General features: G+C 42.5%; 41 protein-coding genes, 1 tRNA gene, 2 other RNA genes and 4 pseudogenes (2 of these 48 cut by a window edge). 20 read left to right on the forward strand and 28 right to left on the reverse strand.

Annotated elements, in window-relative coordinates; genetic code table 11:
* The 5 genes from RDV52_RS06965 to RDV52_RS06985 all read right to left on the reverse strand — a co-directional run.
* Positions 1-9, reverse strand: partial view of a M3 family metallopeptidase gene (locus RDV52_RS06965; protein ID WP_004366343.1) — the 5' end (the start) only. 2,082 nt of this gene lie to the left of the window's left edge; the window shows 9 of its 2,091 coding nt (coding positions 1-9); the start codon lies at positions 7-9; its stop codon lies beyond the left edge, outside the window.
* Between the two features lie 70 nt (positions 10-79).
* Positions 80-742 (reverse strand): Crp/Fnr family transcriptional regulator, encoded by a 663-nt coding sequence (locus RDV52_RS06970; protein WP_004366342.1) that lies wholly within the window; start codon positions 740-742, stop codon positions 80-82.
* A gap of 32 nt (positions 743-774) precedes the next feature.
* Positions 775-1,806, reverse strand: a complete 1,032-nt coding sequence (locus RDV52_RS06975; RefSeq protein ID WP_004366341.1) for an FAD:protein FMN transferase — start codon at positions 1,804-1,806, stop codon at positions 775-777.
* Between the two features lie 91 nt (positions 1,807-1,897).
* Positions 1,898-2,854 carry a glycosyltransferase family 2 protein gene (locus RDV52_RS06980; RefSeq protein ID WP_004366340.1) on the reverse strand — a complete coding sequence of 319 codons (957 nt, stop codon included), beginning with the start codon at positions 2,852-2,854 and terminating at the stop codon, positions 1,898-1,900.
* A gap of 28 nt (positions 2,855-2,882) precedes the next feature.
* Positions 2,883-3,410 carry a DUF4199 domain-containing protein gene (locus RDV52_RS06985; protein WP_004362009.1) on the reverse strand — a complete coding sequence of 176 codons (528 nt, stop codon included), beginning with the start codon at positions 3,408-3,410 and terminating at the stop codon, positions 2,883-2,885.
* 156 nt (positions 3,411-3,566) lie between these two features.
* On the opposite strand from RDV52_RS06985, the gene ffs reads away from it, so the two are divergent.
* Together ffs and RDV52_RS06995 are read left to right on the forward strand one after the other, a co-directional pair.
* Positions 3,567-3,659, forward strand: an RNA gene (ffs, locus tag RDV52_RS06990) — signal recognition particle sRNA small type.
* 9 nt (positions 3,660-3,668) lie between these two features.
* Positions 3,669-3,742 (forward strand) — tRNA-Thr (locus RDV52_RS06995).
* Between the two features lie 258 nt (positions 3,743-4,000).
* Here RDV52_RS06995 and RDV52_RS07000 read toward each other — a convergent pair.
* The 5 genes from RDV52_RS07000 to RDV52_RS07020 form a co-directional block, all read right to left on the reverse strand.
* Positions 4,001-4,462: a hypothetical protein gene (locus RDV52_RS07000; RefSeq protein ID WP_004366339.1), complete on the reverse strand. Its 462-nt coding sequence runs from the start codon at positions 4,460-4,462 to the stop codon at positions 4,001-4,003.
* Between the two features lie 136 nt (positions 4,463-4,598).
* Positions 4,599-6,659: a TonB-dependent receptor gene (locus RDV52_RS07005; RefSeq protein WP_004366338.1), complete on the reverse strand. Its 2,061-nt coding sequence runs from the start codon at positions 6,657-6,659 to the stop codon at positions 4,599-4,601.
* 379 nt (positions 6,660-7,038) lie between these two features.
* The gene (locus RDV52_RS07010) at positions 7,039-7,950 is read right to left on the reverse strand and encodes a Cbp1 family collagen-binding glycoprotein adhesin (protein WP_004362006.1); all 912 of its coding nucleotides are present in this window, start codon (positions 7,948-7,950) and stop codon (positions 7,039-7,041) included.
* Between the two features lie 3 nt (positions 7,951-7,953).
* Positions 7,954-8,688: a 16S rRNA (cytidine(1402)-2'-O)-methyltransferase gene (gene rsmI, locus RDV52_RS07015; RefSeq protein ID WP_004366337.1), complete on the reverse strand. Its 735-nt coding sequence runs from the start codon at positions 8,686-8,688 to the stop codon at positions 7,954-7,956.
* 286 nt (positions 8,689-8,974) lie between these two features.
* Complete coding sequence (locus RDV52_RS07020) at positions 8,975-11,032, reverse strand: protein-disulfide reductase DsbD family protein (RefSeq protein ID WP_004366335.1); 2,058 nt, start codon at positions 11,030-11,032, stop codon at positions 8,975-8,977.
* Positions 11,033-11,653: 621 nt separating this feature from the next.
* On the opposite strand from RDV52_RS07020, the gene RDV52_RS07025 reads away from it, so the two are divergent.
* Positions 11,654-12,073 (forward strand): HU family DNA-binding protein, encoded by a 420-nt coding sequence (locus tag RDV52_RS07025; RefSeq protein ID WP_004366334.1) that lies wholly within the window; start codon positions 11,654-11,656, stop codon positions 12,071-12,073.
* A gap of 108 nt (positions 12,074-12,181) precedes the next feature.
* Here RDV52_RS07025 and RDV52_RS07030 read toward each other — a convergent pair whose 3' ends face one another.
* Positions 12,182-15,613 (reverse strand): leucine-rich repeat protein, encoded by a 3,432-nt coding sequence (locus tag RDV52_RS07030; protein WP_004366333.1) that lies wholly within the window; start codon positions 15,611-15,613, stop codon positions 12,182-12,184.
* Between the two features lie 544 nt (positions 15,614-16,157).
* Between RDV52_RS07030 and RDV52_RS07035 the strand changes: the two genes are divergently transcribed.
* The 3 genes and pseudogenes from RDV52_RS07035 to RDV52_RS07040 all read left to right on the forward strand — a co-directional run bounded on the left by RDV52_RS07035 (position 16,158) and on the right by RDV52_RS07040 (position 18,792).
* Positions 16,158-17,483 carry a tetratricopeptide repeat protein gene (locus RDV52_RS07035; protein ID WP_223381155.1) on the forward strand — a complete coding sequence of 442 codons (1,326 nt, stop codon included), beginning with the start codon at positions 16,158-16,160 and terminating at the stop codon, positions 17,481-17,483.
* Between the two features lie 286 nt (positions 17,484-17,769).
* A pseudogene (locus RDV52_RS11260) lies at positions 17,770-17,817 on the forward strand (hypothetical protein); the annotation flags it as partial.
* Positions 17,818-17,823: 6 nt separating this feature from the next.
* Complete coding sequence (locus RDV52_RS07040; protein WP_223381154.1) at positions 17,824-18,792, forward strand: IS256 family transposase, variant Zn-binding type; 969 nt, start codon at positions 17,824-17,826, stop codon at positions 18,790-18,792.
* 82 nt (positions 18,793-18,874) lie between these two features.
* Here the strand turns inward: RDV52_RS07040 and RDV52_RS07045 are convergent.
* A pseudogene (locus RDV52_RS07045) lies at positions 18,875-19,369 on the reverse strand (transposase); the annotation flags it as partial.
* Positions 19,370-19,499: 130 nt separating this feature from the next.
* Between RDV52_RS07045 and RDV52_RS07050 the strand changes: the two are divergent.
* The gene (locus tag RDV52_RS07050; RefSeq protein ID WP_115098567.1) at positions 19,500-20,801 is read left to right on the forward strand and encodes an IS1380 family transposase; all 1,302 of its coding nucleotides are present in this window, start codon (positions 19,500-19,502) and stop codon (positions 20,799-20,801) included.
* A 167-nt stretch (positions 20,802-20,968) separates the two neighbouring features.
* Here RDV52_RS07050 and RDV52_RS07055 read toward each other — a convergent pair.
* From RDV52_RS07055 to RDV52_RS07070, 4 genes and pseudogenes are all read right to left on the reverse strand, one after another.
* Positions 20,969-21,691, reverse strand: a pseudogene (locus RDV52_RS07055) (IS5 family transposase); the annotation flags it as partial.
* A gap of 212 nt (positions 21,692-21,903) precedes the next feature.
* Positions 21,904-22,303: a transfer-messenger RNA gene (gene ssrA, locus RDV52_RS07060) on the reverse strand.
* A 176-nt stretch (positions 22,304-22,479) separates the two neighbouring features.
* Entirely contained in the window at positions 22,480-23,841 is a 1,362-nt protein-coding gene (locus tag RDV52_RS07065) for a dipeptidase (RefSeq protein ID WP_040557028.1), read from the reverse strand.
* A gap of 123 nt (positions 23,842-23,964) precedes the next feature.
* On the reverse strand, positions 23,965-25,047 hold the full coding sequence (locus tag RDV52_RS07070; RefSeq protein WP_004366330.1) for a leucine-rich repeat domain-containing protein: 1,083 nt from the start codon (positions 25,045-25,047) through the stop codon (positions 23,965-23,967).
* Between the two features lie 603 nt (positions 25,048-25,650).
* Here RDV52_RS07070 and RDV52_RS07075 point away from each other — a divergent pair.
* Positions 25,651-26,259: a hypothetical protein gene (locus RDV52_RS07075; RefSeq protein ID WP_004366329.1), complete on the forward strand. Its 609-nt coding sequence runs from the start codon at positions 25,651-25,653 to the stop codon at positions 26,257-26,259.
* A gap of 93 nt (positions 26,260-26,352) precedes the next feature.
* On the opposite strand, the gene mfd is transcribed toward RDV52_RS07075, so the two are convergent.
* The 4 genes and pseudogenes from mfd to rpsO all read right to left on the reverse strand — a co-directional run bounded on the left by mfd (position 26,353) and on the right by rpsO (position 31,772).
* Entirely contained in the window at positions 26,353-29,826 is a 3,474-nt protein-coding gene (gene mfd, locus RDV52_RS07080; protein WP_172606449.1) for a transcription-repair coupling factor, read from the reverse strand.
* 213 nt (positions 29,827-30,039) lie between these two features.
* Positions 30,040-30,562, reverse strand: a pseudogene (locus RDV52_RS11265) (transposase); the annotation flags it as partial.
* Positions 30,563-30,699: 137 nt separating this feature from the next.
* Positions 30,700-31,209 carry a Dps family protein gene (locus RDV52_RS07090; RefSeq protein ID WP_004365223.1) on the reverse strand — a complete coding sequence of 170 codons (510 nt, stop codon included), beginning with the start codon at positions 31,207-31,209 and terminating at the stop codon, positions 30,700-30,702.
* 287 nt (positions 31,210-31,496) lie between these two features.
* Positions 31,497-31,772, reverse strand: a complete 276-nt coding sequence (gene rpsO, locus RDV52_RS07095) for a 30S ribosomal protein S15 (RefSeq protein WP_004365222.1) — start codon at positions 31,770-31,772, stop codon at positions 31,497-31,499.
* A 204-nt stretch (positions 31,773-31,976) separates the two neighbouring features.
* On the opposite strand from rpsO, the gene typA reads away from it, so the two are divergent.
* The gene (typA, locus tag RDV52_RS07100) at positions 31,977-33,779 is read left to right on the forward strand and encodes a translational GTPase TypA (RefSeq protein WP_004366324.1); all 1,803 of its coding nucleotides are present in this window, start codon (positions 31,977-31,979) and stop codon (positions 33,777-33,779) included.
* 108 nt (positions 33,780-33,887) lie between these two features.
* Positions 33,888-34,577 carry a porin family protein gene (locus RDV52_RS07105; RefSeq protein WP_004366323.1) on the forward strand — a complete coding sequence of 230 codons (690 nt, stop codon included), beginning with the start codon at positions 33,888-33,890 and terminating at the stop codon, positions 34,575-34,577.
* Positions 34,578-34,872: 295 nt separating this feature from the next.
* On the opposite strand, the gene RDV52_RS07110 is transcribed toward RDV52_RS07105, so the two are convergent.
* The 3 genes from RDV52_RS07110 to RDV52_RS07120 all read right to left on the reverse strand — a co-directional run bounded on the left by RDV52_RS07110 (position 34,873) and on the right by RDV52_RS07120 (position 37,745).
* Entirely contained in the window at positions 34,873-36,357 is a 1,485-nt protein-coding gene (locus RDV52_RS07110; RefSeq protein WP_004366322.1) for a BspA family leucine-rich repeat surface protein, read from the reverse strand.
* Positions 36,358-36,543: 186 nt separating this feature from the next.
* A complete protein-coding gene (locus tag RDV52_RS07115) occupies positions 36,544-37,032 on the reverse strand; it encodes an S-ribosylhomocysteine lyase (protein WP_004366321.1) in 489 nt (162 codons plus the stop codon).
* Between the two features lie 14 nt (positions 37,033-37,046).
* Positions 37,047-37,745, reverse strand: coding sequence for a 5'-methylthioadenosine/adenosylhomocysteine nucleosidase (locus tag RDV52_RS07120; RefSeq protein WP_004366320.1), 699 nt, complete (start codon positions 37,743-37,745; stop codon positions 37,047-37,049).
* Positions 37,746-37,843: 98 nt separating this feature from the next.
* On the opposite strand from RDV52_RS07120, the gene RDV52_RS07125 reads away from it, so the two are divergent.
* Positions 37,844-40,357, forward strand: a complete 2,514-nt coding sequence (locus tag RDV52_RS07125; protein ID WP_004366319.1) for a YfhO family protein — start codon at positions 37,844-37,846, stop codon at positions 40,355-40,357.
* A 536-nt stretch (positions 40,358-40,893) separates the two neighbouring features.
* Here the strand turns inward: RDV52_RS07125 and RDV52_RS07130 are convergent.
* Entirely contained in the window at positions 40,894-41,784 is an 891-nt protein-coding gene (locus RDV52_RS07130) for a hypothetical protein (protein WP_004366317.1), read from the reverse strand.
* Positions 41,785-42,423: 639 nt separating this feature from the next.
* Positions 42,424-44,496: a TonB-dependent receptor plug domain-containing protein gene (locus RDV52_RS07135; RefSeq protein ID WP_004366315.1), complete on the reverse strand. Its 2,073-nt coding sequence runs from the start codon at positions 44,494-44,496 to the stop codon at positions 42,424-42,426.
* 294 nt (positions 44,497-44,790) lie between these two features.
* On the opposite strand from RDV52_RS07135, the gene xpt reads away from it, so the two are divergent.
* The 4 genes from xpt (at position 44,791) to RDV52_RS07155 (ending at position 47,709) form a co-directional block, all read left to right on the forward strand.
* Positions 44,791-45,363, forward strand: a complete 573-nt coding sequence (gene xpt, locus RDV52_RS07140) for a xanthine phosphoribosyltransferase (protein ID WP_004366312.1) — start codon at positions 44,791-44,793, stop codon at positions 45,361-45,363.
* 5 nt (positions 45,364-45,368) lie between these two features.
* Complete coding sequence (locus RDV52_RS07145; RefSeq protein WP_004366310.1) at positions 45,369-46,712, forward strand: nucleobase:cation symporter-2 family protein; 1,344 nt, start codon at positions 45,369-45,371, stop codon at positions 46,710-46,712.
* Positions 46,713-46,805: 93 nt separating this feature from the next.
* The gene (locus RDV52_RS07150; RefSeq protein ID WP_004366309.1) at positions 46,806-47,282 is read left to right on the forward strand and encodes a hypothetical protein; all 477 of its coding nucleotides are present in this window, start codon (positions 46,806-46,808) and stop codon (positions 47,280-47,282) included.
* A 145-nt stretch (positions 47,283-47,427) separates the two neighbouring features.
* The gene (locus RDV52_RS07155) at positions 47,428-47,709 is read left to right on the forward strand and encodes a hypothetical protein (RefSeq protein WP_147278290.1); all 282 of its coding nucleotides are present in this window, start codon (positions 47,428-47,430) and stop codon (positions 47,707-47,709) included.
* Positions 47,710-48,107: 398 nt separating this feature from the next.
* Here the strand turns inward: RDV52_RS07155 and RDV52_RS07160 are convergent, their stop codons facing one another.
* Entirely contained in the window at positions 48,108-48,848 is a 741-nt protein-coding gene (locus RDV52_RS07160; RefSeq protein WP_004366301.1) for a nitroreductase family protein, read from the reverse strand.
* A gap of 94 nt (positions 48,849-48,942) precedes the next feature.
* On the opposite strand from RDV52_RS07160, the gene RDV52_RS07165 reads away from it, so the two are divergent.
* The 5 genes from RDV52_RS07165 to dnaA all read left to right on the forward strand — a co-directional run bounded on the left by RDV52_RS07165 (position 48,943) and on the right by dnaA (position 56,494).
* A complete protein-coding gene (locus tag RDV52_RS07165; protein WP_004366299.1) occupies positions 48,943-51,546 on the forward strand; it encodes an adenosylcobalamin-dependent ribonucleoside-diphosphate reductase in 2,604 nt (867 codons plus the stop codon).
* Between the two features lie 20 nt (positions 51,547-51,566).
* Positions 51,567-51,950 (forward strand): dihydroneopterin aldolase, encoded by a 384-nt coding sequence (folB, locus tag RDV52_RS07170; RefSeq protein ID WP_004363101.1) that lies wholly within the window; start codon positions 51,567-51,569, stop codon positions 51,948-51,950.
* Between the two features lie 51 nt (positions 51,951-52,001).
* Positions 52,002-53,261, forward strand: a complete 1,260-nt coding sequence (locus RDV52_RS07175) for an N-acetylmuramoyl-L-alanine amidase family protein (RefSeq protein WP_004366296.1) — start codon at positions 52,002-52,004, stop codon at positions 53,259-53,261.
* Positions 53,258-54,244 carry an MlaD family protein gene (locus RDV52_RS07180; protein ID WP_004366294.1) on the forward strand — a complete coding sequence of 329 codons (987 nt, stop codon included), beginning with the start codon at positions 53,258-53,260 and terminating at the stop codon, positions 54,242-54,244. The genes RDV52_RS07175 and RDV52_RS07180 overlap by 4 nt, the downstream gene beginning before the upstream one ends.
* Positions 54,245-55,087: 843 nt before the next feature.
* Complete coding sequence (gene dnaA / locus RDV52_RS07185; RefSeq protein WP_004363107.1) at positions 55,088-56,494, forward strand: chromosomal replication initiator protein DnaA; 1,407 nt, start codon at positions 55,088-55,090, stop codon at positions 56,492-56,494.
* Between the two features lie 22 nt (positions 56,495-56,516).
* Here the strand turns inward: dnaA and RDV52_RS07190 are convergent, their stop codons facing one another.
* Together RDV52_RS07190 and pnuC are read right to left on the reverse strand one after the other, a co-directional pair.
* Positions 56,517-57,167 carry a thiamine diphosphokinase gene (locus RDV52_RS07190; RefSeq protein WP_004366290.1) on the reverse strand — a complete coding sequence of 217 codons (651 nt, stop codon included), beginning with the start codon at positions 57,165-57,167 and terminating at the stop codon, positions 56,517-56,519.
* 5 nt (positions 57,168-57,172) lie between these two features.
* Positions 57,173-57,671, reverse strand: partial view of a nicotinamide riboside transporter PnuC gene (gene pnuC / locus RDV52_RS07195; RefSeq protein ID WP_004363111.1) — the 3' portion only. 125 nt of this gene lie beyond the right edge of the window; only the last 499 of its 624 coding nucleotides appear in the window; the start codon falls outside the window, past its right edge; it ends in the stop codon at positions 57,173-57,175.

Here is a 57,671-nt window from a genome sequence, read left to right on the forward strand (position 1 = left end):
CTTTGTCATGTTTTGCTTTCTCTCTAATATGCTACAAAGATACAGAAAAACTATGTATGGACGAAAGAGTGTATTAGATTTAACGCAATTTTTCTAATAATGCTATGTTTATTTGTCCTCTTGTTAGTGTGATTGCATTATTTCTGTTTAGCATATTGAGCATTTTTGAAATGTTAAGTCTGCTTTCGTGCAACTCGTTTGCCAATGTTTGCATATTTATTTTTATTATTTTTTTACCTGCCGGATGTGCACAGTGCGTTCTTACAAAGTAGATAAACTTTTCTTTTATATCTTTTGGTTGTTGTTGCCAAGGTAGCCTGCTGCCACGTTGTGCTTGCGAAGATAGCATATTCAGAAAGTTTAGGCGGAATATCAGATATTTGTTTACAAGATTTAATACTTCACTTTTATCGATATATAAAATATTGCATTTCGTTTCGGCAATAAAAGTTTTAGAATAAAATTGTACAAGCCCGAATATACGTTCTGGTTGTATGGCAGTTGGGGGGTCAATCTCTTCAATTATACTATAGCTATGATTGTCGGCACAGCTTTCTATGGACAATCTGCCATCCATAAGAAAATAGAGTTTGTCATTTTTCTCATTTTCTTTAGCCAATGTTTCTTTTGGTTTCAATTTGAGAAATCCAAATCTTGTAGTTCTAACAATTTCGGCTAAATCGGTAGATCCGATACCAAGAAACAAAGGAAGTTCAAGAAGTTTATCGTATATTTGAAGCATTTATTTAAACGAAGCTCTTTATTGCTAAACTATTATTGTACAATTTTCTTTTTTAGTTCTGGGCTGTACCAAACTTTGAGTTTCCCTTTCTGGTCGGAATAAACGAAATAAGCCATAAGTTCCTTATGATTTTCCAAAATCTTTTTGGCTTTCTCTACACCCATTACCATAAAAGCTGTAGCGAAAGCATCGGCTGTTGCACAATCGTTAGCTAATACTGTAGCTGAAAGCAGAGAATGTTGTACAGGATAACCTGTTTCAGGATCGATGGTATGCGCAAATTTCTTCCCACCTTTATAGTAGAAGTTGCGATAGTTCCCACTGGTTGCCATTGCTTTGTTGGTAATGCTGAGTATGGTTTGTATTTCGGTATTCATATTAGTACTGTCTTCAACGGGTTTATTAATGCCAATCTTCCAAGGTTGATTATTTTCGCTAATTCCGCTTACAACTATCTCACCGCCAATTTCTATCATAAAGTTTTTAATATCGTACTTTCTGAATAACCGTGCCACAACATCTGAACCGTATCCTTTAGCAATAGCTGAACAATCGAGCATTATGCGTGGATCTGTTTTCTGTATTTTTTTCCCCACGAGCGATATTTTGTCATAGCCAACAAATTGCATTAAACTATCTATTCTTTGTTTTGATGGCTTTTGTCCATGTTTAACCCCGAAGCCAAATCCCCATAAGTTTACAAGTGGTGCAACTGTAATGTCGAAAGCACCAACGGTTTCTTTTGATATTGTTTTTGCTTTATCGAAAACATCTATGAACAGTTCGTCGAGCTGAGTAGGTTCGTTTCTGTTTATTTTTGAAATGATAGACTGTTTATTGAACGTAGACAACGAATTGTCTACGTTCTTCAATTCTGCCTCGATTTCCTTTTGCAAGTCTTCATTGTTTTGATAAGTTATGTGATAAAACGTTCCAAAAATCTGCCCCTCGTTGTATTGATAGGGTGCAGAATGTTGTTGTTTTATAACGAAAACAGCACCTATTATGAGCAACACTAAAAAAGGCAACTGCCAAAGTAGTTTCTTATTTGTTTTTTTATCCATAAATCTATTCGAATTCAGCGGTTGGACTACAAAGTATAGAAACGAAAGAATAGAAATATGGTATGTGCCATATTCCTATCCTGTATTTACTTTATAAGTTTATTTCCTCTTCGATAAGATAGTCGTTTCGTCTATCGCTGTTACGACTTATTAAGTCGCCCAGGAAACCGGCAAGGAAGAGTAGTGTTCCTAAAATCATTGCTGTTAATGCAATGAAGAATGTTGCATGGTGGGTGAGCAAATCGCCATAAATGCCACTAAAAAGATTAATGGTCTTTTCAATAACCAGCCAGAGAAAAGAAATGAACCCAACAAGGAAAACGAAACTGCCCAACAGTCCGAATACATGCATAGGTTTTTTTCCGAAGTTGGTTAGAAACCAAAGTGTTATTAAGTCGAGATAACCATTAAAAAAACGATTAATCCCAAACTTTGTAGTTCCGTATTTACGTGCTTGATGGTGTACTACCTTCTCTCCAATCTTTGTAAACCCGGCTTCTTTTGCCAAGTATGGAATATAACGGTGCATTTCTCCATACACCTCGATATTTTTTACGACATCTTTTTTGTATGCTTTCAGTCCACAATTAAAGTCGTGTAAATTTTTTACGCCACTAATTTTTCGTGCTGTAGCATTAAAAAGTTTTGTAGGAATGGTTTTTGTTAATGGGTCGTAGCGTTTTTGTTTGTAACCACTTACAAGGTCGTAACCTTCTTCGGTAATCATTTGGTAAAGTGCAGGAATCTCGTCGGGCGAATCTTGGAGATCTGCGTCCATAGTTATAACAACATTGCCTTGTGCTGCTTTAAAACCACAGAAAAGCGCAGGACTCTTTCCGTAATTTCTACGAAACTTGATGCCACGCACATTTTTGTTTTCTTTGCTAAGCTGTTGAATGACTTCCCAACTCTTGTCGGTAGAGCCATCATTTACAAAAATTATTTCGTACGAGAAGTGGTTTGCATCCATTACTCTGCAAATCCAAGCATGCAATTCAGGCAAACTTTCTTCTTCGTTATAGAGTGGTATTATAACCGATATATCCATATCTTGATTTTTTCGAGTGTTGTTTCTGTTATTTTTTATTACGTGCCATTATAGCCGATACTATAAGACTAATAATTGCTCCAAAAAGAACTTCGTACATTAAACAATTTATTGCCATTGGTGTTGGCGAAAAAACTTCTGGTAATGTTGCTATAAATTCTTTTCTGCCTATTCCCATTGCTGCAAAGAAACTGTTATATTCGGGAAGAGATGTTACGGAAGTTATTATTCGTACCACTTTCCCATGGTCTAAGTAGGTCATATAAAGCCATTGCAGCAGACTAAAAAGCAAAGCAGCATTTACGAAAACACGCATGCAATAAAAATAAGCTCGCTTAAACGAAATAATTCCGTTTAAACCTACTTCCCTGTATATTTTCAATCGGTAGGCCACAAAGAATGGAGTTGATATTGTGAGCAATGAACTGAAAGTAGAAAAAACAGAAGACAATGGTAATAGCAAGAAGCAGGCGAAACTTGCTGTCCATACTATTGCTAAATATATACCGTCGTATCGTGCATAGACACGAAGTTGTTTTATTTCTTCATAATTCATACTGCAAAAATACGGAAATTATATAATATATAAGGTGTATAGCTGTTGCAAAAATCGATTTTTTTATTAAAAACACAAAAAGAGGACTGAAAACTTGTTTTATTCAGAAAAAACTTCCTATCTTTGCACTCGCTTTTCAGTAATGAAAAGAGAAATGGGCAAGTCTCTTACGGTCAGCTCCCTTTTAATCCCCCAGGACGGGAACGTAGCAAGGGCAGAAGGTTGTAGCGACGCGATAAGAATCGCTTGCCCACCTTCGCCTCTTTAGCTCAGTTGGCCAGAGCACGTGATTTGTAATCTCGGGGTCGTTGGTTCGAATCCGACAAGAGGCTCGAAATAAATAGTAATTTTAAGGGTACTTTTCACTAAGTACTCTTTTTTTTGCCCAATTATTTTCTTGTTTTATGTATAATGCAGGGTGAATTCATTTTTACATTTAAAAAAATATGCATATTTTGCTTTTTTTGATGTTCTTTACAAGGTCTATACGACTGAAAAAGAGAAACGAAATATGCAAAAGGTATATAGGTTTCAAGAAGAAAAATCCTGTAACAATTATCTTTCCCAGTGAGATTTGTAGGACGTTGCCTTTATGCTTCCTCTTTATTCTTTTTATAATATAGGTAAGAAATGGTAGAAAGTATCATAAACAGACCAATGAATATGCAATCTTTTAAAGATGGGGTATCTCTTACGTTAGCTGCCAGATAAAACGGAACAGAAATAAAGAAGAGCGAAGATAGCATCTTGGCAATATTTGCAAAGTACGTTTTTCTGAACATTACATTAAGCCCTTCTATATCAATATCTTGATGCTTCTGTTTGAAAATATTTCTCTTTATGTCATAATCTTTACTGTAGTGTTGTCCGATACCAAACCAAATGAGTGCCCACGACAGAAAAAGAGTTGCTGATAGAAAACCTCCAGTCTCTTCGTCTATGAAATAACTAAATGGTCTTTTAGTTATATACAGATATGCTCCCAAAAGGAGTATGACGAACAAATTCCATATACTCATGGATATTATTCCTCTTTTAAAATGTTTATTCATCACCTTTTCCTTTCTATTTTAAGTTAGCAGAATTGCTATATTCAACACAAAGGTTATTTCTTCATTTTTAATAGATTAAATAAGTTTCGTAATTATGCACAAAGGTATATATATCTTCAAACTATTTTCCCAAATTTTAATACACTTTCAAAAGTGCATTATTAATAGACTTGTCTATGTTTATTTCGCCTCTCTCTGTCTTTTTACCATACCCGAAGTTATATGTCAATTTTAGATTTACACACCTTCCATTGCTTTCGCTATAACTCCAACTATTTTGATTGTAACAGCCATAGTCCATTGAAATATGTGAGACATCGTAACGTCTGAAAGGATTTCGTACCATTCCCTCAACAGAAAGGTTCTTATGTTTCCAGTTTACTGAAAGTTCATATTGTGGCTTTCTGTGTGCCAAATAAGGTTCACTCACAAATAAAGCTGTATATGGGGTTTTATAAGTGGCTTTAATTCGTAGTTCGCCAATGAGACAGGTGGCAGTCAGATGGGCTCTCAATATGTTTTTTGAAATGTTGTAATGCTTACCTTTAAGAGCATTATGTTCTCCAATGCCAGTTAAATTCAAACGCAACTTATTGTTAAAAGCATTGTATGCGTAAGATGCCGTTAGCATATTGCCATAAAGGTTCCCCTCATTAACTTTCGTGTCGTATATAACCTGCCTTTCGGCTGTATACACATGGCAGATATTGTCAAAGTATATGAAATTGTTATAAGATACCGATATTCGCGAATTTCCGAACTGTCCGTTATAAGATAGCGTGTTATTAAGCACACGCAGTGTTTTAAGATTGGGATTTCCTTTTACAACTTCAAAGAAGGACTTCCTCATTACCATATTATTTTTGTTCGATGGATCGAAAAGTGTGTGAGTGTAAAGACCATTCAACGACAGCGAATTATGATTGTTTATTATACAGTTTCCACCATAAAAAGCTATTGGGTGGCAATAATTATAATGATTTGTATTCAGACTTACTGCTGTGTTGGAAATGCCAGTAGATAGGTAATAATAGTATTTCTCTGAATTCTTGCCAACCTGAAGCATTGCTATTGTAGCATTTGTAATAAGCTTTTGTTCGTCACCCCAGTTTCCATTGTAAGTATCCTTATAATAATTATGTTCGTGCGAGGCGACAGCTGTTAAAGTATAGTTGTTCCTTAAAGTTTTGAAATATTGAACCTTGCCTGTCATTGCATGGTTATTTTCATGACTATTTGTAGCAATAGAAGATTGTGTAGTCTCGTCATATAAGCTTGAATATTTATTATGACCATAAGAGAAAGAACCTGTAAAATCGAGCATCTGCTCTTTAGGAAGCCATAGTGTATAGTTTGCAAAAACAGAGGGAGAGATATTTCTATTCTGTGTTGTAACGTTCTTCATGGTTCTTCCAATGAACATTCCATTATATTCAGTATTACTTATTGAAATGGATTTTGGTACAGCTTGACGAACAAAAGATGCATATATATTGAGTCGATGTTTACTTCCGATAGACGTAAGCTTAAGTTTCCCACCTTGATTGTTGGTCTTACATAATGACGACATTGATGTATAATTCCTTTCAAGTGTATTGCCATCAGAGAAAACATACTTATCTGTTCCTTCGTTATAGCTATGTTCATGGTTCCAGTCAATCGAAGTAGTAAACGAAAGTGTAACGCCTTTGCGAGTGTAGTCTAAATAGCCAAGATAGTTGCCTTGTTTATAAGCAAATCCTTCTTCTGCTGAGAAATATACATTCCCACCATATTTATATTGTATTGTTATAAAATTGAGAACACCTGCTTTTCCTGCATATTTTCCTCCAGGTGTACGAACATACTCGATAGATTGCACATTCTTTGCCCGGAGCAAAGCTACTTCCTCGTCTGACACTTCCATTCCGTTAATACATATTACGACACTTCCTCCACTTTTTGTGGTAATGTTATGTAAACGTGTATTAATTTCTAATTCAGAAGTGTTCATTACGTCTATTAGTTCAAATCCATTAGTGGCGTGCTTTCTTTCCATTTCTGTCGGGCGCAAAATGACTTTTCGTGAAGTTTCTATCTGATTACCGCTATTGACAATTACCTCTGGTAAGTTTTTCACCTGCAATGTATCCTGACTCTGGGCAGAAGAAGCAAGACTAAATATAAAGATTATTAGTGCTGAAAATAGGAGTTTCATATATAATGTTGTAATTCAATCTCTAATGGATTTCTGATGATTAATATCTAATTATATGACATCTGAAAGATGTCATATTCATTCATTTTGCAAATATAAACATTCATTCATTATTTTGCAAACGTTTGCTTATGAAAGAAATCGTACGGATAAAATTTTAACATCTTGATGCCAAAAATATTACAGTAATTAATTATGAACACCTACTTATAATGAAAATACAGATGATCTTTAATTAAAGTTCTCCTCATTTCTTATTATGAATTTTTATTTTCTTATTATAAATTCTACTGTCCGATACAGTGTGAAGAGGATTAGCATGAAAAAGGAGGTAAACAGCTGTGAATGTGCTTACCTCCTACTTAATAAGTTTATATTCTTATTTTACTTGTACTACAAGATATTTGCTTGTACTCCAGAAAGTTTGTGGGTCGTTGATGCGAAGAATGTATTGTCCTGCTGCATCTTTCGTAAGTGAATAGCTGCTGCTTGGGTGAGCTGTAAGAATAGTTGCATTCTTACTGTACAATTTAACTTCACGTGTAGAACGAATATCTATCTTTGTGAAATAGTTTTTGTTGAAACTGCCTTGTAGTACTTTTCCACCAGAAAGAATTCTTTGATCTTTAAGCTCTTTCTTTGTGCCGAATACATACCAACCAGTATTTAGTTGCATGTCTTGTGAAGATATAGTTTCACTCTTTTGGTTCGATTCTGTCTGCAAGTTTGCCTTTTCTGTTTCAAGATTCTGTTTTGCAGCTGTCAGATTTTCTTTGTCGGCTTTTAAATTGGAAACGTCGCTGTTCAAACCAGTAATTGTTTGGTCGAGCTCCTTAATGTGAATATTCTTAGAAGCCAATTCTGTCCGGAGTGCTTTCAGCTCATTATCCTTCTGTACTAATTGAGCAGTCATTTGACTAAGGGTCTTTTTCATTTCTTCACCCTTGAATCCTGTTTCTTGAAGCTGTTTTTGGAGTTTCTTTATCAGTTCGCGATTTTCCTGCATACGTTGAGCAATAAATTGTATATTCTCTCTTATCTGTGCAGTCTTATCTCCTTTCTCTCCTTCTTTTGCTAAAGTAACACGGTTTTCTGCTGCATTAATCTCTGCAAATCCTTGTTGAATCTGATTGAGTGTTGCCATCATATCGTTTACTTCGTTATCACGGGCATTAATAATAGCACGCAAAGAATCGTTCTGGATTTCTGCGGGATTAATTGTAGACTTTTCTTGTTTGCAAGAAGCAAGTGCTATAGCACCGCAAGCTGCATAAATTAATAGCTTTTTCATATTCTATCTATTTTCATTATACTTCGAAGAATGTTGCTCTTCGTTAATGTCTTTTCTTTTTCTCTCTTTCTCTTTCCCTGCCAATACTATGACAAATTCGCCTTTGGGTGTAGTTTCTTTGAAATGTGCAAGCACTTGGACTAAAGTTCCGCGCACACTTTCTTCGTACACCTTAGATATTTCGCGACAACAACTAACCATACGACTTTCACCAAAGCCTTCGATGAATTGTTCCAATGTTTTTACGATGCGATAGGGTGATTCGTAAAATATCATTGTCCGGGTTTCGCTGGCAAGGCTTTCTATCTGTGTCTTGCGTCCTTTCTTTTGTGGCAAGAAACCTTCGAAACAAAAGCGGTCGCACGGAAAACCACTCGAAACAATTGCTGGAATTAGGGCAGTGGCACCTGGAAGTGTCTGGACTGTAATGCCTGCTGAAATAGCTTCGCGAGCCAAATAGAAGCCTGGGTCGCTAATTCCGGGTGTACCTGCATCGGAGATGAGCGCAATAGTTTCGCCAGCCTTTAGCCTGTCTACTATTTTTGCTGCTGTTCCGTGTTCATTATATTTGTGGTGGGATACTAAATGGTTTTTTATATCGAAATGTTTCAACAAGTTACTCGACGTGCGAGTATCTTCACAGAGTATCAAGTCTGCTTCCTTAAGAATACGAACGGCACGAAATGTCATGTCTTCCATATTCCCTACTGGTGTTGGTACAAGATATAAAATTCCCATAAGTGATGCAAATGTAAATGAAAAGTATTGAATGTCAAAATTAATTAGGATTTTTTACATGTAGTTTTGTTTCATATTCATATAAAAACAAATACTTCTTGGTTTTTCTGTATAATTGTAGTTGTGGAAGAGAAAGTAGAATGCGCAAAGGTGGGTGTTTAAGATAGAAAAAGACCAACAAGTGTTTGTCTGAGAACTAAAACTTGTTGGTCTTGTTGTTTTTACTGATAAGGCTGTGTTTTCCGCCTTATTGAGTTATGATGATAGGATATGTTTCCTATGTGGTTTACTTCTTGTAGTTTTCAATACCTTTATTCAGGAAGTCAAGATACCCTGGAATATCTTCCTTGTAAACGAAGCTGCCGCTAAGTGGATTTCCATGGTTGTCTACCGTTACATAGAATGGTTGTGCCAAGTATCCGAATTTAGATTCTTCCAGATAGCTCCATTTGTCGCCGACTGTACGTAACGTACGTGTTGTTCCATCGGGACGTTTTACTTTGATAGGTTCTTTCAGCGGAGTCTTGTCGTCTACGTAGAGTGAAATCAATATGTAGTCGTTGTTAAGTTTCTCAGCTACTTCTGCATTTGTCCACACTGCGCCTTCCATCTTACGACAGTTTACACAACCAAATCCTGTAAAGTCGAGCAAGACTGGCTTTCCGGCTTGTGCAGCGGCACGCATTCCTTCTTCGTAATCTTTGTATTTTGGCTCTACTTCTTGATGGTGCAAGTTGAAGTCTTGTGTGTAAATAGGTGGTGCGAATGCACTGACAGCTTTCAAAGGTGCACCCCAAAGACCTGGAATCATATATATGGTGAAGGCTAAAGATATCATGCCAAGCATAATTGCTGGTACCGGCATGGCTGTTTGTGTCTGGTCGTCGTGTGGGAACTTCACTTTGCCAATGAGATAGAGTCCCATTATTCCGAAGATAACAATCCATATTGCGAGGAATGTTTCTCTGTCGAGTATGCGCCAGCCGTATGCAAGGTCGGCAACTGACAGGAACTTGAAGGCGAATGCTAATTCTATGAAGCCTAACACTACCTTGATCATGTTCATCCATGAACCTGATTTAGGTGCTTGCTTCAGCCATGTTGGGAACAATGCAAACAGTGTGAAAGGTAAAGCTAATGCAAATGCAAAACCAAACATGCCGATTGCCGGTGCTACCCAGTCGCCACTTGTGGCTGCTTGTACAAGAAGAAGTCCTACTACCGGTGCCGTGCAAGAGAATGACACCAAAGAAAGTGTGAATGCCATCAGGAAGATGGAAAGCAGACCTGTCGTTGCTGCTGCCTTGTTGTCGATTGCATTTCCCCACGATGCTGGCAAACGGAGTTCGAACCAGCCGAAGAAACTCAATGCGAACACTACCAGCATGAGGAAGAAGAAGATGTTGAACGGTGCGTTTGTTGCCAGTTCGTTCAGCTTCTGCGGACCGAATAGGGCTGTGATGACGGCTGCCAAACCCATGTAGATTACGATGATGGAGATTCCGTAGGTTACGGCATCGCGGATACCTTTCTTCTTGTCGTCTTTGGCACGTTTCAGGAAGAAGCTTACCGTCATTGGAATAATAGGCCATACGCAAGGTGTTAGCAAGGCGATGAAGCCTCCCACGATGCCCATGAGGAAGATGCCCCATAAAGACTTGTCGTTGTTGTCTTTCTCTGCGCCAAACGCTTTCAGCTCTTTAATCACGGGTTGCCAAAGTTCTGAAGCCGTTGCTGCGCCGGTACCTGCAGCTTGCACAGAGTCGCCTGGCATTGTTCCGCCCAATTCGGCTGTCTTTGCCGTATCTGTCGTTGCACCTGGAGCAGCTGCCGCTTCTCCAATTTCGTTTTCTCCTTCTTTGGCTGCTGTAGTTTCTGTTGCTGCCGGTGCGTCGGCTGGCCCGTTGCCAGAATAGCTGAACTCTACAGAAGAAGGTGGCATACACATTTCGTCGTTGCATGCGCCATATTCCATATAGCCTGCAATCTTGTAGGTTTTGCCCGTTATTTTATATTTCTGTACGAAGCTCACACTGTGTTCGAAGTAGCGGAGTTTCATTTCGAACACCTTGTCGAACACGTTTATTTCTTTACCTCGTGGTGTCAGTTTGCCCATTGGCTGCGCACCTTCTGCCTTTTCAGTGGTGAGTGCAGCCGATGTTGGTCCTCCGGCTGGAAGTCCTGTTGAATATACGTGCCAGCCTGCATCGATTTTACCTGTAAAGATAACATCTACCTCTGTTGGCGATACTTTCTTTTGTTGTACACTGAAACGTACAGGGTTTTGCGCCATCGCTGTGAGGCTGAATAACGCAAACAAGGCTAAAAGAATCTTAGATCTCATTGTTGTTAGCTTATTTAAATTGTTGTTTTGTTTTCATGTAATGCAGTCTTTTATATGGAAAGATTACTGCGTGCAAAGGTAATGTTATTTTTTTAAAAACAAAGCCATTATGTTATATTTGTTCTTTTTTATTGTTGTTTTTTCACCTTGCAAATGTTGTAAAGCCATATGACGTGGCTTTAAATGCATATATAATTAAGGTGAAGCCGGACGGACTGAATGGTTCAACGTATAAAACATAACGAACCAAGCAACGCCAATTCAATGTGTCTCCAGGCGTTCACCATTGATAACGCCCTTGTTCTCTATTGACTCATTGCAGATTTCTTATTAGCTTATTACAAGTAATTTATAAGCTTTTATTTAAAAGCTCATAAGTTTTTAATTAATAGCTTATAAGCTTTCTATAAATAGCTTATAAGCTTTCTGCAAATAGCTTATAAGCTTTTCATTTATAGCTTATAAACTCTTTATTGAAAACTTATAAGTTTTTATGGATCTATTCGTTGTAAAAACCGAAAGAATTAATTATCTTTGTGCTGTTAATGTAGTAAGAAGGCTTCTGAAGATTAATTCCTTCGGCTTCGGAAGACAGAATAAGAGAAGGATTATTGCTGACTTATGGCAGGAAAATCATTGAGCTATGTTCTGGTGGAGCGTAAACTAAACGTAGGTCCGAAAGGCAAACAGATAATGCAGATTGCACAGCCGACGAAACGTCGCCGGGTAGATTTTGAAAGCTTTTGTGCGCAAGTGGCTCGTGCAACCACGTTCACCCGGCAAGAAGTTGCGGCTGTTTTGAGCTATTCTGCAGAGGTAGCACGCGATCTTGTGGCAAGTGGCGACATTGTTGAATATGGCGACCTGGGTACGCTTAAACCATCGTTTAAAAGCAAGGCAGTGCCAAAGGGCGAAAAATTCAAGCCCAACGTGCATATAGAAAAGGCTATGGTTAAGCTTTCGCCATCGCCTAAATATTTCACGCTGAACGATGTGTCGTACGAACAAGTGAGCAAGTCGAAGAAGAAAAGTAAGCTGTAGGGAACTGGGTTTGACGGGCTGTCGTACCGACGACGATGCCGACAAATACAAAGCATGCCGCCTCGAAGTGTCGGGGCGGCATGCTTTGTCTTGTTGATGATGTGGCGGTTACTGCCGTATAAGTTTCAGCGAGCAACTTCTCTTGGCACCACGGAGTGTAATCACGTAGACTCCTGAAGGAACGCCAGTTGCATCTATTCGGGCATTGCCTGATTGCACTGCAACTTCTGCGAGCTTGCAGCCAGTAAGGTTGTAGAGTGCAACTGTATTGAACTGGGGCTCTACGCCTGATACGACTATGCTGTTTTCGTGGTTCTGCACCGTTGGTTTTTCGCTGTACACGGATTCTATAGCATCTGGCGTGGCCTCAACAATGTTAAAGTCTTTCCATGTGCGCGATGCACTGTAAGCTTGCTTGCTTCCTGCCGGTACGGTAAGTGTACATGTTTCTCGCTTTACGCCTTCGAACACATCGTCCGTGTAAGGGTTTTCCACGGGGGCACTGGTCTTGACCGTCAGACTGTTCAACCCGCTGCAACCGCAGAATGCTCTGTATCCGAACTCGTTGAAAGCAGGCGAAAACTCTACCTTCTCAAGATTCTTGCAATACCAGAAGGCAAAGTCGGCTACTTTCTTTGTGCTGGCATTCATCGTAAAGTTCTTGTCGTTCTTTCCGTTCGGATAGATGTAGAGCGTCGTGTAATCCTTTGCGTAGAGCGTACCATTCTCTGCAGCATACTTTTCATTGTTGGCATCAACTTCGAACGACTGGAGGGCAGCACAACCCAGGAACGGATTGTCTACAAGTTCGGCAGCCGACATGCCCAGTGCCACTCGCTTCAGTCCGAGGCATTCGGCAAAGGCAGCGTAGTCTATCTTCTCTGTCGTCTTAGGGATTTCGAGCGATTCTATGCCGTGATTGTGGAAGAATGCTTTCTCGCCAATCGTCTTTAATCCGCTTCCCAACTTCAGTCCTGCCATGTCGTTGCAATTCAGGAAAGCTTCGTTTTCTATGGTTTCCAATGAGTTTGGAAGCGTAACGTTGTGTAGCTTCTTGCAGTTCTGGAACGCATACACGGCAATGTGCTTTAGTCCTTCTTTCAGTTCTATCGTCTCCAAGTTGTGGCAATCCTGGAAAGCATTCTTGTCTATCTTTGTGAGCGATGCGGGCAGTTCTGCTTTCTTCAGTGCTTCGCACATACCGAAAGCGCCTTCGGGTAAGGTGGTAATGCCGTCGGGAATTTGAATCTGTTCCAATCCGTTCGCACCGAAGAAAGCTTCAATAGCTAATTCTCGGAGCGATTTTGGCAGCGTCAGCTTCTTGAGCTTGGGCGTCTGGTCGAATGTCCGCTTGTTTATTTTCGTTACGCCATCGGGTATCGTAACCTCTTTCAGCTTCGCACAATAGGTGAATACGTAGTTGCCCATTGTTTTTAGTTTCGATGGCAACTGAATAGTTTCCAATGCGTCGCAAACGCCAAATGCCGTGTTTTGTATCTCGGTAACTTCGTCTGGAATTAAAACTTCTTTCATGCTGACGCATTTAAAGAATGCACCGATGCCTATTTCTCGGATATGTTTCGGAAGCACCACCGACTCTATGCTGCAACATTTAAAGAATAGCTTCTCGGGCAGCAAGGTAGGCTTTGCGCCATCAACAAAGTACTTTCTGTCCTTGCCCATGTCATCGGTAAAGATGTAATAGCTATCCGATGTGTCGCCTGTAGATACAAAGGTAACTTCGGAGAGGTCTATTCTTTTTAGCGTTGTGGGTATCAGCGCACCGTATTCGTCGGAACCGCAGAACTTTCTTACCCAGCGCAGGTCGTAACTGTTCAGCGGACCAACTATCTTCAGCGTGTCCACAACATCGAGCCAAACGTTCTCGGGAATCTTGTCTTCAAGTTCGCCTGCTTTATCCACACTTACCACAACCTTCTTTATTCGGTCGCCTTCTTCTTGGCAACCTGTTCCGTCGCCTACTACCGAAACCATCCAGCCCTTGTCTGTTGCAATCTGAGTGTTGCTCACTTTGGCTGCTCCTGGCACATTATTATATAGCAGAATGCCGTGCAAGTCGCTTTCGTCGTCCTCTGGCCGCTTTTCTCTCAACGAACGATACATGGCATTCAGGGCACACGCATCTAACTTTGTGTTGTTCACCGAAACATAGCGCAGATTGTTGCAGTTGTTGAAACCAATGCCACCGCTGATGGGATTGCCCGCAATGACAACGTCGAGCAGACTTGTACAGTTGCTGAAATCGAGCTGTTCAATTTTGTTGTTACCACAATTGATAGCAGTGAGTTTTGTCTGTGCAGTCAGGTTGAGCGTGCCTATTTGGTTACCGTCGCAAGTAAGATTGGTTAGCAATGGCAGTATTGTTGTTTCTATCTGTGTGAAATTGCAGCTGCTACAATTGAGCGAGGTGAGCGAACGTGGGAAATCTGCCGTGCTTAATTTCGGATTTACCGAGCAGTCTAAGTTTTTCATGCTTGTGCAGCCTGTTAGGTTCAGTGTGGCAAGGTCGTTAGAAAAACAGGTAAGTGTTTCTAATTTATTCAGTCCGCTGACGTCGAGCGTAGTTAGCTGATTGTTGTTGCACACCAGCGACTCAAGGTTTCGGCAGGCTGATAGGTTCAGACTTGTGAGGGCGTTCCCTTCACATGACAGAGCTTTAAGTTGTGTCATTCCCGTCAAGTCGAGCTGGGAAAGCTCGTAGTTGTTGTCTATTCCTAACAGTTTCAGCTGCTTTGTTTGCGATAAATCTATCGTCTTCAGTCCGGCAGCAGGCACCATCAACGTGTCAATCTTGTTGTTTGTTGGTAGTGAGAGTGTGCGCAATGGCCGTCCTAATCCTACGGCTACATACCTCAGTTCGCTGTTCTTGCTCAAGTCGTATTCGTCCACAAGTGTTTGCAAAGCATCAAGATGTTTCAGCTTGGGACAGTCTTTTAGGTTCAAGTGTTTTAGTTGTGCGTTCGATGTGCACATTAATAGTTCCAACGTTGGGTGCGATGCAAGCGTCAGTTCCTTAAGTCGGTTATTGGTTAGAATAAGACTGTCTATCTTGGAATTATGCGTTAGGTCGAGTTGTTCTAACGGCGAGTCTTGCACGTAGAGAAGTTTCAGTTCTGGATTGCCCGATACGTCCAAGTCTCTTACAAAGTTCTTTCGCGAGATAAGATATGTTAGTGCGGACAGTTTCGTAACATCAAGCGTTGTTAGTTGGTTGTTGGAACACTCCAACACTGCAATGTTGCCATAAATAGTCAGGTCTTGTGCTTCGATATTTCCTTGTATTCGTGTGGCTGTTTTGTTGAGTTTGCCTTTGTGGGTCTTACCATCTCCCCAGTCAAGCGTGTACTCTCCTGCTTCTGCACCCATAATCAAGAGCGCATATTTACTACCAGTTTTGCCTGCAAAGTGCATCTTTACACAAGGTGCACCAGGCTGGTTGTGTCCTGCTCGCATGACATTCAGCGAGCCTAAAATGGCACAAGTAGCCATTAATAACACTCGTTTCATATACTTTTTCATACCGTCGTTTGTTATAAGTTGTTCTATTTTAGCATTCTAAGTTTATTATTGTCAGGACAAAAATAAAATAAATTACACAACAAATGAAATGTTTTACAAGTTTATTTAAATGCTGCGTTGCAAATCTGAATATACTGTATGTGGTTGATTTATAGCATGTTATAGTATATATACTAATGTAGTATACTTCTTTTAGGGGCTAAAATGCAACGGAAAATAGGCATATTAAGTATTACTTTTGTTTATCTTTAAGAAAAAAAGATGTACTTTTGTGCAAGAGAAATAAACAGAAATGAAAAGATTCTTCCATATTATATTGTTGTTTACAATTATTCTATTCGGTTGTAGGTGCACCTCGACTGAGACGAACCGATGTTTAACTGAGGTAGATTCGTTGGTTCGACGAAACCAAATAGATTCTGCTTTTCGAATAATAAATAGGGTAGATGTAGCCAATTTAACAAGCAGTACAGATTCTGCTAACTTCTTTCTTCAGAAAACTCGTCTTCTTTATAAACTCTATAAGCCAATAAAGTCTACCGAAATGATAGACTACAGCATACGTTATTATGAAAATCAGAACGACAATATAGAGAAATTAACCGAAGCATATTTCTATAAGGGAGTAGTTCTGTACGAACACAAACAAATAAAAGATGCCATTGTCTATATTAAAAAGGCAGAATATGTAGCACGAAAGCTTTCAACACACCCTATAAAACTACAGATATACGAAAATCTTTTTGTGATAAACGAAGAATCAGGCGAACGACAACTTGCTTTAAAGTATGCGAAGAAAGTGCTCGACATAGCCAATACACTAAAAGATAAGGTGCAATTGGCACGAGCCTACAACAATATAGCGGTGGCGTATAACAAGCTGCACCAAACCGATAGTGCGAATGTTTATATAACAAAAAGCATGAAGATGTTGCACTATATACCTCGTAACGAACAAATATATATACTTAACAATATCGGGGCACAACTTATTGGGACCGACCCACAGAGGGCAAAAGTAGTATTATTGAAAGCAATAAGCATAGCACCAATGGGAGCTGCATTCGATAATCTTGCTACTATTTATATGCGTGAGGGCAATATGCATAGAGCAAACGAGTTGTGGGACAAGGCACTTAAAACGAATAGCATGCAGGTAAGGACCGATGTTATGACTTCAAGGTTCAGACATCAATGTGCTACGGCAGACTATAAAGGAGCTGCAGAAACCGCACAGCAACTTATTAGTGCAAAAGACAGCTTGTATAAGAGTTGGAAAGAGAACGACATACGAAACAATCAGATGGCATTCGACAATATAAAAGCCGAACAAGAATACGAACACAAGACTGAAATGGGAATCTTTACTATTGTGCTATTGTCGCTCTCGCTCGTTGCCATCTTTCTATTCTTGCGCTACAGAACTTATAAAGCAAGGAATGCACTTGCCCTGGACCAACTGCGAATTAAAGATTTTGAATGTCAGATTGCAGATTTTGAAAAACAAGGACAGGCAAAAGAAAAGGAGATAGAAGAATTGTACAGAAAGCGCAAGAATTTTCTCGAGAAGCATAGAGAAAATCTAAGCGAGGGACACAAGCTTTATATTGATGTTATGGAAGGGAAAACCATTGCCCTTTGGAGGAAGAAGGAATTCGAAAACTTTATAGAATACTATCGGCTGATAAATATGAGTTATGTTGATGCATTAGAGGTTGAGTACGATTCGCTATCCCCGAAAAATCAGTTCTTCCTTATAATGGAACACATAGGTAAAAGCGATAAGGAGATAATGCGTATTATGGGACTTGCTGATGGGTCTATTCGATCTATTCGCTCCAGGATTAATAAACGCCGAATTGTTTATTAAGTAAGCAGGTAATCATAATTAATACCCAATATATTTTAAGACGAAACGGTGGAACGCAAATAAGAGAAAAATATTAAAATCGTATTTAGTCGTCCCTTAAAAACTATATTTCAGCATAAAGTTTGTACTGACAAGCTCTATGCTGATTCTTTTTATAAGGTACAAAAGAACTCTCATAGCTCTTTTGAAGTTATAGGCGTAATGGACATTTGGTAGGCTGAAACCTCTCAAATGTCCTTTATTTATTACCTTTGCAGCATTTGAAAGCTTATGAATAAAAAACTGTATATTCTGTAACAGTTCAAATGTTAAAAAGAATGGTCATCGGCGTAATGTCCAAATGTACTTTTGCAGGGATTGTGGCAGGCAATTTCAAAGTGGTCAGCGTATAGACAATGTGTGTTTATGGAGTGACTATCTGACCGAGAAGCGAACTATTTCTGAGCTTTCCACTCTTCACAAATGCTCAGAAAGAACCATACGCCGTAGGCTAAGTTCAGTGGCAGACAGCTTCACTCCCATCTATCCTGAATCTGCAACAATAATACTGGACACGACCTACTTCCCCAAGACCTTTGGTGTGATGCTCTTTCAAGATGCCGCATCAGGCAGGATACTTCATCGTAGGTTTGTCAGGAACGAGACCAACAAGGAATACCTTGAGGGACTCAGATGCATTAAGGAGGGTGGAACTCGGATAAAGGCAGTGGTGTGTGATGGACATGTCGGGCTTTTACAAGCTGTAACATCCTGCCCTGTGCAGATGTGTCAATTCCACCTGTATTTTAAATTTGTCTTTTTAAACTCAGGTGGAACTCGGATAAAGGCAGTGGTGTGTGATGGACATGTCGGGCTTTTACAAGCTGTAACATCCTGCCCTGTGCAGATGTGTCAATTCCACCAGTTGCAGATAGTCAGAAGGCTTCTTACCAACAATCCGCATTTGCCAGCAGGCATCGAGCTGCTGGCATTAATGAGAAGCATGTTCTCTATTGGGAAAGAAGAATTCACATCAGGCTTTGATAAATGGTGTGACGAATGGAAAGAGTTCCTTGATGAACGAACTCTACTAATCTCAGGCAAGACAACCTATACACATAGAAGGCTGAGAAGTGCAAGGCGTTCGGTAAAGACACACCTTAAATGGCTCTATACGTATGAAGAATATCCTGAATTAGAGATACCCAATACAACAAATCTATTGGAAGGATTCAACTCACAACTTAAAAAGGCACTGCGTAATCATAATGGAATGAAGGAGGTTAATAAAAAGAAGTTCATAGATGGGTTCCTGAATATAAAAAAGTAGGCTGGAATTACCAGCCTACCAAATGTCCATTACTAAAATACGAGAGGTTTTCAGCCTACCAAATGTCCATTACGCCAAGTTATGCTGCGGCAGCTAATAATACATTGATAGCATCTCCTTTGACACCTTTATAAAAGTTGCGAGATAATCGGTGGTCTTCTTTAAGATGTCCCATCGTTGGCTCTATACCAGCTCGTTTACAAAATAGTTTGTGTTTCTTTCTCTTTTGGTAGTAGCTGTCTTTAGCTTTAGGAGTGTCTGGGATGAGTATCTTTGTCTGCCCCATCTGCCTTATACCTCTATACCCTCTATCTCCTGCTAACTTATCAACCTGCCTTCCTGTCATCCTTTGGGTTTGTTCTAGCGTCTTTTCGATAGTATGCCCATCATATTCATTCCTAAAAGAACATGCACCAAGAATAAGTCCTGACCATGAGCGAAGAATAGATACTTTATTGCCAAACTCATATTGCTTATGGTCCTTACCCTTGCTGACGCAAACTACATCTGGTTCGTGCAGAGAATATACTTTGTTCTTTGACTTCCTATTCTGAGAAAGAACTCTGTAATATAGCCTCAATTCCGCAGCATAAAATCTTTTAAGAAATCCAAGTGCCTGAGAAACAAAGTCCTCAAAACACTTGGATATGTCAGAATTTTCACCTAATCTTAGTGCAACAAACATAACAAGTAAGCAAAAATCTGACATGACAAAGGTAGCAATTAAAAACGAGAATATCACTTCTTTCGGAGGAATTTATCACATTATGGATGTTTTTTCAAAGTTGGGCTTTGAAAAACTTACCGAATCCGTGTTGGGCAGACGCGGAAGCAGTGGCAAGGCATTCAGCCATGGAAGCATTTTCGGCTCTCTCTTCTTCAGTTACCTTTGTGGTGGAGAATGCCTTGAGGACATCAATGCGCTTATAGGGCAGTTCAAGCAGAGGCCTGACACGCTATTACCCGGTGCCGACACCGTGGGACGTGGACTGAAGGAGCTTGCCGAAGAGAACATTATCTACAAGAGCGAGACATCAGGCAAGTCTTATAGTTTCAATACTGCAGAGAAGCTGAACACCTTACTTTTACGGATGATACGTAGAATGGGGCTTATAAAGGCGGGCAGTCATGTTGACTTGGACTTTGACCACCAGTTTATTCCATCCCGCAAGTTCGATGCAAAGTATTCCTACAAGCAGGATCATGGTTATTTCCCAGGCTGGGCTTCCATCGGGGGCATCATAGTCGGAGGTGAGAACCGTGACGGGAACACCAATGTGAAATTCCATCAGGAGGACACGCTCCGTCGCATTATGGACCGTGTGACCTCCGAACTTGGTGTTGTGATAGAGCATTTCCGTGCCGACTGCGGGTCGTTCTCGAAGGAAATCATCCAGACCGTAGAGCCGCGCTGCAACACGTTCTATATACGTGCTGCCAACTGCGGCAGCCGGTGTGAGGACTTCCGCCAGCTGGAAGAATGGAAGAGCGTTGAGGTTGGTTATGAGAGGTGCGATGTCACCTCCGTCAGCATGGACGACCTCATCGAAGGAAAGTCATACAGGCTTGTCGTACAGCGTACTCCCTTGAAAGACAAGCACGGCAGGGAACAGACGGATATGTTCGGAGTGATATACACATACCGCTGTATCCTTACCAACAACCGGACATCTACCGAGAAGGACATCATTACATTCTACAATGAACGTGGAGCGAGCGAAAAGAACTTCGACATACAGAACAATGACTTCGGCTGGGCACATCTGCCATTTTCCTTTATGGCTGAGAACATGGTTTTCATGATGGTTACCGCCATGCTGAAAAACTTCTATCTCTATCTCGTCCGTCATATCAGCGAGAAGGTCAAGCCATTGAAAAAGACAAGCAGGCTGAAAGCCTTTATCCTGCATTTTGTCAGTGTACCAGCAAAATGGGTACGAACAGGAAGGCGGAACGTTCTGAACCTATATACAAATAAAGCATACTACTCTGAGGTATTCCTTGAATAAACAGCATGTCTTTGTGGTTCTCACATTCCCCATTGGTTTGGGTGGGGGATTTCATGTCTATGCAAGAACCAAAAATCCCAGAAAATCCCCATATCAATGGATAGAGCCCAAAAATGTCACTTCAATATATAAAAGTACCTCACAAGGAATAATGCTGCGGAATTAAGGTATAGCTCAAACATCTTCTCATATCCTTTCCTTCCCACAAGATTACGCTCTAGCTCTCTTACTAATCTACCTGCTATGGTCTTCAGTTGCCTATCTGCCTTAAGAGCTTTCTTACGATTCTTGGGATGATTACGAAAACGTTGGGAACGGTAAATTCCTTTCAAGGTACGCGTATAACTCTGTCGTAGAGGGAGACAATTGTCATGAACTATCTTCAGAACGTTTTTGATTATCTTTTTATGCAACTTCGCATCTGTAGGATAGGTTATATTCTTCTCCTGCACGGTAGAATCAATGAAAGCCGTATCAAAATGGTCTTCGTTATCATGGTCAGTATTAACGCGGATGCTCTCGGCTAATATTAACTCCATACCTTTCTCACCTATACGATTTCTGAAATGAACTAACTCAGAAGCGTCACAGGGTTCTTTTGGCATAAATTCAAGTCCACCACAGAAATATTGGTAGTAAGCATTCTCGCTCCATTGAGAAACCACCATTTCATCTGACACATTACGCAAATGTTTTAAAATTAAAAGACCACACATCAAGCGAATAGCATGGGCAGGGCGACCATTAGTGCTGCAATACAAAGGAGAAAAAGCATTTTCAAAACATTCCCAATTAATCTTATTACTAAGTTGGAAAAGGGGATGTTCATGGCTAAGCATGTCCTCTAAAGAAGAGAACATAGAAAGCTGTTTGGATGTACGTTTAAGCATAAATATCTGCAAGATTTATAATGTAAAGGTACAAAAACTTGCAGATATGAGCAAATAATTTACAGGATAATATACTATGAATCAGGAGAATATTAGGTTTTTAAGGGAGAACTATTTAGTTTCGCTGCTGAAGCAGCATAATATTTAACGGACTATTGTTGAATAGAAAAACGAACAAATGATTAATGAGAAATTAATCATTTGTTCGTTATAAGTGGACCTGCGGAGAGTCGAACTCCGGTCCGCACAAGGAAACCATACGCTTTCTACATGCTTATTTCAGCCTTTTGTTTTCGAGCATTGGCAAGACCTGAACCACCAACCAATGCCTTATCCTCTAAATTTCATTTGGGCAGCGAGGCATACCCAAACTATTTCCGATTTAACCTGCACCGCTTTACCCTCCGATTCGGAACAACATCTTTGGAGCAGTGTCTCGTTCAACTATCTAATAGTCGAATAAAGCCAGTAATCTACTGTACTTCGATTAGGCAGCGAGAGCGTAATTGTTTTCGCCAATTAACTGTTTGATAACCGATATTTAGGAGCCAGCTACCAATGCTCCGCATGCTTACATACCATTTCGTCTTGCCGTCAAATCCATACAAGCCCGAATAAATATTGCGATATGCGAGTGCAAAGGTATTGTAAGTTTCTGATATAACAAAACTTTCGGCTATCTTTTTAAGAAGGTTACAAGGCTATAAAGTGTAATTGTTTTACAGAATATAAAACAAATCCCTGTCTCAAACAGTCAAATGAGACAGGGATTTTATATGTTGGTATGCTTACGCTTCCTTATCGTATTCCAAATGGAAATTGACAACAGCTTCTATGCCTTTCTTCCAAAGGTCTACTGGCATATTTTCGTTTGGAGAGTGGATTGCGTTTGACTCCAAACCGAAGCCCATGAGCACACTCTTTGTGCCGAGCAATTTCTCGAATGTAGAGATGATAGGAATACTACCACCTATGCGAACTGGCAATGGACGCTTGCCAAAGACAGCTTCGAAACCACGTTCAGCAGCTTTATAAGCAGGGAAGTCGATAGGACAAACGTAGCCATAACCACCGTGAAGCATTTCTATCTTCACGCTAACGGTATCGGGAGCTACCTTATTGAAATAGTCTACAACGAGCTGACCAATCTTCTTGTAGTCCTGATGTGGCACAAGACGTGAAGAAATCTTTGCGTACGCCTTTGAAGGAATTACGGTTTTTGCACCCTCGCCCTGATAACCACTCCAAAGTCCGCATACGTCGAACGATGGACGGTAGCCTGTACGCTCGATTGTGCTGTAACCTTCTTCGCCAAATATATTCTTTATGCCGAGCGACTTCTTGTATTCATCTTCATCGAAAGGTATAGAAGCAACAAGTTCGCGTTCTTCTTTTGATGCCTCTTCAACATCGTCGTAGAATCCTGGGAAGCGTATTTTGCCGTCAGGACCCGTTACATCGCCTATCAACTTGCACAGAACGTTCGCAGGGTTAGCCACTGCACCGCCGAATGTACCAGAGTGAAGGTCGCGATTTGGACCGGTAACTTCAATCTGCCAATAAGCCAAACCGCGCAATCCTGTTGTAATAGAAGGCACGTCAGCACCGATAAGCGATGTATCTGATACGAGAATAACGTCGCACTTCAACAGCTCTTTGTGCTCTTCGATGAACGGACCGAGGCTGCTTGAACCGATTTCCTCTTCGCCTTCAAAGATGAACTTCATATTGTGCTTCAACAAGTCGTGCTTGTTGATGTATTCAAATGCCTTAGCCTGAATGAACGACTGCCCTTTATCGTCGTCAGCACCACGCGCCCAGATGTGTCCGTCTTTTACAACTGGCTCGAATGGCTCGGTCTTCCAAAGCTCGAATGGTTCAGCTGGCATCACGTCGTAGTGGCCGTAAACCAAAACCGTCTTGGCATTTGGGTCTACTATTCTTTCTGCATAAACCATAGGATTGCCATTTGAAGGCATCACTTCTGCTTTGTCTACACCAGCTTCTAAAAGCAGTTCCTTCCATCTTTCGGCACAGCGCACCATATCTTCCTTATGGTCTGGTTGTGCACTTACGCTTGGAATGCGTATCAGGCTGAAAAGCTCTTCGAGCATTCTCGCCTCGTTTTCTTCTACATATTTCTTTATCATAGTCATTGATGTTTTGAGATTTCTTTTTCCATAGTTGCAACGCTACGAAAGCGAATGCACCGCAAATATACTACTTTTTTTCCTAATGCAAGTGGAAAAAGAGAATATCTTTAAGACAAGTTCTTATTTCACGCTTACTTTTACTTGTTTATTGCCTGCTTTAACTACATATACGCCACTCTGCACAGGCAGCGAAACATTGGTTGCAGTTGGTACAATGCAACTGTAAACGAGCGTTCCTGCCACATTATATATATGTATGTTGGCAGCATTGCCTTTTGTTGCTATGAGTATTTTACCGCTTTCGCTTCTGACAGAGATGTCCGAATTTGAAACGACACCGATTCCTAACGTTTCGTCTTCCACGATGTTGGGAACGAATTTCTTCCATTGGTCAGCTTCTTCATACGCTTTTTTGCTGCCAACAGGAACATACAACTTGCAAGAACCGCCGATGTCGCCCGTGCTGACTTGCTCGAAAACTTCTGTTCCCATTGCTATCCCTGTTAAAGGTTCCTTCAGTTCGCATTTGATAGTTCTCAACTTCACACAGCCGTAAAAAGCATCGTTTCCAATGTATACAACATTGTGCGGTATTCTCATTGCTGTCAATCCGACGCACCCATAAAAGGCTTGTGCTGATATTTTCGTTACGCTTTCGGGGATATTGCAATCGCCCTTCTTCCCACTGGGACATTGTATCACTATCGACACATCTTTGTTAAACAACACACCGTCCTTGCTACAATACTTCTTATTGCTCTCTTCCACGTCTATTCGTTCCAACTGGGCACAAGACATAAAAGCCCATTTCCCAATTTTCTCAACAAGACTGGGGATTTTAATAGACGTCAAACCATGGCAACCTAAAAAGGATTTGTCGCTAATAGCTTTCAGTGTATTTGGCAAAGTTACGGCTGTCAGCCCCTCGCACATATAAAAAGCCTGTTTCCCAATTCCTGTAACGGCATACGCAGTTCCCTCGTGAGTGGCTGATTCGGGTATCGTAAGTGCGCCTTTTAGTTTTACAGTATAGACTCCTCTCGGCTTTTCCGATGCCACATAAACCTCCTTGCCTTCCTTACTGGTTATTTTGTAGAAAAGCTTTCCATCGGTAAAGTCATACGGTTTAACTTGTGCTTTCACATTCATTTGTACGCTTGCCAATAACAAACAAGCAAGTGCTAATAAGAATTTCTTTTTCATAATTAAATAGTTTATCGTACATCTGTACGTTGGTTAATATTTCAATAGATTTTGATACAAACATTGATAAATACTGCAAACGGCATCGAGAAGTTCAGCAAACTCATTTGCAATAACCGAATACCGCCACATTTTGGAAATCAATTGGTAATTACAGATTTATGCGTCTTTCGCAAATATAGACATTAAAATTCATATTTCCAAATTTATCTGACACTTTTCCAAGTAGCCAGTGCTTTTCTTCAGCCTGCTGTTTTGCCAGCTCTGTCCCATTTCAACGCTTGTCGCAGAAATTATTTACACGTAAATAAATATTTCTTTACGTGTATGGAAATTATTACTTACGTGTAAATAAATATTTTTCTACACGTAAAGAAATCGTCAATGTTCGGTTTGTAAAGAAACATACCAATTTTTCTAATTCACTGAAGCTTCACTTTCATAGTATTAAAGAATACAAAGAAGCCGCTTCCGACCATACTTATATTTGCAATTAAGCTTCTTTTCTGTTTTTCTTCCATTCATTTGGTATTTAAATGGTTTTTGTTTAACTTTGCAAATGAGTATTAATAATATCAAAAAACTAACTAGAAACAATCTCATATGAAAAAAGTAATTGGCTTTATTTTCTGTCTAATGGCATTAGGTGCCTGCAGTAGAACACAAGAAGAGAAGGCTAACCTTCTTATTAAGGAAGATATTCAAAAAGTATTAGTGAAACCTGATACTTATGAACCTATTGAAACGAAGTTAGACAGTGCATTTGCACCGTATGAAACACCAGAGTGTATGGAAAACATATTAAAATGTGTGCAATTATTTATAGAATTTAAAAGATATGAAGAGAACATCAAAGATGCAAAATCTATGATGACTCTATATGAAGATAACTTAGGTTCTCCCTATGTAAAGAACAAGTATAATGAACATAAAGCTGAATATAAGGAAGCAACAAATAAAAAGAACGAAATAGAAAGACGTTTAAAGCGTTCGGGCAAAAAAATAAAAGAACTTGTAAATGCTAAACGTGAGTTTATTGGATACAAAACTATGCATCATTATCGTGCTGATAATAACGAAGGAAATACGTTCTTAAGAACAGGTTTTTATCTTTTTGATAAAGACATAAATACTATACTTGTATCTTTTTCCGAAACAGAATTCGAACTTATTCAAGAAGCTTTTGAAGAGCTGGGAGAAATAGAAGAATAAGTAAAAACGAATAATCTACTGAACAAAAAAGAGCAATTATAATCGCTGATGAAACGATTATAATTGCTCTTTACTATACAGACAAATCGGATTTTATAGTCCTTTGTCTATCTCACGCAGCACGAAAACGGCGTCGCCAACCGACTTTACGCCTGTAACTACCATTGAACGTTTGCCGTTTCTCTCCTTGATGTTGCAACGGCGGGGATTGTTTCCGATGTAGTCGATGCACTTTCCGAACGCCCGACTCTTATAATAGGCACTGTCGGGATTTGATATGAACTGCATCTGGAGGGTGCTTTGCTTCAGTATCAGCTTTTCGCAGCCAAGACGTTTGCCCACTCGGCGGAGTGCAACTACCTGCATCAGCTCGATTCCCTGACGTGGTACAGGACCGAAACGGTCTTCCAATCGCTTGCGGTAAGCATCGAGGTCAGTATCGTTTTCAATGTTGTCGAGTTCGCGATAGAGCAACATTCGCTCCGAACTTCCAGGCACATACGTGTCGGGGAAATACATTTCGAGGTCGCTTTCCACCGCACAATCGTCAATGAAGTCATCGCCCGTAAGTTCTTTTCCCTCTGCCATTTCCTCCGTATAAAGGTCTTGGAACTCGTCGTTCTTGAGTTCGGTAACTGCTTGGTTCAATATCTTCTGATAGGTTTCGTAGCCTAAATCTTCCATAAAGCCACTTTGTTCAGCCCCAAGAAGATTGCCTGCACCACGAATATCGAGGTCTTGCATCGCCAAACTGAAGCCACTGCCAAGGTCGGAGAATGTTTCCAAAGCCTCCAAACGACGGCGTGCATCGGGATTCAGGGCTGCCAATGGCGGTGCAAGCAAGTAGCAGAAAGCTTTCTTGTTGGAACGTCCCACACGCCCACGCATTTGGTGAAGGTCGGAAAGTCCGAACTTATGCGCATCGTTTATTATAATGGTGTTGGCGTTGGAAATGTCGATACCGTTTTCAACGATGGTTGTTGAAAGCAGCACATCGTAGTCGTGGTTCATAAAACCAATGATGGTTTCTTCCAACTCTTCGGGTTTCATTTGTCCGTGCCCAATCGCTACACGGCAATCGGGTACGTATTTCTTGATAAGACTTGCCAATTCGGGTAAGTTTGCTATACGGTCGTTCACGAAAAATACTTGTCCGTTTCGGCTCATCTCAAAGTTTATCGCGTCGGCGATTACTTCTGACGAGAAAGAAGCTATTTCCGTCTGAATTGGATAGCGGTTGGGCGGTGGCGTTCGCATAATGCTCATATCCCTTGCGCCCATCAACGAGAACTGCAAAGTGCGGGGAATGGGCGTTGCCGACATCGTTAGCGTGTCGATATTGTTCTTCAGTTGGCGCAGTTTCTCCTTTGTCGATACGCCGAACTTCTGTTCTTCGTCGATAATCAGCAAGCCAATATCCTTCCATTTTACGCTCTTGCCTATCAGTTTATGCGTTCCCACGAGAATATCAATCTTTCCTTCGGCCAAGTCTGCCAATACTTGCTTGGTTTGTTTGGCTGTTCTTGCTCGCGAAAGATAGTCTACCGTAACGGGCATATCCTTCAGTCGCTTACTGAAAGTTTGGTAATGCTGGAATGCAAGCACCGTAGTTGGCACGAGCACAGCCACCTGTTTTCCGTCGGTAGCTGCCTTGAAAGCTGCCCGCACCGCTACTTCGGTCTTGCCAAAGCCAACGTCGCCGCACACCAATCTGTCCATTGGGCGGCTACTTTCCATATCGTGTTTCAGGTCTTGCGTCGCTTTCAGCTGGTCGGGCGTATCTTCGTAGAGGAACGAAGCCTCCAATTCGTGCTGCATAAACGAGTCAGGCGAGAAGGAAAAGCCCTTTTCGTGGCGTCGTTTGGCATAGAGCTTTATCAAGTCACGAGCAATATCCTTGATGCGTTTCTTCGCCTTTTCCTTGAGTCTGTCCCACGCTCCCGAGCCAAGAACCGAAAGACGTGGGGCAGCATCGCCACTATCGGCACGGCGATACTTGCTTATTTTGTAGAGCGAATGTATAGAAACGTCCACAATATCGTTGTGCTGATACACCAAGCGTATCATTTCCTGATAGGATTCGCCTGCCGGAACACGCACCAAACCTGCAAACTTACCAATGCCAAAGTCTACGTGAACAAGGAAATCGCCTGGTTCCATCTCTTGCAACTCTTTCATTGTAAGTGCCATCTTGCCCTGTCGAGCCTTGTCGGACTTTAGGCTGTACTTGTGGAAGCGGTCGAAAATCTGGTGGTCGGTGAAGAAACAAACTTTCAAATCGTTGTCGATGAAGCCCTCGTGAATGGTTCTGTTCACGGGCATAAAGGGGATATTGTCTGCCACAGAGGTCGTCTCGGCTTTGCTGTCAGCCCCCTTACTGTCGAATATATCGCGCAAACGCATTGTTTGTTTTTCGCTGTCGGCAAGAATATAGAGTTTGTATCCTTGCAGCAGATAGTCTTTCAATGACTGCGTAAGCAACTCAAAGTTCTTGTGAAAGAGCGGTTGCGGCGAGATATTAAAACGTATAATCGCCTTGCTTTCCTCGTTCTTTGCACGGTTCGCACCAAACTCTATGCGCTTGAAGTTCAAGGCATCGTCGGTAAACTGTTGCGCCGTTATGAGTTGAAGATTAGCCTGCAACTGCTTTCTCAACTCGTTTTGCTCTGTTTCCGTTTTACCTTCGAGCTGCTCGGTCAGTGCTTGTGCAGTGAAACCATCGTTATAAATGCGTTCGATAGTATCGTGAATATACAGCAAATCCTTCATTACGAGGACAGAATCTTTCGGCAGAAACTGCAAGAAAGGTATTTTCTCTTCGCTCAATGTAGCCAATTCCGGCACAATCTCCACCTTTTCTTTCTTGTCTTTCGATAACTGCGTTTCCACCTCAAAAGTACGAATCGTGTCTACATCGTTGCCGAAAAAGTCGATACGATAAGGCAGTTCGCTCGAAAAGGAATAGACATCGAGAATGCTGCCACGTACGGCAAACTGCCCTGGCTCGTACACATAGTCTACTTGTTGGAAGCCATACAAGCGCAAAGTCTTCTCTGTTTCAGTTAAATCCATCGTCTGTCCGACACTCACAGACAAGGTATGCTCGTCCAACTTGTGCTTGGCAACCACCAATTCTGCCAACGCCGAAGGCTCGGTAACGATGCAAAGAGGCAACGAAGCGGTAGCTTTTGCCTCGTTGATGACCGACAAATGCGACAGAACCTCCGTACGCAGTATCTCGTTTCCTGCATCGCGCTGACCATATTTCACCGCCCTGCGATACGAAGAGGGGAAAAACAACACCTCAGCAGCCTGCCCCTGCCCATTTTCGGGCATGGCAATTGTTTTCAAATCGTTGTAGAAATAGCCCGCTTCGTCGTTATCGTTCAGTACGAAAAGCATTGTTTTTTGCCATCGTTTCACTATCGAAGCAAAGAACATTGGTGTGGCAGAAGCCAATAATCCTTGAAGAAAAACCGTGCGAACCGACTTTTCTTCCATTGTTTTCATCAAAGCATCGCCCTGTGGCAACACTCCATATAGTTTCTGTATGTCTTGTATATTCATCGCAATCATTGCGTTCCGACAAACCGTCGGATTTCTTTTTTGAAGTACAAAGGTACAACTTTTACCTTATATCCCGATAAGTTCTAAATATTTATGGGGTTTCAGTGGCTTCTATGCTCATATATATTCTTGTTATACCATTCCTATGGCTGAATAGTTTGCCCTCTATATATTGTTGCATTCCAAGTCTTGGTAATTACCATTCGTCGAACTTATGTTATAATAAACCTCTTTAGAGATCTGCTTGCCCCTGAGATTGGCAATGAAAGTGGCATCGATATAAACTGCCAAATAATGGGAGGGGAGAAAGCGATTGAGTCATTACTCAACATCTTCACGGTAGCTATTGCTCAAGTAAGATACCTGCTGTTTACTATAGATGTGTCCATAAATAGCTTCAGAGTTTCCGTCTATCTGCCCTGAGTAAGACCTTTGGTGTAAAATAGGTTGGAAACCTTGCATGTTCTTTGCTTTCACTACGGATCAAGCATGAAAAAACCAGATAGAAATTACCACTGCGACTGCGTGGAATACGAAGAGAAAACTCAAAGGCATGACTATACCAACGACGGGAACGAAGGCCATTACATTGCTTGTGCTCATTCGCTTTGACAAATAAATCACGTTCATGCCCCATCAGAGAATTCATGATTAAAGACTGAAGAGTAATAAAACCCTTGCTACTGCTTGTGTAGTTGGAAATAATTTCTGAAATTTGTGCTTGTGTAAGTTCCATTTTTCTGTTATTTTTTGCTTTATGCAAAGATAAGAAAAATATGGTCTTACACACTTTTTAAGACACTACCACAATGAAGAAGAGAATGTATCCACGATAGGATACATTCTCTTAAAATACCGTATTTATTCTGTTACTTATTTGTTTTCGCAGCAACTACCGTTCTTGCCGTGGTGCTGAACAAAGGCGAGGAGCATCCAAACAGTCTTCTCCTGTCCTTTGATATAGCCCGTCATAAGGTCTGCCGTAACGTCATCGTGAGCATCATTAGCCAAGTCGATGAGTTTACGTTCTTGTGCAATGAGATTCTTGAAGTAGCCTAATACGTCTTTCATACCTTCTTGACCACACTCAACTTCCTTAAGTTCTTTGATTGTTGCAATTTTTAAATACTCGCTGAACTTACTTTCCGGTATGCTACCAAGCTGGAGAAGACGTTCTGCAATCTCATCTACTTTCTCTGCAGCATCGTTGTATAGTTCTTCATACTTAGCGTGCAAAACAAAGAAGCCATGTCCTTTTACGTTCCAGTGGAGGTTGCGAAGATTTGTATAATAAATCTGGAAATCTGCCAATAACTGTGCAAGTCCTTTTCTAACTGCGTTAACCTTATTCTCTTCCAATCCTAAAATTTCTAAGTTATTCATACTTTTTCCTTTCTAATTTAATTATTAGTTATCTGTTTAATTGTATTGCAAAGATAGGTAAGGTTCACCTAACTACCAAATGTTTTTATCTATATGCCTATAGAATTAATCTATATTAACTTGTAAGAATCGGATAATAAGTGTTTTATAACGATATAGAAAAAGATTTAGATAGTGTTTTTAGATGAGAAATACCATTTGAACTACAGATATATCTGATCAGAAATGGTATTAAAAATCCCCACAAACAGCGATTGTTTGTGGGGATTTGTATGCTTTCTGAAACCTTATCTACGAAGGCCGAGCTTCTTGATGATTGCACGGTAACGTTCGATGTCGCGCTTGTACAGATAGTCGAGAAGCGCACGACGCTTACCTACAAGACGTGTAAGTGAACGGGTTGTAACGAAGTCCTTGTGATTCTTCTTTACATGTTCTGTCAAGTGCTTGATGCGATAGGTGAACAATGCGATTTGGCTTTCTGCTGAACCTGTGTCCTCTACCTTCTGTGCTTTGCCGTACTGGCCGAAGATTTCTTCTTTCTTTTCTTTGCTTAAATACATTTTACTTTGTTGATTAATGTTGTTTGCAATTACATCTTTCCATTGTAAAAGCCGCCTTAATCGTAACGGCTCACAATGTCAAATGCATCGGTATTTCCGAAAGTGCGCTGCAAAGTTACAACATTTTATTTATTCCACAATACTTTTACGATTATTATTTGTAATTTTGCACCCACAATTGAGTGTGGATTTAAGACATAATAAATGCAAGATATTAGGAACATCGCAGTAATTGCGCACGTAGACCACGGTAAAACAACGTTGGTAGACAAGATGATGCTCGCTGGTAAACTCTTCCGTGATGGACAAAATAACAGCGACGAAGTGTTAGACTCCAATGACTTGGAGCGCGAACGAGGGATAACAATTCTTAGCAAAAATGTAAGTATCAATTGGAAGGGTACTAAGATTAATATACTTGATACGCCAGGACACTCCGATTTTGGTGGTGAAGTGGAGCGTGTATTGAATATGGCAGACGGCTGTTTGCTATTGGTAGATGCTTTTGAGGGACCAATGCCACAAACACGCTTTGTGCTTCAGAAGGCTTTACAACTTGGTTTGAAGCCTGTAGTGGTTGTAAATAAGGTAGATAAACCTAACTGTCGGCCCGAAGAAGTATACGAAATGGTGTTCGACCTTATGTGCGATTTGAATGCAACAGAAGACCAATTAGATTTTCCTGTTGTGTATGGCTCGGCTAAGAATGGTTGGATGGGAGCTGATTGGAAGACTCCAACCGATAATATTGATTATCTTTTAGACCTTATTATTAAGGCTATTCCTGCACCTGAGCAGTTAGAAGGTACACCGCAGATGCTTATTACATCGTTAGATTTCTCTAGTTACACAGGTAGAATTGCTGTCGGTCGTGTGCATAGAGGCACGTTGAAAGATGGTCAGAATATTACTGTATGCCATAGAGACGGCAGCAAGGAACGCACAAAGATTAAGGAACTGCACACCTTCGAGGGTATGACGCACCGCAAGACCGATGCTGTTGGCTCGGGCGATATATGTGCAATTATTGGGTTAGAGCATTTCGAGATAGGCGATACTATTGCCGATTACGATAATCCTGAAGCATTGCCACCAATTGCTGTGGACGAACCAACTATGAGTATGCTCTTCACTATCAATGATTCGCCATTTTTCGGAAAGGAAGGCAAGTTCTGTACGTCGCGCCATATTAACGAGCGTCTTGAGAAAGAGCTTGAAAAGAACCTCGCTTTGCGTGTTGCACCTGTAGAGGGATATACAGATAGATGGCTTGTAAGTGGTCGTGGTGTGTTGCATCTTTCGGTTCTAATAGAGACAATGCGCCGTGAGGGCTACGAATTGCAGGTGGGACAGCCACAAGTAATATATAAGGAGATAGACGGACAGCGTTGCGAGCCTATTGAGGAGCTTACAATAAACGTTCCCGATGAATTTTCGAGCAAGATGATTGATATGGTAACGCGTCGCAAGGGCGAACTCTTGAGTATGGATACGGAGGGCGACCGTGTGAACATAATGTTTGAAATACCTTCTCGTGGTATAATGGGACTCCGCACAAACGTGCTTACTGCGAGTCAGGGCGAGGCGATTATGGCGCATCGTTTCAAGGAATATCAGCCTTTCAAGGGCGAAATCACACGCCGTACCAACGGTTCTATGATTGCTATGGAAAATGGAACGGCATACGCTTACTCTATCGACAAGTTGCAAGACCGTGGCAAATTCTTCATCGACCCGGGCGAAGAGGTTTATGGCGGGCAGGTTGTCGGCGAGCATGTGCACGAGAAAGACTTGGTTATCAACGTAACGAAGGCGAAGCAACTTACCAATGTGCGTGCGTCGGGCTCTGACGATAAGGCGCGCGTGATACCGAAAGTGGAGATGAGCCTTGAAGAATGTATAGAATATATAAAGGTAGATGAGTATATCGAAGTAACGCCGAAGAGCATTCGTATGCGCAAGATACTGCTCGACCACCTTGAGCGTAAGCGCGAAAGCAAGGAGTAAACACTTTCTTTATTATCCCTGCCTATTCGGTTGTAGAGCTGAAAAAGCCAGCCTATAATATAATAATAAGGTGAAAAGGTCGTTTTATAAGTAAAACAAAACATACTTATGAGACGACTTTTTTTATTATGTTTATTTGTGCTCACCCTTTTTGGTGCACAGGCACAACCTAAGTGGGGAACGTGGTCGGTGGTACCACACGTTGGCGTTAGCTTTGCTAATTTAACTAAAGATGCTATCTATGTTCCATATAATGGAACTTCGCATTCGCAGACAAGAATAGGTTTCTCGGGCGGTGCAGACGTGTATTACCAGCTGACAGACAAGTTGGCGCTGTCTGGTGGTGTTGCTTACACACAGGCTGGTTGCAACTTTAAAGATATTCCTGCCGACCTGTCAGCAAGGAGTGGCACCGTTCTCCACGATTCATATTACAATTTGGGATATGTTGATGTTCCACTGCTTGCTCACATTTATATATCAAAAGACTTGGCACTCTCTATAGGGTGTCAGCCATCTTTCCTTACAAAGGCTACATCGCACACTGAAATGCAAGAGTATGAAACGGACGGGAAAGGTGGAATAAAGTACGATAAGAATCTAGTCAGTGAAGGCAATGCAAAGTCTTTGTTCAAGAAAACTGCCTTTGCGATACCTGTTGGCATAAGCTACGAATATGAGAACGTGATGCTGATGGCTCGCTACAACTTCGGGCTTTCAAATGTTTACGGTCACGACTTAGGCGATAGCAAAAACAGAATCATCACAGTGTCGGTAGGATATAAGTTTAATCTGTAAAAGTAAACAACACAACAAACCGCCTTGGCAGCTCTGCCAAGGCGGTTTGTTGTATGCTTTTATTGCTTTTTATAACCCTCGTGGGGTATAATTGCACTTTATTCGTAGAGTATGGTAAGCTTTGTTGCTTTGTGTTTGGAGGCTGTCGAAATACTTGCCAAATAGGGACTCTTGCCGCAACGGGGTTACGACGATCGTCGTAACCCCGTTGCGGCATTGGTCGTAACTCCGTTGCGATGAATGCCGTAACTCCGTTACGACAAACGGCGTTGTTCCGTTACGTGTTTATTGCTTCTTATTTTACAACTTTACGCGTCGTTCCGTCTCTCATACGAACGATATTTACTCCACGCTGCAATTCCTTCTGTTTCTTGCCATTGACAGAGTAAATAGTTCTTACGGTAGCGTTGTTCGATGACATGCCTGCCGAAATTCCCGATGGTGTTTTTCTTGTGAAATATCCCGTATCGGGGTTTGCCATCGACCCATCGGTTTTGTTCTTGTCGTATGCGACTGCACCTTTGAGTTTCTCGCAGAAGCTGAACATATCCTTTGCAGTGCTGCAATTCCATGCATCATTGCAGTAAATGGTGGTCAGAGACTCGCAATGACTGAACATTTCGCTGAACGACACTGTACCTTTCGTGTTGAAATTTGTCAGGTCGAGCGAAGTCAGTTTCTTGCAGTTCCGAAACATACTCCTCATATGGATTACTTCCTTTGTATTGAAACTCGAAATGTTGAGGGTGGTCAGACTGATGCATCCGTCGAACATATTATCCATAAAACCAACTTTAGCCGTGTTGAAGTTTGATAAGTCAAGCGATTTCAGACTGCTGCAACCACGAAACATATTTGCCATACTGGTTACGTTAGTTGTGTTAAAGCTTGATAGGTTGAGCGAAGTCAGGTTTTGACATTCAGTGAACATCTCTCCCATGTTTATTGTATTTGCCGTATTGAAGCTCGAAAGGTCAAGTGCGGTTAGGTTTGAGCAAGCCCGGAACATATAGCCCATACGGGTAACTTTTGCTGTATTGAAGTTTGAAAGATTGAGCGATGTCAGTTTGGTGCAACTCATGAACATCTCTTCCATATCGGTTACGTTCTCGGTGTTGAAGTTCGAGACATTAATCGAGGTCATATTGGCGCAGACAGAGAACATACTGCTCATATTTCTTACGTTCTTCGTGTTAAAACTTGAAAGATTGAGCGAAGACAGTGCTTTGCAGTTGAAGAACATGTGCCTCATGTTGGTTACGTTCTTTGTGTTGAAACTCGATAGGTCGAGCGCGGTCAGAGCAATGCAGTGCATGAACATCATGCTCATGTTGGTAACGTTTGCCGTGTTGAAGTTCGATAGGTCGAGCGAGGTTAAGGAAGTGCAAGCAAAGAACATTTCCGTCATATCGGTTACTTCAGACGTGTTGAGATTTTCCCAACCCGTGATATTCTTCAAGGCTCTGCAATCGCCAAACCAACAACGGGTGGTTGTCGGGCGGTAGTTCTTGAACGATGTATCGAACACGACCGTAGTAGTCCATGTATTATTAGCTTCGGGAACTCCTGCCCAAGCTGGACATCTGCCTTGGTATCGGGTTTCCTTGATACCATACACCGTACCCGTTCGGCTCGATTTCTGTGCGTCGTAATAGAACGTGAGCGTTGCGCCGTCGTCGCTTACTACGACATATGCTTCGTTCTTTTGTGCCTGCGTCGGTAGTGCTGCCATTAGCATTATTGCTATGGCAAACAATGAGAAAAGTAGTTTTGGTTTCATAGTCGTATTTTTTTATAATTAGTTAGACAAATTACCCCCGTTTGCCTCATACAATGGGACGGAACGGGGGCAATGTTTATGAACGCTTTTGTCAGTGGTAAACGATATCTTTCCGTTCAGTTGCAAATATAATTCTTTTTTTTAAGAACCACAACAATTTGGAATGTAAAAGTGTTTTTTTTCTTATTATTCTTCGCGGAACGGATAGATTAGGTTGTCTTCGGTAATCTTATTCAATACCTCGTCTACGAATTTGCGACTTTCCCAGCGCGCCATCGGCAGGTCGTGAAGCAGGTGGTTGCCGCAATCCTTGGGTGTTGCGCCCGGTATTTCGCCCTCGAACGAAGCTACAAACTCGAAGGTGCGGCGCATAAGGTCTACTATCTCTGCCGACTTCAGGTCGCCTTTCAGTATCAAGTAGTTGCCCGTCAGGCAGCCCATAGGTCCCCAATAAACCACACGTTCTTTCCATTCGGCATCGTTTCGCAGGTAGGTTGCCGCCAAATGCTCTATGGTATGGAGCGCACCGATGTGCAATGCAGGCTCTCGGTTAGGCTCTTTCATACGAATGTCGAAGGTTGTTACTACTTCGTTGCCTACACAATCCTGTCGGCTGACGTAGATACCACGCAGCAAACGGTCGTGGTCGATGGTGAAAGAAGGTATCTTGTCCATATTGTTCTTTGCGTTTAAAGTGTGTTGATAAAATGCTTTGTAACTTCGAAACTGCCTTCGGCAACCTTGTTCCAGAAGTCATAATACATACTCGCGTCGGTGTCTTTGAGCGGAATGTCGCTGATGACGCGGAACGAAACGAAAGGCACGCCATATACATAGCATACCTGCGCAATGGAGCAACTCTCCATATCGACTGCCGTTGCTTCGGGAAAATCGTTCATGATAGACTGCATTTTCTCTTTCGTCGTAACGAAATAGTCGCCGCTCACGGTAAGTCCAGCCTTGATGGTGAAGTCGTTTCCGTCCTTCGTATCGTTCAGCGAAAGTGCTTTCTCTACCAGTTCCGCAGGCGTTGCATAGCGTGCAGGCATACCCATAACTTGTCCTTTGGCGGCTTCGGTACCACACGAAACATCGTGATAGACACATTCCGTAGCCACCACCACGTCCATAACGTTCAGCGTAGTGTCTGCTCCGCCCGCACAACCGCTCGAAACAACAAGGTCGGGCTTATAATTGTTTATCATTTCCACTGCACCAATGGCAGAGTTTACCTTACCGATGCCGCACTTCTGCAACACTATTTCCTTGTCGCCAACCTTTCCAAGCACAAACTCCTTATGGTTGCGACACACCGTTTCCGTATGTTCGAGAATGGACTTGAGCTGCGTAAACTCCTTGTCCATTGCCACAATAATGCCTATTTTCATATTGCAAAGGTACGAAAAAGTTAGTAGGAGGCAGTTGTAAGTAACGAGTTTTTTGTATCTTTGCACGCATATCACGAAGATTTAAACAGAAATAGAACATGAATACTTTGAAGAAATGTCTGCCCGATGCGATTGTTGTCGCACTCTTTGCAGTAATCTCTTTTGCTTACTTTTTAGTGCCCGTATCGCAAGGCAAGATACTTTTCCGTCACGATTCGCAGGCAAGTGTAGGTTTAGGACAGGAACTTACCGAGTACGAACAGCGTACAGGCGAGGTAACACGATGGACAAACTCGCTTTTCAGCGGTATGCCGACCTATCAAATCTCGCCTGCGTACAGTTCCACCGATGGACTTTCGGCAGCCATGTCGGCATATCACCTTTGGTTGCCCGACTATGTTTGGTTCCTCTTTGCCTATCTCTTGGGCTTCTATATCCTGCTTCGTGCGTTTAACTTCCGCCAATCGCTGGCTGCATTAGGCAGTATTTTGTGGGCATTCTCTTCCTATTTTCTTATCATTATCGCCGCCGGACACCTCTGGAAGGTAATGGCATTGGCTTATCTTCCGCCGATGATAGCAGGCGTGGTGCTGGCTTATCGGGGCAAATACCTGTGGGGCTTCATCGTTACAGCGGTGTTCACAGCCTTTGAAGTAAAAGCCAACCACGTGCAAATGACTTACTACTACCTCTTCATAGTACTGTTTATGGTAGTTGCCTACCTTGTGCAAGCCATTCGCGAAAAGCGTTTCCAACACTTCCTGAAGGCTTCTGGCGTACTCGTAGCAGCGGCATTGATAGGTGTAGCCATCAATATTTCGAACCTATACCATACTTGGGAATACCAGAAAGAAAGTATGCGCGGCAAGAGCGAACTGACAAAAGCCAACAGTGCCAATCAAACCAGTTCGGGACTCGACCGTGATTACATTACACAATGGAGCTACGGAATAGACGAAACCCTGACGCTGCTTGTGCCAGATGCCAAGGGTGGCGCAAGTGTTCCGTTGAGTCAGAACGCAACAGCAATGGCAAAAGCCAATCCCGAAGTGCAAAATATGCTGCCACAACTCTACGAAGCAGTGCCACAATATTTCGGAACGCAACCCGGTACGAGCGGTCCAGTCTATGTGGGAGCCTTCGTTCTCTTCCTCTTTGTGCTGGGCTTGTTCATTGTTAAGACTCCGTTGAAGTGGGCATTGTTGGCAGCAACCATTCTTTCTATATTGCTTTCGTGGGGACACAACTTCATGGGTTTCACCAATTTCTTCCTCGATTATGTACCGATGTACGCTAAATTCCGCACCGTAGCCAGCATATTGGTAATAGCAGAGTTTACCATTCCGTTGCTCGCTGCCCTTGCCTTGAAGCGCATTGTGGACGAACCGACGGTGCTTACAAAGAACATGAAGTTTGTTTATGCCAGTCTTGCGCTTACCGCAGGTGTAGCTCTCGTAATGGCATTGATGCCAAGTATGATGGGACCTTTCATATCAGAGCAAGAGCGTCAGATGCTTTCGGGCATTCAAGGTATGACACCCGATGTTCAGAATATGATGCTTTCGAGCATTGCCACCATGCGTGCTGCAATGGTAAGTGCCGATGCTTGGCGTTCAATTATCGTCATAATCATTGGTGTTGCCATGCTTTTACTCTTTAAGGCACAGAAGATTAAGGCAATCTATCTTATTATTGGAATAGCAGCACTCTGCTTGATAGACCTTTGGCAAGTAGACAAACGCTACTTAAACGACGAGATGTTTGTACCTAAGAGCGAACGCGACACACCACAGCAGGCTACCGCAACCGATATGGAAATATTGAAAGACAAGGCTTTGTCGTACCGTGTGCTGAACTTCGCGTCGGGCGCATTCAACGAAAACAATACGTCGTATTTCCACAAGAGCATTGGTGGCTATCACCCAGCCAAGCTCCGCCGCTATCAGGAAATGATAGACAAGTACATCGCTCCCGAAATGCAGGCAGCTATGCAAGCCATTGGAAGCAAGGGAGGTGTAATGTCGGAGGTAGACGGCAGAAAGCTATTCCCCGTGCTGAATATGCTCAACGCCAAATACTTTATTGTTCCGTTGCAGGGCAATGCCACCACTTCTATCCAAAATCCGTATGCGCAAGGCAACGGCTGGTTTGTAGATAAACTTACCTATGTAGCCGATGCAAATGCCGAATACGCCGAAGTGGGCAAGATAGACGTCAGCCACGAAGCCGTAGCCGACAAGAAGTTTGAAGCCGTACTCGGGCAAACAGCAGCCAACGACTCTACTGCAAGCGTCGTGCTGACCAAGTATGAACCAAACAATATGACCTACGCCGTGAACTCTGCAAAGGGCGGAGTGGTTGTGTTCTCGGAAGTTTACTATCCTGGTTGGTCTGCTACCATAGACGGACAGCCTGCCGAACTCGGTCGTGTGAATTACATTCTGCGTGCCCTGAACGTGAAGGCAGGCAAGCACGAAGTAGTGCTTGACTTCCACCCATCGAGCATCAGCATCACCGAAACCATAGCCTACACAGCTCTCGCAGTTCTTCTGCTTGCCATTTGCGCAGCCCTCTTCGTGGAATGGAAGAAGCGAAAGGCAGCGAACGAATAAGACTTTTGCAGCCATCTGAAATTATCTTAAAAAGAAGAAGCCACCGCAATGACCTTCGTTGCGGTGGCTTTCTCTGTATGTGTTGCACCCTTATCTCGAATATGGGCGGCGTGGTGTGCTTTCCGAAATCGACAGAAAAGAAGATAATAAAGATGTAAATATTTTCTACAAACTTAGTTATTGCTTAACAGTCTAATCGTCAGAGTATTATAAAACCTATCGTTTTGCGTTCCCAAAGCGGCTGTTTTACACGTTAAAAGCATAGGTTTTACATCACGAAACAGCCGCTTTCGCAATGTCAGAGCACAATTGGTACTTTCCAACAGAATTATCTTTACAAAGTTAAATAGGAAAATCCCCACTATTTCATTGGTGAGTAAAAGTTTATTAGTGGGTAAAAGAATATCTATAGGATTGCTTGCTTAGCCTGCTTTCTTATATCGAACTAACGTAAACTCCACGTTCCTGGCGTTGTCATACACCCCCTGAAAGCAGTGTTCCGCACCTCGATTACGGGTGCGGAACATGGTTGTTTCTTACTTTTTCACTACCTTTTGTCCGTTCACAATATATATATTCTTAGGCAGGCTTTCGAGCTTGTCTGATAAGCGCACGCCCTGAAGCGTATAAATACCACGATTATCCTTTATAGCAGTGTCGGTAGTAGACTTGTCGATGCCCGTTGCGCCCTTGGTAATGGTTACCCAGTCGGTAATAACCTTTTCGCCAGTACCAAAGAGAGAGTAGAAGTTATCGTCGCCAGCTTCGATTTTTTCCCAGTAGTTTCCTGCAGGGGCAGTAATGGCACAGCCTTTGAATTCGGGCTGTTTTCCCCACATATAGCTGATGCTGCCTATATAGACATCTTCACTTTTGCCACCACCCTTGGCACGCACGTTACAATTGTCGAATTTCCAATAGCCGAAAGCTATTCCCACTGCTCCTCCCGTTGCCTCGATGGTACAGTTGTTCACGGTGATAGTGCCGTAGTTGAAAATACCGCTTTGGTAGTATGCGTCGCTTGATGCAGTTGAGCCTTTCACCTTAAGACTGCCATCATTCGTGAACGTGAGGGTCTTGCCGTCAGCATTCCACACACCCACGCTCTTCTCTGAAGTAACGGTATTGTTGCCAATGAGATGAATGGTTAAACCGTCGGTTTTGTTGTCGATGCCGACTCCACTGCCGTTATAATCTTCGTCAGCAGTGTTGCTGATGGTGGCATTGTCGAGTGTAAGCGTCTTGGTGGCATTGTCGTACTTCACCTTGCCTGTTACGCCTTTAATCTTGGAGAGGTCGTTGCAATTGTCAGAGGTAACCTGCGTGCCGGCAATGTAGAGGTCGTACTTGGTTTGAGCTTGTGCCGTGCCTGTCCACATTGTCGTCACTGTAGTGAGAATGGACATAAGTAATAGTTGTTTTTTCATAACTTTTTTGTTTTTAATATTTAATAATTAGAGGAATCATTTCGTCTGGGGTGCCTGTCCTTAGTATAAGGAGGGCTGATAATGCAGCCCTCCCACTCGCATCTCCTTATAATAGAGATACAGGCGAAGCCTGCGTGGTATATGTTCGATTAAATATGCGAAATCCCCAAATAGTGTAAAAGCTGTTGAAACTCTTAAATGGTCGCTCTCTCCGAACGGTTTGGAAAGGTGCACAGAGGGCACGCAAAGCGTGTCTGCGCTACTGTTTCGGTATGCCCTGCAGAGGCTTGTTGGTATATACTTTGTTAATAGTTTCATCGTAATAGGCTTAGAGAGTTCTACGCTTTATTTAGCCATTCACTTGCAAAGATAAACTTTTTTCTTTGAAAGTTGCAATAAATATGAAAAAAATATGCTGAAGTGCTGAAATTGGTAGCAATCTGTTAGATGCCGACTTTGTCCATTGTCCCGGCTCCCATTGCGAAAAAAGCAAACTCTATTTCTCTCCCTGCCCTATCTGCATCTGTACAAAATGACGAACAGCAAGACAATGTCTGCTGACAATATCTTGCTGAACAGTACTTTCTGTGGATTACTAATATAATGTATAGAGCAACCTCTATAGTTGCCCGATAGAGGCTACATCTGTATGCTGATGCCGGTAGTGAGCCAAGTGCCGGGTTGAGGCACGTTTCCGTAGTCTACGTACGCTCTGTTAAGCAGATTGTTGGCAGCAACAAAGGCTGTCCACTTGCCTGCGTTCCACGAAAGGCGTGTGTCGAGTATGCCATACGTTGCATATTTATGGTGCTGATTGGCGGTGTCGATGTAGTTTCCCATGCGGTGGAGCAAGCGGTAGTTCAGACCGAAGTCGAGGTTTCGCCACAGGTTCAGCTGCAAATCAGCCACCATTTTATTCTTCACATACTCTAAAACGTACTTGCTCGTAATGCCCTTGTGCTCCTTTTCGTTCTGGTTAAGATAGCAATAGGCTATGCCAAAGTGCTTCAGGAAACGCTGTGAAGGCATCAGGGCACGGAAGTCGAAACGAAGCGAAGCCTCTATGCCTACGACATTGATGCGTCCGAAGTTCACGCTTTTCCACAGCGTGGCACCGTTCGCGTCGAGTGTTCCGTCAGAAATCCAGTCGATAAGGTTCTTCTGACGATTATAGAAAATACTTGTCTTACCGCTGATTCCGTGTGCATCGTACTTCATGCCGGCTTCCAGTGCCGAGAGTTCTTCGGGTTTCAGGTGCTTGTCTGCCTTGTGTCCACCCACAGAATAGAAGAGTTCGGTAAACGAAGGCATACGCAGCGAAGTGTTGTACGACGCATACACCTTCCATGCGTTGCCTATCCGGTAGCTTGCATCTATGCCCGGATAAACGCGCATATTCATGTCGGCTTGGCTGTTCTTCACCGCAACGATGCCTGCCGATAACGTAAAGCGCGAAAGAATTATGTTGTGTTCCAGCACGAATTGCAGGTTGGTGCGGTTAATTCCGTTCGTATAGTCGCGGTCGGTTCCATGAATGTGGTGCTGCCGTCCGAGCTTTTCGCCAAGGTTTGTGCTCACAAGCTCCTCTTGTCTCAGTTCAGCAGCAAATGCAGTCCGCCCCAAACTCCAGTCGAAATAAGCATTGAGGTTCACACCATATACGTCGGTTCTGTGGTAGTTGTACGCATACTTCTGCGGTGCGCCACGGAAAAGCTCGAATCTGTCCATGCTGCGATTCCAATAGATAGACGGACGGATGTGGAACCTTCCTTGCTTGTTTTCAGCCTGCAGGGCAGTGAAAGTCTTGAACGTATGTTCAAACTGGTCATCGTATTTTGCCGCATAGAACGTGTTTGCACCAAAGTCTTTAACGCTCATTCCAGCATGCCAGTTCACCGCAATTAGGTCGTCATTGTAGTTGCCTTGGTAGAAAACCTTGCCCGTTTTGTAATCGGCATTCAGTCTTCCGACCTTGTTTCTCAGATAGCCGTCGCTATGCGTAAACGAACCCGAGAGCTGGTTATTCCAATGTCCCTGCGCAATGTTTGCACGTGCGCCCGCCGAAAGATAGCCATAAGAGCCACCTTCTATGCGTGCAGAGAGAGAAGAAGATTGGGGAGTCTTGGTTACAATGTTTATCGCACCTAATAAAGAAGATGTGCCATAAACGCGTCCTGCCGGACCTTCGAGAACTTCAATGCGTTCGATTTCGCTTATATCGACTGGGAAATCGAAAGTGTTATGGGCTGTTTGGGCGTCGCAGATGTTGATTCCATTCAGCAAAACAGTAATCTGCTCGGAGTTTCCGCCCCGTATGCTCACATCGGTAAGTGCTCCTAAAGCTCCTTTCTGGCGCACGTCTACCCCTACGGCATACTTCAACAGGTCGTTTACACTTTGTACTGGCGCGGCTTGAATGTCTTCACGACTCAGTACAGTTACCATTCTCGCTTGCTGACTGACAGTCAGCGGCGCTCGCGTACCCGTTACATTCACTTCTTCGAGCATCACTTGCTTGTTGGTTACTGTGGAATCGCTGCTCGTCTGCAAGGCTTCATTACTTGTGTTGTGTGCCGTTGCGTGTTGAAGAGTAGCAACACTCAGTACACCAATTATCACTTCCTTGCCGAGAACAGCAAAGAGCGAATAGCCGTGATTGGAGAAGTGGGTAAACTTCAGTACACTACGCTTGTTTAAAATTGGTTTGTACATGATGTAATAAATTTATTAATGGTTCGGGCTATCTGCTCTTAGTGGGAGGCAGACCTTGCCGAAACCGAGATGCAAAAGTACATAAATTATTACGGAAAAGTCTGCTACTTCGGCTATTTCTTTCCTTTTGTTTCGCTTCTTTCCACTAAACAGGAAAATAAATGATAAGATAGGCTGATAGTTTTTTATTATTTACTACTTTTGCACTTTATATTTCTAACAGACGGATAGTTATATCGTTGTTAGGCAAATTTAAGTATCAAAAAAGTAGAAAGCTAAGTAAGTAACCGTACAATGAAAACATTGACAGACCGCATTCTTAAGGACGGGAAATGCTATGAAGGGGGAATATTGAAGGTAGACAAGTTCATTAACCATCAGTTAGACCCTAACTTGATGAAGCAAATAGCCGTGGAGTTTATCCGTCGCTACGCTTCTACGGAGATAAACAAGATTATAACAGTGGAGGCAAGTGGCATTGCGCCTGCCATTATGATGGGTTTCCTGCTCGATTTGCCTGTTGTTTTTGCCAAGAAAAAGAAGCCCTCCACGATGGCAGATATGCTTTCGTCTACCATATTCTCGTTTACGAAGCAGCGCGAATACCATGTTTGCATTTCAAAAGAATACCTTACACCAGCCGACAAGGTGCTTTTCGTAGACGATTTCTTAGCTTACGGAAATGCTGCGAAAGGCATTATAGACCTGTGCAAGCAAGCTGGAGCAGAGCTTGTAGGTATGGGATTTATCATAGAAAAAGCGTTCCAACACGGTCGCGAGATTATTGAGGCAGCGGGAATACGCTGTGAAAGCTTGGCAATCATCGAGTCATTAGACAACTGCGAAATAAAGATTAGACAACAATAAAACCCATGGAACAAGCAAAAGAACTTATTTACGGGCTGAACGACCGCCCACCTTTGCGCGAAACAATCTTTGCTGCCGTGCAGCATCTGTTAGCAATTTTCGTAGCTATCATTACTCCACCACTCATTATCAGCTCTGAGTTACAATTTGATTTGGAAACAACCGGATTCCTTGTTTCTATGTCTTTGTTTGTTTCGGGCATTGCAACCTTCATTCAGTGCAGACGTTTCGGCAGTCTTGGCGCAGGTTTGCTGTGCATTCAAGGTACATCGTTCTCGTTCATCAGTCCCATTATCGGAGCCGGCATGCTCGGAATGGTAAACGGGAAGATGAATGTCGAGATGGGACTAAGCTATATATTCGGAGCTTGCATGGTGGCTTCGGTTGTAGAGATGCTGGTCAGCCGCGTGCTGCCCTATATGCGCAAGATAATAACTCCGTTGGTTTCGGGCATAGTTGTTACGCTTATTGGCTTATGCTTAATAAAAGCGGGCATAAACTCGTGTGGTGGCGGCAATGCGGCTATGGACGCAGGCACTTTCGGCTCTATGCAAAACCTCGGACTGGCGCTGCTTGTGCTTGTAAGCATTGTAATATTCAACCGTTCGAGCAATCCGTTCCTGCGAATGGCATCTATCGTTCTGGGCTTGATACTGGGATCTACGGTGGCTTACTTCCTGGGACTAATCGACTTTTCACGGTTAGGCGACACGGGCGCACTGAACATTCCGGTACCTTTCAAGTATGGTTTGCATTTCGACACCGGCTCCATCATCGGATTGGGACTGATATATTTGGTAACAGCAGTTGAGGCCTACGGAGACATTACCGCCAACTCGCTCATTTCGGGCGAACCAGTCGAGGGACCAGTATTCATGAAACGCGCGCAGGGAGGTATCTTGGCAGACGGTTTCAACTCGTTTCTTGCAGCGGTATTCAATAGTTTCCCGAACTCAATCTTCGCGCAGAACAACGGAATGATACAGCTTACGGGCGTCGCCAGCCGCTATGTGGGCTACTTTGTGGCAGGTGCCCTGCTCGTCTTGGGCTTGTTCCCAGTGGTGGGACAGTTCTTTTCGCTTATCCCCGACTGTGTGCTCGGTGGTGCAACACTGCTGATGTTCGGAACAGTAGCCGCTGCGGGCATTCGCATCATAGCTGCCACAGCCATCAACCGCAAGGCAGTTCTGGTCATGGCAATCAGCTTTGCGATGGGACTGAGCGTAGAACTCGTGCCGAACATATTGGACAAGATGCCTGAAGTGATACGCAACATATTCTCGAGCGGCATAACGATGGGCGGACTGACGGCTATTCTGGCAAACGCACTCATTCGCATCAAGGAATAAAAACAGGTGAAGTATTGTTGCCCCACGCTTTTTTTCAGTTTTTTATTCCTATCTTTGCAGACGAACATTCAATTGATTTAAAACATAAAAACTATGGCGAACGAAGCGAAGAAACGCAAGTTTATAAGTTCTTTCACTTTTAAACTGCTCTTGGTACTATTGGTTCTGTTAGGTTTCGGACTGTTCTACAACCTTGTAATAGCCGAAGACGATATAGTTTCGGAACAGGAACAGCAGGAAGAACAACAACGGAATGCCGTGCTCGACACGGTCGATGTGGTGGGCGACTACCTATGGCAGAACAGAAAGCTACATAAAAACGACATGACAGCCGGCGAAGAAACGGCAGCCAACAAGGACGATGCACATAAAGACAACGGAGAAAACAAATCGGACACGCATCGCAAAGAAGCAAACGACAACAGGGCTGACGCAGAACCAACAGTTCCGCTGCCAACTCCAGCAGCAGATCCTACGGTAAATGCACCCGCAAAAACGACGTCGAAGCCCGCCACGCCGCCAGCCATCGAGAAAGTTTCGTCGCCAAAAGTAGAGAAGATTGAACAATAGCCTCCCCCGTGTCGGGGCATTCCTTGGTATCCAATGGATATGAACGATGAATAATTTCCGGCAGGAACACAGGGCTTTTGCATATCTTTACAATAGGTTAAAAAACGAACTATAATTCTTTTCATAATTACGACCGACAAGGTCAATGCTCCCGAACATCGTTCCCGATGCTTTGGGAGCATTCTTTTTGTTTGTCCGTTCCTTGCATTCCACCCAAGAGCCGGTAGCCTTCAGTCCGTCCGCCATGCACTTCTTCCGTCATCACCATTCAGGAAGGCAGACAATGCAGCTCCATACTTTCTTCACCAATAAAATAAACCTGGCTTTTTATTACAGAAAACAAGCCGTCTATCCTATCTCGCAACTGCATTCGTTGGTAAGATTCATTTGTCGCCTACCACTATTTCCCGACACAGATTTGCTATAAAAGCGACAAACGATGCTACTATTGCTAATATTTGATATTCAGTAGTTTATGAAAGGATTATGGTTTCCTTAAAAAAGGTATATACTTTTTACCAAAAAAGTATATACCTTTTAGGTAAAAAGTATAATGTTTTTCGATGAAAAGTATATACTTTTTTTATTGAAAGTATATATCTTTTCTATAAAAGGTATAATAGTTTTATTTGAAAGGTATAATCTTTCTATGAAAAAGGTAGTATCAGACCCCGAAAAATGTAAACTATTTTCGACTTGTCTGCAACATGCAGCAGCTTCGGCAAGATGGAACTTTTAGGCAAAAAAAGACTTCTTCCAACCTGGTTGGGCATGGAAAAAGTCTTGTCTGGACCGACAAATCGGGAGTCGGTATCCGTTCTTCTGCTACGGAATGAAGCCCTGTTGCCTGAGCGTATCTATCAGATTGGCAGACATTGCTTCGTTGTCGCTCTTCTTGTATCGTATGTCGGTGAAGACTTGCGCCAGTGTTTCGGTGTGGTTCATCTCTACGAAATGCTTGTTTTCTTCCAGCGATTCTTTCACCTTATAGTATTGGTCGATGCTTTCCGTCGTGTAGTCGGTGTAGGTTTCTTCGTGCAGAATGCTCTCGACGGGCAGCCGGTCGGGCTGTGTGGGTGCTTCGTCCGGCCAGCCGATGGTGAGCGTTGCCACGGGCATGACGAGCTTCGGCAGCCGGAGCAGCTCTATAATGGGGCGGGGGTTATAGATGGTTGTGCCGAGGAAACATGTTCCGATGCCTTCCGCCTCGGCCAGGTTCGTAAAAGTCTGGCAATAGAGCAGGGCGTCGGTGGCGGCGTTCAGGAACGAAAGGAAGTTGTCGTAGCCCGGCGTTCCCTTTCGGTTTTCCGCCCAGAGGGTTGTTCTGTGGAAATCGGCGCAGAAGGTCAGCACTGCGGCGGCGTTTTCCACCATCGGTTGGTTGAAGTGTGCGGGTGCCAATCTGCCTTTCATTTCGCTGTCTCGTGTAATCACGACGGAGTAAAGCTGCAGGTTTCCCATCGTGGGAGTACGCTCCGCCTTGCTCAGGAGTTCCCTTAAGAGTGCATCGGGCACCTCTCTGCCGGAGTATTTCCTGATGCTTCTTCTGTTTGAAATAGTGTTCATTTTAGAAAATTTTAGGCTACAAAGTTAAGCAAAAGTTTTCTGTCATGGAAAACAATTCGTAACTTCGCAGGCACATTTTTTACTATACAAACGAATGAAGGAAAACAAGAAATACTCATTTGATGAAGCATTTGAGGCCTCGCTGAGGTATTTTGGCGGCGACGAGTTGGCTGCGAGAGTCTGGGTAAACAAGTATGCCATGAAGGATAGCTTTGGCAACATATACGAAAAGTCGCCTGAAGACATGCACTGGCGCATTGCCAACGAGGTTGCCCGTATGGAGCAAAAGTACAAGAACCCCATAAGCGCGCAGGAAATTTTCGGCCTGCTGGACCATTTCCGCTACATCATTCCTGCGGGAAGTCCGATGACGGGAATAGGAAACGACTACCAGATAGCCTCGCTGTCGAACTGTTTCGTGATAGGATTAGACGGCGATGCCGACTCTTACGGTGCTATCTTGCGCATAGACGAAGAGCAGGTTCAGCTGATGAAAAGGCGCGGTGGAGTGGGGCACGACCTTAGCCACGTGCGCCCGAAAGGTTCGCCGGTGAACAATTCAGCCCTTACTTCCACAGGTCTGGTGCCTTTCATGGAGCGATACTCCAACAGTACGCGCGAGGTTGCACAAGACGGACGACGCGGCGCGTTGATGCTTTCGGTGAGCATCAAGCACCCCGATGCCGAGGCATTTGTGGACGCGAAGATGGAAGAGGGCAAGGTTACGGGTGCAAACGTATCGGTGAAGATAACCGACAGCTTCATGGAAGCAGCCGTAAACGACAGGCCTTTCGTGCAGCAATTCCCCATCGATGCCGAAAGACCAGTTTACAAAAAGGAAATTTCTGCCAGGAAGTTGTGGGAGAAAATAGTGCACAACGCATGGAAGAGCGCAGAGCCTGGCGTGCTTTTCTGGGATACTATCATCAGGGAGAGCCTTCCCGACTGCTATGCCGACTTGGGGTTCCGCACGGTATCGACCAATCCCTGCGGCGAAATTCCCTTGTGTCCGTACGATAGCTGCCGTCTGCTGTCTATCAACCTCTATTCCTATGTGAAAAATCCATTCACGGAAGAAGCAGCCTTCGACTTCGATTTGTTCAGAAAGCACGCTCTTCTTGCGCAGCGACTTATGGACGACATCGTGGATCTTGAGATGGAAAAGATAGACCGTATCATGGAAAAGATAAAAAGCGACCCACAAAACGACGAAGTGAAGCATGCCGAATACCATCTTTGGGAGAAGATAAAAGAGAAAAGTGGCAAGGGACGCCGCACAGGAGTAGGTATAACAGCCGAAGGCGACATGATTGCTGCCATGGGATTGCGCTACGGAACGGAAGAAGCAACGAAGTTTGCAGTAGAAGTGCATAAGACATTGGCATTGTCGGCTTATCGCTCTTCGGTAACAATGGCGCAGGAACGAGGTGCCTTTTCCATATTCGAAGCCGAACGCGAAAGAAACAATCCGTTCGTTCTACGCATAAAAGAAGCCGATCCGCAGCTTTATTCCGATATGATGAAGCATGGCCGTCGCAACATAGCCTGCCTGACAATCGCCCCTACGGGTACTACTTCCTTGATGACGCAGACCACTTCGGGCATAGAACCAGTATTCTTGCCGGTCTATACACGCCGTCGGAAAGTAAATCCGAACGATACCGATGTGCATGTAGACTATGTAGACGAGGTGGGCGACTCGTTCGAAGAATACATTGTTTACCACAAGAAGTTCTTGGAATGGATGAAGATAAACGGTCTCGATACTACTAAAAAATACACACAGGCAGAGATAAACGACCTTGTGAAACGGTCGCCTTACTACAAAGCCACTGCCAACGATGTAGATTGGCTAATGAAGGTTCGCATGCAGGGAGCTATCCAGAAATGGGTAGACCACTCTATTTCCGTAACGGTAAACCTGCCAAACAATGTGGACGAAGCATTGGTAAACAAGCTTTATGTAGAGGCTTGGCGTTCCGGCTGCAAGGGTTGTACAATCTATCGCGATGGTTCTCGTTCGGGCGTAATGATTTCCGTGTCTAAAAAAGACAAGAAAAAGAAGAACGACAACGGAAGAGAAACAAGTCAGGACTCTGATTTAAACTCGTCAGAAGAGAAGCACGAACACGTTTGTACGCCACCACAAGTAGTAGAAGAACGCCCACAAGTGTTGGATTGTGATGTTGTCCGCTTCCAAAACAATAAAGAAAAGTGGGTGGCATTCGTAGGACTTCTTGATGGTTATCCTTACGAAATATTTACCGGATTGCAAGACGACGACGAAGGAATAGTATTGCCTAAGAGTGTAACAAAGGGCAAGATAATAAAGCAAACCAATGCCGACGGTACGCACCGATACGACTTCCAGTTCGAAAACAAGCGCGGATACAAGACAACGGTGGAAGGATTGTCGGAGAAGTTCAATCCGGAATACTGGAATTATGCAAAGCTTATCTCTGGAGTATTGCGCTATCGCATGCCAATAGACCATGTTATTCACCTTGTAGGTTCGCTTCAGTTGAAAGACGAAAGCATCAATACTTGGAAAAATGGTGTGGAACGCGCTCTGAAGAAATATGTAACCGACGGCACAACAGTATCAGGACAAACCTGCCCGATATGCGGACAAGAGACATTGGTCTATCAGGAAGGCTGTCTTATCTGTACAAACTGTGGAGCTTCTCGCTGCGGATAAACAAATGGTTCAGTAGAAAAATGAAATTAGAATCGAGCTATATATATATAAAAGGTGTGAGGTTTCGTGCCTACATCGGTGTAAGCGAATTGGAACGAAAGGTTGGCAACGATTATGTTGCCGACCTTCGTTTGCGTTATTCTATAGAAAAAGCAATGACGACAGACAATGTAAACGACACCATAAGCTATGCCGATGTATATAATATAGTAGAAGAAACAATACTTCAGCCCGCTAAACTGTTGGAACACGCTGCATATCGGATAGCAGAAGCTATAATGAAAGCGTTCCCGGACATAGAAGCAATAGACCTTGACCTGACAAAATTAAACCCGCCAATGGGAGCAGATTGCAGTGGAGCAGGTGTAGAATTACATTTAATAAATGAAAAAACCAAGCGTTAGCCTAATCTATTCGAACGAAAATGCTTAACTTTGCGTACAATTACACGAAGTATGAATAGACGAATTACTTTATTCCTTATAATATTCTCTTTGTTTGCACTCGTAAAAATAAGTGCAAAAGATAAGTTTACACTTGTTATCGATGCCGGTCATGGTGGAAAAGACGTGGGAGCCTTAGGCGCATTCTCGAATGAAAAAGATATTAACTTGAATGTAGCTTTAGCTTTTGGTCGTTTGGTAGAAGACAATCTGCCTGACGTTAAAGTCATTTATACGCGCAAGACAGACGTCTTCATACCATTGAAAAGCAGAGCCGAAATAGCCAACAGAGCAAAAGCCGACTTGTTTATATCGGTTCATACAAATTCTGTTCCTCCCACTAAAACACCACCACAAGGCTTCCAGGTTTACACTTTAGGTATGCATCGTGCTAAAGATAACCTTGATGTAGCTATGCGCGAAAATAGCGTTATCTCTTTGGAGAAAGGATATGAGCGGACTTACGAAGGTTTCGACCCAAAGTCTTCGGAAAGCTATATAATGTTCGAAATACTTCAGTCGGGCAATATGGAGAAGAGTGTCGAATTGGCACGACTTATTCAACGGTCCGTTTGTTCCAAAGCCAATCGAAACGATAAGGGGGTGCACCAAGCCGGATTTCTTGTTCTACGCGAAACGTCCATGCCCAGTTGCCTTATCGAATTAGGCTTTATTACGTCCGAAGAAGAAGAGCAGTTCCTTAACTCTCAACGAGGAATAGACCTTATGGCACGTGGTATTTACGAGGCTTTTGTAGAATATAGAAACAAGTACGATGGCAAAGTAACCATTCCTTATCGTGCTTCAACACGAAATCAGTTACCAATAGAAAATGTGTTAGGACGTTTATCGAACAATGCGACGAAGCCCCCTGCAAAGGAAGGAACGTCTAAAAGAATGAACGTTGTAGCAAAACCGCAATTAGAAAAGAAATCTGCAGTAAAGCAGAAGCAGGTGTCGCAACGAAAGCAACCGACAGTTGAAAGCAATTCTACAAACGTTCCGGTTTTCAAAATACAGATATTTGCCATAAACAGGCAGTTGGCTTCCGATAGCGAATTATTTAAAGGACATAAGAATGTATCTTCCGAAACAGAAGGAAATCTCCGAAAATACATGATAGGAAGCAGCACAAACTATAATGAAATTCTACGTTTGAAGGAAAGTTTAAAGCAAGATTTCCCACAAGCCTTCATCGTAGCGTTTAAAAACGGCAAGCGAATGAATACAGGCGAAGCCGTAAAAGAATTTGTAAAGAATAAGAGAAAATGAATATGAAGAAATTATTATCGCCCGAAATAAAGATTGCGTTGGTGGCTATTGTTGGCATTGTTGTCTTGTTTTTCGGTATGAATTTCCTTAAAGGACTTAATCTGTACTCCTCGGATATAGAGTATAATATGCAGTTTAATAAGGTGGACGGACTTACACCGACTACGCCAATTTATGCCAATGGCTTTAAAGTGGGAACGGTGAAAGACATTGTTTACGACTATCAGGACCCGTCTAAACCTATCAATGTGTATGTTGCGATAAGTAAGGATATGCAAATTCCTGTAGGCTCAACAGCAGAGATAGTGAGCGATATAATGGGAAATGTGAAAGTAAACCTTGTTTTTAGTAACGCAAAGCAGTATCTAAAACAAGACGGAATTATCCCTGGTATAGTCAATGACGGTGTGTTCGGAAAGGTAAAAGAGGCTATTCCGGATGTGCAACGAATGATACCGAAAATAGACAGCATACTCTCAAACATTGTAGCTTTGACTTCCGACCCTGCATTAGCAGGTACATTGCACAACGCAAACAAGATAAGCAACGACTTGACTGTATCAAGCCGACAACTCAATGTATTGTTGGCACAACTCAACGGTTCGCTTCCTGCCATGACACAGAAAGCAAATAGCCTGCTTAACAATACAAATAAAGTAATGACAGAAGCCAAATATGGCGTTACCGATGCACGTACTACTGTGAAAGGAGCAAATGTATTGATGAACTCTTTGAACGATAAAGTAAATGCATTAGATATACAGACAACAGTGGCAAAACTAAATATGGCACTCGACGAAGTTAATAAACTTGCGGGAACATTGAATAGTAACAGAGGGTCTATGGGCTTGTTAATGAACGATCCTGCTCTTTATAACAATTTGAACAACACATTGCGTAGTGTCGATAGTTTGGTTGTAAATCTTAAGGCACACCCGAAACGATATGTGCACTTCTCTATATTCGGGAGAAAAGATAAGTAAGAAATAGTCTGACAGTAGAAGATGGCGAACAGAATTGGTTACATTCTGTTCGCCATTCTTTTGTAAGGACATTCATTAGAACTATGCTATATAAGTTGTTGCTTGGTTCAGAAGTACCCTTGTGTGTAGAAGAAAGCCATCATAAGATTGTAAATATTTTTTATAAGCATGGGAGTTGCTTAATAATCTTGTTATCAATATATTTCTAAACCCATTGTTTTGCTTTTCAAAACAATGGGTTTTACACGGTAAAGGCGGTTGTTTTGTATTGCAAAACAACCGCTTTCGCAATATCAAAGTGCAGTTGTTACTTTTTAAGAGAATTATCTTTACAAAACCAAAGATATTTTCAGTGCTTGCTTCGGACAATAAGAAAGAAAACCATTCTCTCAATAAGCTTTTACCGAACCGTCATCATGACTTTTAAAACGTGCAGAAATGAAGTTGTAAAAACACGATGATTACCACGCTATTTAAAAAGAGTCTAAATACCAGAGTTAAAGTTCCACGCTTTAAACAGATATTGTAATTTAGTTGGCAATCAGTCTTTTTTGACTTGAAAACCGATGTTCCATGTTTTATGGGAATGTACTGGAAAGTATAATATAAACTATTGATATATAGAATGTTGGATATACGCAAAAGTGTTCCTGTCTATTGGGGAATGTAAAGATGCCTTAAGTACCAAGCGAATAAGACTTTAGCATAATTCAATATAATATTTTAGTTCACGTATTAATTCTTTGTTTGGCTTTTTTTTCCTAACTTTGCATAACCTTTGTATAAGGAGAATGATTTGATTTATTTACTAATAAAGAAACCATTTAGATATAGATTATAAGCATGAAAGTTCAACCCAAAGCACTCTGGGAGCAGTGTCTGCAGCTTATCAAGGAGAATGTAACCAAGCAGCAGTATGCAACATGGTTCAGCCCAATTACTTTCGAAACATTCGATGCCGCTGCCAATATTCTGTTGGTACAGGTTCCGAGTCCGTTTGTTTACGAGTATTTGGAAGAAAATTATGTAGGTTTGTTGAGCAAAGTGCTTACCCGTGTCTTTGGCAAAGGCATTCAATTAAAGTATAGAATAGTTACCGACAAGGCTCATAACTTAACGCAAGATATTCAATCGGACACTGTTGATGACGTAGAAACGCAGCTGCCAACCAATCGTGCCAACCAAAGTCCGACGCCATTAGATGCCGTTCTGCAAGAGATTGACCCACAATTAGACTTGCACAAGTCGTTTTCAAACTATATTGAAGGCGATAGCAACAAGCTGCCACGCTCTATCGGCTTGTCAATAGCAGAGCACCCGAACACCACACAGTTCAATCCGATGTTTATTTTTGGTCCTTCTGGTTGTGGAAAAACCCACCTTGTCAATGCAATAGGACTAAGAATAAAACAGCTTTACCCGCAAAAGCGTGTGCTATACATATCTGCCCGGCTGTTCCAGGTGCAGTACACAAACTCTGTTCTGAATAATACGACCAACGATTTCATCAACTTCTATCAGACAATAGATGTTTTAATCGTCGATGATATTCAGGAATGGATAACTGCAACCAAGACGCAGGACACGTTCTTCCACATCTTTAATCACTTGTTTAAGAACGGAAAGCGCATCGTTCTTGCTTCCGACCGACCACCAGTAGAGCTCAAAGGCATGAACGACCGCTTGCTGACACGTTTTGCCTGCGGACTTATTGCCGAACTCGAAAAGCCGAATGTGCAGCTCTGCATAGATATATTGAATAGCAAGATAAAGCGCGACGGCTTGAATATTCCTGACGACGTTGTTCAGTTTATTGCACAGACAGCTAACGGAAGCGTGCGCGATTTGGAAGGAGTCATCAATTCTTTGCTGGCTTACAGCGTGGTTTACAACAGCAATATCGATATGCGTCTGGCTGAAAGAGTGATTAAGCGTTCGGTAAAAATCGACGATGAACCTTTGACAATTGATGAAATAATCGACAAAGTCTGCTCTCACTTCAATGTAACCACCACTGCCGTAAACTCACGCTCACGCAAACAAGACATCGTACTTGCCCGACAGGTGAGTATGTACTTGGCGCAGAAACACACAAAGATGCCTGCAAACCGTATAGGAAAGCTTGTTGGAGGGCGCGACCACAGTACCGTGCTTCACAGTTGTTCGCAAATCGAAAAGCGTTTGCAGGTGGATAAGGGGTTCACTGCCGAACTTTCAACAATCGAAAATTCGTTTAAACTGAAATCGTAAGTGTCTTCTTGTTGCTTGTGGACTATTCTTTTGGTTTGTGAGTCTGATAGATTAAGTATGCCGAATCGGCTTCAATGGTGAACGAATTCCTCACTGCCTCGTTCAATGTTCCTTGCCAAAACTCGCTGAAAGGATAGACGTTCCATTTCAAACCTTTGCTTTCCATGCGTTTGCAACCTATCTGGAAGATGCTTACTTGTTGTTTCGGGAAGGCAGCAAACGTTGTTTTGCCTTGCGAAACGGTAAACCAGCCATAGTTGGTAACCATCGTTGGCGCAATGTTCAGGTGCTTATAATAATGTATTAGTAATGCTATGTTGCCCAAAGTATGGTCTTCTCGTTTGCCAGTTGCACCCAAATAACAGAATGTAGGTTTTTCTTTTAGGTCGAAACATCGCAACGCATACTTTGTAGCCTTTGTCAAATCGTTGTCCTCTTGTTCCTCTATTGTGTGGAAAATAGACAGATATTTCGCCTTTGTAGCTGCCGAAACAGAGTCGCCATCGCCCACAATCACTTCGGGTTCAATATTCATTTCCAACAATTCTTCTACTGCTCCGTCGCACGCTATCAGGTGCTTGGCGTTGCGCAGAATACGCATTGCTGCCACATCGGTAGGGAAATCGCCTGCCGCAAGTATCACTACATCGTATTCGTTCTTCAGTTCTTTCATTGTTTCTATCCTCTGGTTTGTATGTCTTCCTGCATCATTCGCTTCCATTTAAAGTAGCCCGCAATGGCTATAAGGGCGTAAAGCGCATAGAGTCCGCTCGTGAATGGTATGCCTTTATAGAAGTAAAGAGCCGACAATTCTATATCTACTACAAACCAAATCCACCATTGTTCTATGTATTTTTTAGCCAAAGCCCATAGTCCGATAATGCTTAACGAATTGCCGAAACTATCCAATACGGGTACATTCGAGTTGGTAAAAGTAATCAAAATATAGTAAACTGTACTCCATAACGCCATAAAAACCACTATTGAAGGTATGATTTTACGTTTTGGAAACCTTGTAATGGGTAGCTCTCTATCGTCTTTTGTCCTTTTGCCAAAACGCCAATAGAGGAAGCCATAGACAGCTACGACGATATAATAGAGTTGCATGCCGAAGTCAGCATATAGTTTTGCTTCGTAATAAACCACGGTATAGATGGCTGGCATTACTATGCCTGTA

Source organism: Prevotella nigrescens (assembly GCF_031191185.1).
Taxonomy (GTDB): domain Bacteria; phylum Bacteroidota; class Bacteroidia; order Bacteroidales; family Bacteroidaceae; genus Prevotella; species Prevotella nigrescens.

Coding starts and splice junctions, on each gene's coding strand:
- dnaA (WP_004363107.1), top strand. CDS start 55,088: ATGAAAGTTCAACCCAAAGCACTCTGGGAGCAGTGTCTGCAGCTTATC.
- RDV52_RS07090 (WP_004365223.1), bottom strand. CDS start 31,209: ATGAATAACTTAGAAATTTTAGGATTGGAAGAGAATAAGGTTAACGCA.
- RDV52_RS07150 (WP_004366309.1), top strand. CDS start 46,806: ATGGCGAACGAAGCGAAGAAACGCAAGTTTATAAGTTCTTTCACTTTT.
- folB (WP_004363101.1), top strand. CDS start 51,567: ATGAAATTAGAATCGAGCTATATATATATAAAAGGTGTGAGGTTTCGT.
- RDV52_RS07130 (WP_004366317.1), bottom strand. CDS start 41,784: ATGAAAAAACAACTATTACTTATGTCCATTCTCACTACAGTGACGACA.
- typA (WP_004366324.1), top strand. CDS start 31,977: ATGCAAGATATTAGGAACATCGCAGTAATTGCGCACGTAGACCACGGT.
- RDV52_RS07075 (WP_004366329.1), top strand. CDS start 25,651: ATGAAAAAAGTAATTGGCTTTATTTTCTGTCTAATGGCATTAGGTGCC.
- RDV52_RS07160 (WP_004366301.1), bottom strand. CDS start 48,848: ATGAACACTATTTCAAACAGAAGAAGCATCAGGAAATACTCCGGCAGA.
- RDV52_RS07145 (WP_004366310.1), top strand. CDS start 45,369: ATGGAACAAGCAAAAGAACTTATTTACGGGCTGAACGACCGCCCACCT.
- RDV52_RS07005 (WP_004366338.1), bottom strand. CDS start 6,659: ATGAAACTCCTATTTTCAGCACTAATAATCTTTATATTTAGTCTTGCT.
- RDV52_RS07175 (WP_004366296.1), top strand. CDS start 52,002: ATGAATAGACGAATTACTTTATTCCTTATAATATTCTCTTTGTTTGCA.
- RDV52_RS07065 (WP_040557028.1), bottom strand. CDS start 23,841: ATGATAAAGAAATATGTAGAAGAAAACGAGGCGAGAATGCTCGAAGAG.
- RDV52_RS07040 (WP_223381154.1), top strand. CDS start 17,824: ATGTACTTTTGCAGGGATTGTGGCAGGCAATTTCAAAGTGGTCAGCGT.
- RDV52_RS06970 (WP_004366342.1), bottom strand. CDS start 742: ATGCTTCAAATATACGATAAACTTCTTGAACTTCCTTTGTTTCTTGGT.
- xpt (WP_004366312.1), top strand. CDS start 44,791: ATGAAAACATTGACAGACCGCATTCTTAAGGACGGGAAATGCTATGAA.
- RDV52_RS07115 (WP_004366321.1), bottom strand. CDS start 37,032: ATGGACAAGATACCTTCTTTCACCATCGACCACGACCGTTTGCTGCGT.
- RDV52_RS06980 (WP_004366340.1), bottom strand. CDS start 2,854: ATGGATATATCGGTTATAATACCACTCTATAACGAAGAAGAAAGTTTG.
- RDV52_RS07105 (WP_004366323.1), top strand. CDS start 33,888: ATGAGACGACTTTTTTTATTATGTTTATTTGTGCTCACCCTTTTTGGT.
- RDV52_RS07125 (WP_004366319.1), top strand. CDS start 37,844: ATGAATACTTTGAAGAAATGTCTGCCCGATGCGATTGTTGTCGCACTC.
- RDV52_RS07110 (WP_004366322.1), bottom strand. CDS start 36,357: ATGAAACCAAAACTACTTTTCTCATTGTTTGCCATAGCAATAATGCTA.
- rpsO (WP_004365222.1), bottom strand. CDS start 31,772: ATGTATTTAAGCAAAGAAAAGAAAGAAGAAATCTTCGGCCAGTACGGC.
- RDV52_RS07155 (WP_147278290.1), top strand. CDS start 47,428: ATGCTCCCGAACATCGTTCCCGATGCTTTGGGAGCATTCTTTTTGTTT.
- mfd (WP_172606449.1), bottom strand. CDS start 29,826: ATGAATATACAAGACATACAGAAACTATATGGAGTGTTGCCACAGGGC.
- RDV52_RS07070 (WP_004366330.1), bottom strand. CDS start 25,047: ATGAAAAAGAAATTCTTATTAGCACTTGCTTGTTTGTTATTGGCAAGC.
- RDV52_RS07030 (WP_004366333.1), bottom strand. CDS start 15,613: ATGAAAAAGTATATGAAACGAGTGTTATTAATGGCTACTTGTGCCATT.
- RDV52_RS07010 (WP_004362006.1), bottom strand. CDS start 7,950: ATGAAAAAGCTATTAATTTATGCAGCTTGCGGTGCTATAGCACTTGCT.
- RDV52_RS07000 (WP_004366339.1), bottom strand. CDS start 4,462: ATGAATAAACATTTTAAAAGAGGAATAATATCCATGAGTATATGGAAT.
- RDV52_RS07135 (WP_004366315.1), bottom strand. CDS start 44,496: ATGTACAAACCAATTTTAAACAAGCGTAGTGTACTGAAGTTTACCCAC.
- RDV52_RS07035 (WP_223381155.1), top strand. CDS start 16,158: ATGATAGACTACAGCATACGTTATTATGAAAATCAGAACGACAATATA.
- RDV52_RS06975 (WP_004366341.1), bottom strand. CDS start 1,806: ATGGATAAAAAAACAAATAAGAAACTACTTTGGCAGTTGCCTTTTTTA.
- RDV52_RS07025 (WP_004366334.1), top strand. CDS start 11,654: ATGGCAGGAAAATCATTGAGCTATGTTCTGGTGGAGCGTAAACTAAAC.
- rsmI (WP_004366337.1), bottom strand. CDS start 8,688: ATGGGAATTTTATATCTTGTACCAACACCAGTAGGGAATATGGAAGAC.
- RDV52_RS07120 (WP_004366320.1), bottom strand. CDS start 37,745: ATGAAAATAGGCATTATTGTGGCAATGGACAAGGAGTTTACGCAGCTC.
- RDV52_RS07180 (WP_004366294.1), top strand. CDS start 53,258: ATGAATATGAAGAAATTATTATCGCCCGAAATAAAGATTGCGTTGGTG.
- RDV52_RS07020 (WP_004366335.1), bottom strand. CDS start 11,032: ATGAGATCTAAGATTCTTTTAGCCTTGTTTGCGTTATTCAGCCTCACA.
- RDV52_RS07050 (WP_115098567.1), top strand. CDS start 19,500: ATGACAAAGGTAGCAATTAAAAACGAGAATATCACTTCTTTCGGAGGA.
- RDV52_RS07190 (WP_004366290.1), bottom strand. CDS start 57,167: ATGAAAGAACTGAAGAACGAATACGATGTAGTGATACTTGCGGCAGGC.
- RDV52_RS06985 (WP_004362009.1), bottom strand. CDS start 3,410: ATGAATTATGAAGAAATAAAACAACTTCGTGTCTATGCACGATACGAC.
- RDV52_RS07165 (WP_004366299.1), top strand. CDS start 48,943: ATGAAGGAAAACAAGAAATACTCATTTGATGAAGCATTTGAGGCCTCG.